This window comes from Brevundimonas sp., assembly GCF_050729455.1.
Lineage (GTDB): Bacteria > Pseudomonadota > Alphaproteobacteria > Caulobacterales > Caulobacteraceae > Brevundimonas.
This window is the reverse complement of the sequence record NZ_JBOHLI010000010.1, coordinates 1-55,087: the sequence shown is the minus strand read 5'-3', so window position 1 is coordinate 55,087 and position 55,087 is coordinate 1. Positions and strand designations below refer to the sequence as shown.

Sequence of the window (55,087 nt, the reverse complement as noted above, 5' to 3'; positions counted from 1 at the left end):
CGCCATCGCGCGCTAAGTCGTTTCTTGTCTCCCACTCAAACGCATCCTTTTCGGGCAGGTTTGCTCGCTCAAGCGCGTCTGGGCCAGTGACGGTCGGGCCGGTCGGTCCGGCGGACCACAGGGCGGCGAACGGTTTTCCGAGCACATCGATACGGGGATTGGCCCCGACCGAACGGAACGACGAACTGGGTCCTGCCCGTCCTTAACCGACGGCGGCCCGCACCAGCACGGTAAGCTCCGATGAGAGATTTCAAGGGCATGAAGCGTCAGCGCGGACGCAACCGGAAGCCCGGCAGCGGCGGGGGCAACAACGCCAACGCCACCAATCCGAACCGGTCGTGGGACTCGCAAGGCCCTGAGAACATCAAGGTCCGGGGCAACGCCCAGACTGTCTACGAACGCTATATGCAGCTGGCGCGCGACGCCTCGGCCGCCGGCGACCGCGTGCTGGCCGAGAACTACACCCAGCACGCCGAACACTATTTCCGCGTCCTGCGCGCCCTGCAGCCGCAGCGTCCGGTCAGCGAGATCGCCCAGCGCGAACTGGCCGGCCAGGGCTTCGACATCGACTTCGAGGACGAGTCGGGCGCCCAGGCCGCCGCCATCATCGCCGCCGCCGCCGCCGAGCAGCAGAAGGCCGAGGACGACGCTCGCCGTCAGGCCGAGCGCGCCGAACGTGAGGCAAACCGCGACCGCGACTACAACCGGGATCGGGACAACAACCGCGACCGGGATCGCGAGCCCCGCGACAACGATCGCGAACCCCGCGCCGAGGGCGAGGCCCGTGAAGGCGGCCGTCGCGAGACCCGCCGCGAACGCTGGGAGCGCCGCCGCGAGGAACGCAACCGTCGCTTCGAGGCCGGCGAGGCCACGCCCGAGGACGAAGCCCGCGCCGCGGCCGAGGCCGAGTACGCCGCCGAAGCGCCTGCTGAAGAGGCTGCCGTTCCGGTCGCCGAGACCGAAGAGGTTCGTCCCGCCCGCGCCCCGCGCCGTCCGCGCGCCGAACGCACGCCGCTCGCCGACGTCCCGGCTGAAGGCGAAGTCAGCGACGGCATGGGCCTGCCCGGCTTCCTGACCCGTCCGTCCGCGCCGTCCTCGGACGAAGCGGAGGCGTCGTCGGAAGATGCGCCGGCCCCCAAGCGTCGTGCGCCGCGCCGCAAGGTCGAGCCGGCCGCCGACGAGGGCTGATCGGCGGCGCGCAACTTTAGCGCGCATATTTACATAACCGCAATCTATAGGCGTCACTCTCGAGGCATCGGAGGGACGTGCGATGGAACTCGTTCTGGTGGTGGTCGCCCTGGCCTTGTCCGGCTGCTGGGCGGGATTGCGTCTCGCGGTGAAGGCCAAGCGCGAGACGGCGACCCTGCGGCGGCTCAACGGCGCCCTGGAAGCCCGCGCCGAGCAGCGCGCCCGCGACCTTCAGACGGCCTTGGCCGTCGCCGAGGCCCAGGCCGCCCAGGTCGAGGCGGCGCACCGCGCCAAGACCGACTTCCTGGCCAGCATGAGCCACGAACTGCGTACGCCCCTGAACGCGGTCATCGGTTTTTCCGACCTGATGCGGATGAACGAGGCTCAGGAGCCCCTGACCCATCGCCAGCATCAAGCGGTCGAACAGATCCGCACCGCCGGCGCCCGGCTGCTGACCCTGGTCGATGAAGTGCTGAACCTGGCCGACATTGAGGGCGGCCGTCTGGCGACCGCCGTTGAGCGGGTCGATCCGCTTCTGGTCGCGCGTCAGGTCTGCGAGAGCCTTCGCCCCATGGCCAAGGCGGCGCGGGTGGAGCTGCGCGAGCCGCCGCGGGTCTCGGGGCTGGCCGCCCTGGCCGACCGCGAAGGCCTGCGTCAGGTTCTGACCGCCCTGATCGCCAACGCCGTCAAATACAACCGGCGCGGCGGCGCGGTCCTGATCGAGGCGCGCCAGTCGGTCGAGGGCGTCAGCCTCAGCGTGCTCGACACCGGCCCCGGCCTTCCGCCAGAGCGGATGGGCGACCTGTTCGAACCCTTCAATCGCCTGGGCCGCGAAGCCTCGGACGTGCCCGGCGCGGGCGTCGGCCTGGCGGTGGCGCGCCGTCTGATCCAGGCCATGGGCGGGCGGCTGGAAGCCGAGAGCCGCGAAGGCGAGGGGGCGGTCTTCACCGTCCATCTTCCGGTCGCCGTGGCCCAGCCCCGCGCCGTGGTCGCCTCCTCCGTGCCGGCGATGAGCCTGCCCGAGGCGACCCTGCTCTACGTCGAGGACAACCCCTCCAACATCGCCCTGATGCGCCATGTCGTCCTGGCCCTGGGCCGGATTCAGCTGCACGTCGCCGAGACGGGGCCGGAGGGCCTGACCCTGGCCCGCGACCTGCGGCCCGACGTCGTCATCCTCGACATCAACCTGCCCGGCATGAACGGGTTCGAGGTCAAGGCGAGGCTGGACGAGGAGCCGCTGACGCGCGGCCTGCCGGTCCTGGCCCTGTCCGCCAGCGCCACCCCCGCCGACATCCGCCGCGGGCGCGAGGCGGGCTTCCTCGAATACCTGACCAAGCCGCTGCAGATTCCGGCTCTGGCCGAGGCCCTGTCCCGGGCGCTGACGGCGGAGGCCGCGCCGCCGCCCCCGGCGATCGGGAGCGCGGCCTGACGCACGGGGCGCGACGGCCCGTCTCCTGTCGCGCGCATGGGGTTGACGCGAGGCGCGCGGAGGGTTTCCTAGCCGTGGGGCTTTTCGACCCTGTGCTAGGGAGCGTCCATGTCCCGTTCGTCGACCCGCTTTTCGCGCTCAAGGGCGCTTGTTCCCGGCGCCCTGGCGGTCGGGTTGCTGGCGGCCTGCGCGACCCCGCCGCCGCCGCCGCCCGCTGTTCCGACGACGACCGGCGGCGCCGTGCTGCGCGACTGGCGCGGCGTCGTCACCGCCGCTGACCGTGACCGTTATCAGCGCCGCGACGCCGCCTGGACCCTGGCTTTGCAGCAGGCCCGCCGTCAGCCCGGATCGGGAAGCCTGTCCGGCCTCGGCGACCTGATTGATCCGGACGCGGCCCGATCCCCGGTCGCGCCGCCGGTCGGCGACTATCGCTGTCGCACCGTCAAACTGGGATCCCAGGGGGGCGAGGACGGGCTGGGCTATGTCGTCTACGGTTGGTTCGCCTGCCGCATCGAGCGGACCCCCGCCGGGCTGAAATTCTCCAAACTGACCGGGTCGCAGCGTCCCGGCGGTCTGCTCTTCCCCGAGAACGACCGGCACATGGTCTTCCTCGGCTCCATGGCGCTCGCGTCCGAGCCCGCCGCCGGCTCCTATGGCCAGCGGCCCGACCGCGACATGGCGGCCGTGCTTGAGCGCATCGGCGAGCGCCGCTGGCGGTTGGTCATCCCCTGGCCAGCCAATGAGTCCAATCTCGACCTGATCGAACTGGTCCCGGCCGCGTCGACCCGACGCTGACCTGACGCTGACGGGCGATCAGGCCGCCTGATACTCCGGGTGGCGGCGCCAGTGCTTGATCAGGATGTTGCCATAGGTCCCCAGCGCCGGCAGCGGGTCCAGCGGATCGAAGATGGCATGGGTGCACTGGACGGCGTCGACCCCGATCTGGGTCAGCCGTCGCAGGGCCTCGCCCGGCGCCACCTGGCCGCGCTTGAACTGCTTGCCCAGCAAGGTCAGGTCGCCCTTGGTCCAGACGTAGCGAACCCCGCGCCGATAGACGGCCCAGGGATCGGCCGGCGCGGCGATCGGCTGATCGGTCGCCAGCTTCAGCCCCCAGACGCTGTGCGGCAGGCCCGCGCATTCGGAAATCCGCCCCAGGCTGACGCGGGGGTTGAGCTCCATGAAGGTGACGGCGCCGGTTGTCGGACAGACGATGAACTGGGCGCAGCCGGTCGAGGAATAGTCGAGGTGGGCGACCAGCCTCTCGACCCCCTCGCGGACCAGAGGGGTCGGCTCCACCGTCACGCCATAGGTGGTGTAGCCGGTGCCGTCGTATTCATGGGTGCGCGCCGCCTTGATCTCGACCGCGCCCAGCAGCCGCCCGCGGTCGGCGCTGAAGATGACGCTGTGGCGCGGGCCGGTGACGTATGTCTGGACGATCAGCTCGGGGTGGATCTCCGGCCAGTGCGGCACGGCGGCGGCCAGCTGCGCCTCGTTCTCGATGATCAGCGCCTTGCGGCCGAACAGCTCCGCGTCGACCACGGCGGGCTTGACGATCAGGGGATAGCCGATGGCCGTGGCGGCGGCGAACAGGCTCTCCATGTCGCGCACTCGTCGATAGGGCGCCAGGGCGACGCCCAGGGCCTCGCAGATCTCGAACATCCGCGTCTTGTTCATGCAGGTCTCGACCGTGTCGGCCTCCGGCATGATCAGCCGGCCGCGCGCCTCGAAGGCGGCCCGGTGGCGGGTGATGAAGCGCGAGCCCGCCTCGCTGACCGGCTGGATGACGTCGACGCCGTTGCGGTCCAGCCAGCCCAGGATGACCGGCAGGGCCTCGTCCGTGCCCGGCTCCAGCGGCGAATGGCGGAACGACGCCGTCACATGGCGCGACCATTCCAGATAGTTGCTGGACGTCGACACCCCGGCGAAGACCTTGTGCCCGGCCTGGCTCAGCGCCTTGGCGACCGGAAAGGCCATGCGGGCGTCGCCGACCAGAAGCGCGCGCAGGGAAGACAGCTGAGAACGGTGTTCGACGATCATTGCGGCTGACTAGGCCGCTCAAGTTACGCGGTAAATCGAATACGCCTGTGGCGTGATGTCGCTGGCCCGCGCTTGACCGCGACCGGGCGCGGCGTCCACCCTGACAGTCGTTCAGATTTCAGGGGAGGCGCGGATGCGCGGCGTGGGTTTCACTATCGGTTCGGTCATCGCCATCGGCGTCCTGGTCGCCGTCGTCCTGATCGGCTTCCCGACCTACAACGTCTATTCCAAGCAGATGGCGGGCAAGGCGGCCTATGAGGAGGCGGTGCAGAACCGCCGCATCCGCGTGCTGGAGGCCCAGGCCGCCCTGGACTCGGCCAAGCTGACCGCCGCGGCCGAGATCGAACGCGCCAAGGGCGCCAACGAGGCCAACCGCATCATGGCCCAGGCTCTCGGCGGTCCCGAAAACTACCTGCGCTGGTCCTACATCAATATGCTGCAGGAAACCGCCGGCAAGGAAGGCCGCCAGACCATCTACATCCCCACCGAGGCCGGAATGCCCATCCTAGAAGCCGGCCGGGTCCAGGCGGGGCGTTAAAGCCCTCCTTCGTGCGGACGCTCGCCATAGCGCTTTAGCTCCAGCGCCAGATCACGGAAGGCCGTCAGGCAACGAGGCGTTCGCGCCAGGTCCTCATGCATGGCCAGCCAGACTTCAATGCGAGGCTGGAAGTCCTGCGGCAAGACGCGGGTCAGGCCTTGGGCCAGAGGAGCGTGACAGACGCCGACGCCGCATCCGGCGCGGATGGCGCCTAGCTGGGCCATGTCGCTGTCGCTGCGAAAGCGGAACTGTTCGCGTGACAAGGGGCGACCGGCGAACTGCAGCACCCGAGTGTAGTCCCGCGCGGTGTCGAATCCGATCAGATCATGATCGGCCAGCTCTTCAGGCGTGAGAGGAGCGGGGCGACGGGCCAGATAGGCGGGATGGGCGAACAGGCCCAGTTCCACCTCCAGGACCTTACGGATCAGCAGGCCGTCCTGTTGGGGGCGCGTCATCCGCACGGCGATGTCGGCGTCGCGGCGAAGCAGGTCCTCCGCCTGGTTGGAGACCGAGACCTCGAACGCCAAGGCAGGACGACGCGATCCGATCCGTTGCAGGACGCCGGGCAGGACTTCGGCGGCCACGACTTCGCTGCAGGACAACCGGACCGCGCCGGCCGCCTCCATTCCTTCGCCTACGGCGGCTCGACGCAAGGCTTCTCCGGCGGTTTCCATGGCCTGGGCCTGGTCCCGCAGGGCCTCGCCCTCCGGCGTCGGCGTCAGGCCTTCGGGCGCACGGGTGAACAGGGCGTAGCCCAAGGCGCTTTCCAGGGCGGCGATGCGTCGTCCGAGCGTCGGCTGACTGACCTGCAGGGCTCGCGCCGCCGCGGTCAGGGTGCCTGAGAACGGCGGCGAAGGCGCGGAACTGCATCCAATCCGGGGAGGTCATTCAAAACTGAATGACGGCTGCTCGGATTCGTTCAATTCCTTTCTGGCGGCGCGGGATTAAATCGCCGGATCCAGACGCCACAGGAAACCTGCCATGTCGCCCCGCATCGTCAATCTCAACACAGTCGCCGTCGCCCCTTTGCCGCCGGGCGCGGCGCCTGAAGGACACGCGGCCGAGGTCTATCAGCCCCAGGTCGCCATGTTGGGCAGGATGCTGGGCGCGGAAAAGCTCGGCTACAACCTGATCGAGTTGGCGCCGGGCAAGCGCGGCTTCCCTTTCCATAGCCATCGCACCAACGAGGAGGTCTTCGTCATCCTGTCGGGCGAGGGGGAGATCCGTCTGGGCGCCGACCGACGCGGCGTCAGGGCCGGAGACCTGATCGCGGCGCTCGCCGGCGGGCCGGAAACAGCGCATCAGATCACCAATACCGGCGCGGTCCCCCTGCGCTACCTGGCCCTCAGCACGTGCGAGACGCCGGATGTCGTCGAGTATCCGGACACGGGCCGGTTCCGGGTGATGGACGTTCCGCGCCTGGGCGACGACGGCTTCGACGTCATCCAGGCTCGGGGATCGTCCCTGGGCTATTGGGACGTCGATTAAATCAGCCGCGCCTTGAGGCGGGTCAGACCCGCGTCAGTCGCAGGTCCTGATAGTCGTAGGAAAAGTCGATGTCCGGCGAGACGCCCTTGACCGTGGCGGTCGCCGGCTTGGCCGTGGCGATGCTGAAGGTGATGAAGGCGTCTTCCTCGCGCTTGTCGGGGAAGCGGGTGCGGAAGGTCTCGCCGTCATAGGGCTCCAGCCAGCCCTTCAGCGCGGGGGTGTGGGCGAAGGCCAGCCACAGGCCGCTCTTGCGATTGCGGCCACGCCCCTCGGTCTTCTGTTCGATGACGATGTCGCCGTACCAGGGATCGCGCCAGGTCCCGACATAGGCGTCCAGCGGCATGGACGGGGCCGCGCCCGCCGCCTGTTTGGCGTTGATCTCGACGGCGGCGGCGACGGACTTGGCGTTGTTTTCGCCCTGGGTTTTCACCCCGTCGGCGACCCAGTCGAAGTCGGCCTTGTTCATCAGGATGTCGGCGATCCCTGAGCGCAGGGCGCGCAGCAGCAGGCTTTCCTCGGCATTGGTGAAGACCGAGAAGCCCGTCTTGCGGCCCGGCAGCAGGACCGTGCCCGAGATGAAGCCGGGCGCTCCGCCGCCGTGCGTCACCATCCGCTCGCCGCGATAGTCCTGAACCTGCCAGCCCAGGGCGTAGGTCGAGGCGATGGCGCGGCCGGGCAGGGCGCCGGTCGGCCCCGCCGAAGAGGAGACGATGATGTTGGGCTTCCACATCTCGCGGCCCGCAGCCTCGGAGAACAGGCGCGTGCCGTCGGGCAGAAGGCCGCCGTTCAGCTGGACCGAGATCCATTTGGCCCAGTCGACCGGCGTGGTGCAGACCCCGCCCGCCGCCGCCGCCGAATCCCAGTTCCACACCGAGGCGATGTCCTCGGCCAGCACCGTCATCGCGCCCTGATAGCGCAGCGGCGGTCCGACCCGGCCGTGCGGCAGGGCGGATTTGGCGGGGTCGGCCAGACGGGCCAGGGGCACGGTCTCGCTCATCCCCAGCCGGTCGAGAATCCGCGTCTGGATGAAGTCCTCCCAGGCCATGCCCGAGACCTTGGCCAGCACCTCGCCCGCCACCACGAACATCAGGTTGCAATAGTGGTAGTTGGCGCGGAACCCGTCTTCGATCGGCACGAAGGGCACGGCGGCCATGACCTGTTCGCGGGTCCGGTCGCTGTTGGGCCAGAACAGCAGGTCGCCGGCCCCCAGGCCGAACCCGGCGCGGTGGCTCAGCGTATCGCGCACCGTGATCCGCTCGCCGATCACCGGATCGGACAGGGTGAAGCCGGGCAGGTAGGTCTTGACCGGTTCATCCCATTTCACCTTGCCCTCGTCGACCAGGATGGCCAGGGCGGCGGCGGTCATCGCCTTGGTGTTGGAGGCCACGGCGAACAGGGTGTGTTCGTCTACGCGCCGGGCCTCGCCCTTCTTTCGCACGCCGTAGCCGCGCGTCAGGATCGGCTTGCCGCCGCGCACCACCCCGACCGAGACGGCGGGCTGGTCGGGAAAGCCGGCCATGGCCTTCTTCACCCAGGCGTCCACCGCCGCCACGATCTCCTCGTCGCTGCGCGTGTCGCTCGCCGTCTGGGCCCAGCCGGTCGCGGGCAGGGCGGACCCGGCCGAAACGGCGGCGGACGAAATCAGCGCCGCGCGGCGCGACAGGCGGATGGACATGGGCAAGCTCCGGCAAACAGAACGGCGACGCTAGCGCCGCCGGTGCTCCGGGCCAAGGGGCGCGGCGGCCATGTCCGGTCACAGACCCGCCATCCTGATGAAGAAGATGTAACTGAGGTATGCGGCGGCTCGCTGATAGTGGCACCGGCTGAAGGACATTGAGGGATGTCCGCGGGGAACGGGACCATGTCGCAACACAAGCTTATGCCGCTGCTCGGCGCGGTTCTGGCTCTGCCGGCCGGCGCAGTCCTGGCCCAGACGCCGCCTGCGTCGCCTGCATCGCCTCCGGCGGCGGCTCAACAGGCCCAGACGCCCCCGGCCCGGCCCGCGCCCCAGGAAAACGGGGACAAGGAGGAGGCCGCCACGGTGGGCGACGTCGTCGTCACCGCCCGCGCCAACGACGTGCGGACCTCGATCGATTCCATCAGCTACAGCCTTGCTGACGACCTTCAGGCCGCGAACGGCACCCTGGCCGAAGCCCTGCGCAACGTCCCGTCCGTCGATGTCGACCCCCAGGGCAATGTCTCCCTGCGCGGCGACGGCAATGTCACCATCCTGGTCGACGGCCGCCCCTCGGCCATTCTGTCAGGCCCGAACCGCGCCGACGCCATCCTGCAATTGCCCGCCGACCGCTATGCGCGGATCGAGGTCATGACCAACCCCTCGGCCGCCTACAGTCCCGAGGGTTCCGGCGGGGTCATCAACCTGATCACCAAGCCGGTCCCGGTCGCCGCCGCGGGCGCGCCCGGCGCTCCGGCGACGACCACCACCACCGGATCCGTTCGGGTCAATGTCGGCGACAACGGGCGCTGGAACGTTGGGGCCAGCGGCTCGCGCCAGCGCGGCAAGCTGACCCTGACCGGCGACGTCAGCTATCGCTACGACGACCAGACCTTCTCCTTCGAGCGCCTGCGCGAACAGCTGGACCCGACCGGGGCCGTGACCTCCCGGACCAACACGGTGCAGGATAGCGAGTCCAGCCAGAAGGGCGCGTTCGGGCGGGTCGCCGTCGAGTATCGCCTGACGGACAAGACGATGGTAACCGGCGAACTGCGCGGCAATCGCTTCGAGGTCGAAGGCGCGGCGCGGGGCCTGTTCGAGACCCGCAACGCGGCGGGCCAGATCACCAGCGCCTTCACCCGCGACGGCGAAAACGGCTTCGCCATGGACGGCTGGGGCGCCACCGCCCGGGTGCTGCATCAGTTCGACACCTCGGGCCATGAGTGGTCCAACGAGCTGCGCTATGACCGCAACGACCACGAAAACACGTTCCTGATCGCCAACGTCTTCGCCACGCCGACGACGCCGACCCTGTACGAGCAGCAGAGGAACCTGAGCGCGCAGGAGACGATCGGCTTCACCAGCGCCTACACCCGGCCGATGGACGACGGGTCCAAGCTGCGCGCCGGCTATGAGCTGAGCCTCAGCCGCCCGGATCAGGACACTACGCTGTGCCGGGGCCCGTCCGAAGCGGCCCTGGCCCCCGTGCCTGGACTGAGCAACCGCTTCGAGGCCGAGCAGACCGTTCACGCCCTCTACACCACTTATGAGCGCCCGTTCGGCGAGAAGCTGTCGGCCCAGTTCGGCCTGCGCCTCGAACAGGCGGAGGTCGAGATCGAGGACGTCACCAACGCCGTCCGCGCGTCGCAGGACTATTTCCGCGCCTATCCGACCGGCCACGTCCAGTACAAGCTGACCGACACGCAGACGCTGCGCGCCAGCTATTCGCGTCGCATCCAGCGGCCGCAGCCGACCCAGCTGAACCCCTTCGTCGCCTACAGCGATCCGCTGAACCTGCGCTCGGGCAATCCGGATCTGGAGCCGCAGGAGACGGACGGCTTCGAGGCCATGTGGCAGATGCGGCGCGGCCAGAGCTTCTATCAGGCCACCGCCTATTTCCGCGACACGACCAAGGCCTTCACCGACGTGGCCACGGACATCGGCGGCGGCGTGCTGCTGACCCGGCCCGAGAACCTGGGCGCGCGGCGCGACCTAGGCGTCGAGCTGACCGCCAGCGGCCGTCTGCATCCGACCCTGCGCTACAACGCCAGCGTCAACGCCTTCCGCCAGGAGCTCGACGCCGCCGGCATTCCGGGCGGCCGCGATCGAGAGGGCGAGATGCTGACCGGCCGTCTCAGCCTCAACTGGCAGGCCACGCCGAAGGACTTCGTCCAGATCATGGGCTTCTGGCAGGGCGATCAGCTGCTGGCCCAAGGCGAGCGCGAGAGCGGCGGGATGGTGAACCTCGGCTATCGCAGGAAGCTGAACGACAGCCTGTCGCTGCAGTTCACCGCGCGCGACATCCTCAACTCCTTCGGCGGCGCCACCACCTACGACACGCCCCAGTTCCGCGAGCGGATCGACCAGGACATCGACCTGCGCGCCTTCTACCTGGGCCTGACCTGGTCGTTCGGCGGCGGTCCGCGCCGGCAGGAGCCCCAGTTCGACTTCTCCACCGGCCCCACCGGCGGCTGAGGTCTTCTCCATAGCCTTTCATGACGCCCGTCGCCGATCCAGCGGCGGGCGTTTTGGCTTCGGCCCTTGCGTGTCTCATCGGCCACACCCACCTCGGTTTGACACAACTCAAGGCGTCGCTTCGCAGAAGGGCGCGTTGTTGGTTTTCCGCCTTCCGAGGGGACTGCACCGAAATGAATCTCGACCTCTATTCCGACCGCGCCAAACAGGCCGTCCAGTCCGCCCAGTCGCTGGCCCTGGCCCGCCGCCACCAGCAGTTCGCGCCCGAGCACCTGCTGAAGGTGCTGCTGGAAGAACGCGACGGCCTGGCGCGCAAGCTGATCGATCAGGCCGGCGGCGATCCGTCCGCCGTCGAACTGGTCACCGAAGGTCTGCTGAAGAAGCGGCCACAGGTCGAGGGCGGCTCGGGCCAGCTCTATCTGGACGGCGACACCGCCCGCGTCTTCAGCGCCGCCGAGGAAGCGTCCAAGAAGGCTGGCGACGCCTTCGTCACCACCGAGCGCCTGCTGGCCGCCATCGCCAAGGAGGGCGGGGCCGCCGCCGAGGCGCTGAAGTCCGCCGGGGTCACGGCCAAGAAGCTGGATGACGCCGTCGCTGAAATGCGCAAGGGCAAGACCGCCGACAACGCCTCGGCTGAGGACAGCTACGACGCCCTGAAACGCTACGCCCGCGACCTGACCGAGGCCGCCCGCGACGGCAAGGTCGATCCCGTCATCGGCCGCGACGAGGAAATCCGCCGCACCATCCAGGTCCTGGCCCGCCGCACCAAGAACAACCCCGTCCTGATCGGCGAACCCGGCGTCGGCAAGACCGCCATCGTCGAAGGACTCGCATTGAGGATCGTCAACGGCGACGTGCCCGAAAGCCTGAAGGACAAGAAGGTCCTGTCGCTGGACATGGGCGCCCTGATCGCCGGCGCTAAGTATCGCGGCGAGTTCGAGGAACGCCTCAAAGCCGTACTGAACGAGGTGGCCCAGGCCGAGGGCGGCATCGTCCTCTTCATCGACGAGATGCACACCCTGGTCGGCGCCGGCAAGGGCGACGGGGCCATGGACGCCTCCAACCTGCTCAAGCCCGCCCTGGCGCGCGGCGAGCTGCACTGCGTCGGCGCCACCACGCTGGATGAGTACCGCAAGCACGTCGAGAAGGACGCGGCCTTGGCCCGTCGCTTCCAGCCGGTCTTCGTCGCCGAACCGACCGTCGAGGACACGGTGTCGATCCTCCGTGGACTGAAAGAGAAGTACGAGGTCCACCACGGAGTGCGCATCAGCGACAGCGCCATTGTCGCCGCCGCCACCTTGTCAAACCGCTACATCACCGACCGCTTCCTGCCGGACAAGGCCATCGACCTGATCGACGAGGCCGCCTCGCGCGTGCGCATGGCCGTCGATTCCAAGCCTGAGGCGCTGGATGAAATCGACCGCCGTCTGGTCCAGCTCAAGATCGAGCGCGAGGCCCTGAAAAAGGAAAGCGACAGCGCCTCGCAGCAGCGTCTGGAGAAGCTTGAGGACGAGATCATCGACCTCGAGGGCCAGTCGGACGACATGACCGCGCGCTGGAAATCCGAGAAGGACAAGGTGGGGCAGGGTGCCCAGCTGCGCGAGACCCTGGACCGCCTGCGCGCCGAACTGGCCGCCGCCCAGCGCGCCGGTGATCTCGGCCGCGCCTCCGAGATCGCCTACGGCCAGATCCCGCAACTGGAACGCCAGCTGGCCGAGGCCGAAGCCGCCGAGAAGCCGGCGGAAGGTCCGCTCACCCCGGAAGTCGTCGACGCCGAACAGATCGCCGCCGTCGTCAGCCGCTGGACCGGCGTGCCCGTCGACAAGATGCTGGAAGGCGAGCGCGAAAAGCTGCTCAAGATGGAGGAAGAGCTGGGCCGCCGCGTGGTGGGCCAGAACGAGGCGCTGGAAGCCGTCTCCGACGCCGTTCGCCGCGCCCGCGCCGGGCTCAACGACCCCAACAAGCCTTTGGGCAGCTTCCTCTTCCTCGGCCCGACGGGCGTGGGCAAGACCGAGCTGACCAAGGCCCTGGCCGGCTATCTGTTCGACGACGACAACGCCATCACCCGCATCGACATGTCCGAGTACATGGAGAAGCACAGCGTCAGCCGCCTGATCGGCGCCCCTCCGGGCTATGTCGGCTATGACGAGGGCGGCGCCCTGACCGAGGCCGTGCGTCGTCGCCCCTATCAGGTCATCCTGTTCGACGAGGTCGAGAAGGCCCACCCCGACGTCTTCAACGTGCTGTTGCAGGTGCTGGACGACGGTCGCCTGACCGACGGTCAGGGCCGCACCATCGACTTCAAGAACACCCTGATCATCATGACCTCCAACCTGGGCAGCCAGTATCTGGCCGACCAGCCCGAGGGCCCAAATGGGGAAGTGGCCGACGTCGAGGCCGTGCGCCCCCTGGTCATGGAACAGGTCCGCGCCCACTTCCGGCCCGAGTTCCTCAACCGCATCGACGAGATCATCCTGTTCCACCGCCTCGGCCGCGAACAGATGGGCGGCATCGTCCGCATCCAGCTGGCCCGCCTCGAAAAGCTGATGGCCGACCGCCGCCTGACGCTGGCCCTGGACGACAGCGCCCTGACCTGGCTCGCCGACAAGGGCTACGACCCCGTCTACGGCGCCCGCCCCCTGAAGCGCGTCATCCAGAAGGAACTGGTCGACCCGATGGCGAAGAAGCTGCTGGCCGGCGAGATCGAGGACGGCAGCGTGGTGGCCGTGTCAGCGGGTAGCGACGGGCTGGAGATCGGGAAGGCGCGGGTGCATTAGAACTGGAAGTTCGCTAAGCTTATAGCGTCAAAATTACGGAGGGAACGTGGGCAAACCGGCGTTGCAACTTAAGGATGTTTTTACGCCGGGCGGTCAACCGACCCTGACTTACGTCAGCCGGGATCACCTGAAGCTGGAAGAAAAGCTCGAGGCGGCGCTTGCTCGTGGCTTCGCGGTGAATGTTGTCACAGGACCAACAAAATCTGGCAAAACGGTCCTTTCCCGACGCGTGTTGCCCAAGGATGCACTGATTTCGATCGAAGGCGGTCAGGTTCGGTCAGAGGCAGATTTTTGGAAGCAGGTGGCGTTCAAGTTGAATCTCGCCAAATCTGTCCAGAGGACCGGTTCCGACGAGGCGTCAAATCAGACGGAGCTTGGTGGAGGAGCCAAGGCGGAGCTGTTGGGTATTGGTGTAAGCGGCGGAGCCAAAAACACGAGCGGCACGAAACATGTCGATGGTCGTTCTGCGACCTACGATACGGTTGACCTTATATCGTCACTCGAAGCACTTAAAAATCGGTCGATGGCGTTGCTGATCGATGATTTCCATTACCTGGACAAGCCAACCCAGAAGGCAATTATACAGTCACTGAAGGGGGCTGTTTATGACGGCCTGTCGGTTATCCTGTTGGCAGTTCCGCACCGTGCATTCGACCCAATCACTGTCGAACATGAGATGGAGGGACGGTTCAAGCATATCCAGATTCCAGACTGGTCTCAGGATGACTTGATCAAGATTCCAGACTTGGGATTCAAAGCTCTAAACGTCATCTGTCCTCAAAAGGCTATGGAGCGCATTTGCTCTGAAAGTTTTGGAAATCCACTTTTAGTGCAGGAAATTTGCACCGAGCTTTGCATTGCAAATGGAGTTTTCGGGTATCAAATTACTCCCAAGAAGCTTTCAGCGGACAAACTGAATGATATATTTTCAGAAATCGCTCAAAGTAAGGGGTTTCCGAAATATGAACGGCTTAAGCGGGGCCCTCAGTCTAGAGGTGGTAGGCAAGCTCGGAAGTTCAAAGATGATACTTCTGCGGACATCTATGCTGCTATCCTGCAGGCCATCGCTCGGTTGGGGCCGAAACCTAAGACGACCTATGATGAAATCCGAAGTTCTCTCAAGGATATACTTGCTGATGGTCAGGTTCCGCAAAAACACGAAATCTCGGCTGCTTGCGCTCACATGACGAAGATTGCGAAGGATAAGCTCGAAGGAGAACCGGCGTTGGAATGGCTTAAGGGAGATGACTTGCTTGTTCTCACTGACCCATTTCTGATGTTCTATATGAAATGGGCGTTCAAGGAAGGGTAGAGGTTGCACCGGGTGCATCCTGCGAGCCAGCGACATCTTCGCCTTCACCCCAAGACCGGCATCACCTCCATCCCGTCGCAGACGAAGATGCTCATGTGCGGGTGGTTCTCGAACAGGCGGGCCGCCGCCTCGTGGCTGTCGGCGCGCACCACCATGAAGACGGTCAGCAGGTTGACCACGTCCGTCACGGCGCCGTCGTCGCCGATGCGCTTGGTCGGGCCCAGCGGGCCGCCCTGATAGACGATGGAGTCCTGGTGGGCCGCCTCCCATTCGGCGACGGCGGCCACGCCGAGGGGGGCCGTCTCGGCCTGCTCGGTCTCGCTCATGGCGCGCCAGGCCCGCCACCTGGGGCCGGTCTTGTCGCTGGTGAAGACGGCCAGGTAGTGGGTCTCGGCGCTCATCGAAGCCTCCCGTTTGCGGGGAGGGTCGGCCTTTCGGCGGCTTCGGGCAAGTCGGACCGTTTTCCTTCTCCCCTTGTGGGAGAAGGTGGCCCGTCAGGGCCGGATGAGGGGTGAAGGCGGCGCCGCTTGAGCCTTGGGCGCCGCCTTGTCGATCTCGTGGGAAAAGGGCGCGCCGACACCCCTCATCCGAGCGCCTCCGGCGCTCACCTTCTCCCTCAAGGGGAGAAGGAAGCAGGCCCTTAGATGTGGATGGCGTGGCCCAGCGCCCGCAGCGTCGCCTCGTGGAAGGCTTCGCCCAGGGTCGGGTGGACGTGGATGGTGCCCGCCACGTCTTCCAGCACGGCGCCCATTTCCAGCATCTGGGCGAAGCTGTTGGACATCTCCGAGACGTGCTGGCCGACGGCCTGAATGCCCAGCAGGCGGTGGTCGGTCTTCGAGGCGATGACGCGAACGAAGCCGCCGTCCTCGCCCGCCTCGATGGCCAGGGCGCGGCCGATGGCGGCGAAGGGGAAGACAGCCTGGATCACGTCGTCGCGGCCCTTGACGTCGTCGACGCCCAGACCCGCCGAGACGATTTCCGGCTCGGTGAAGCAGACGGCGGCGATGGTGACGGGATCGAACACGCGGTCATGGCCCGCAATGATTTCAGCGACCACCTCGCCCTGGGCCGAGCCCTTGTGCGCCAGCATGGGTTCGCCGGTCAGGTCGCCGACGGCCCAGACGTTCTTCATGCTGGTGGCGCAGCGCTGGTCGATCTTCACGAAGGGGCCGTCCATGGCCACGCCCATGGTCTCCAGACCCCAGCCCTTGGTGCGCGGACGACGGCCGACGGTGACCAGCACCTTGTCGGCGTCCAGCTGCATCGGGTTTCCGTCCTTGTCGGTGACGTTCAGCTTGCCGTCGCCGAAACCGCCCGCGCGGGCGCCGAGGAACAGCTGGACGCCGTGCTTTTCCAGCCATTTGGCGACCGGGTCGGTCAGGGCCTTGTCGTAGAGCGGCAGGATGCGCTCAGCCATCTCGACGATGGCCACTTCGGCGCCCAGCTTGCGGAAGGCGATGCCCAGCTCCAGGCCGATATAGCCGCCGCCGACGACGACCAGCTTCTTGGGCACTTCGGGCAGGCTCAGGGCCTCGGTCGAGGAGATGACGTCGCCGCCAAACGGCAGGAAGGGCAGTTCGACCGGCTCGGACCCCGTGGCCAGGATGACGTGCTCGGCGGTGATGCGGAGATCGCCGTCGTCGGTTTTGACGGTGCAGGTCTTGGCGTCCGAGAACTCGGCCCAGCCCTTGACGACCTTGACCTTGGCCTTCTTCAGCAGGGCGGCGACGCCGGCGTTCAGCTTGCTGACGATGCCGTCCTTCCATTCGACCGTCTTGGACAGGTCGATGGCCGGGGTCGAGGCGGTGATGCCCAGGGTGCCGTCGCCGGCGGCCTTGGCCACCGTCTCATACTTGCCCGCCGCGTGGATGATGGCCTTGGACGGAATGCAGCCGACGTTCAGGCAGGTGCCGCCGAGACCCGGCGACGCGTCCACCAGCACGGTCTCCAAGCCGAGTTGGCCGCAACGGATCCCCGCCACATAGCCGCCGGTCCCGGCGCCGATGATCAGGACTTTGGTCTTGAGGGTCTGGGTCATTTGTTAGCGTCCACAGGTCTCATGTGATCTGAAAATTCTCGGGCAACGAGGACGGCAAAGCGGCGAAGGTCGGCTTCGAGGACTACGAAGGGGACTTGGTGGGCGTCGAAAACAAAGCCCACCAGGGAGCCGTGCGCGTTTTGTGGGTGGGTACGGCTTCCATCTGCATGTGTGGAAGCGCGTCGTAGTCGCACGACAGCATCAAAAACAGACAAGTCACCGAGGGGAGCCGGCATTTGCCAAGGTTCTTCCTGCGCCTTCACTGCTTGCCACTTTGCTTTCAAAGTATCAGCAAGCGGCTCTCCTTCACGCCGAACCCGCTGGGCGATCCAAGCGAAAATTGTGGTGGAGAATCCGAGCGCACACGTGGTGCTAAACTCAGTATGTGCTGACCGCTCCAGAAGTTGGCCGAGGCGAGCGATCACCTCCGCATCCGCCGCCTCAACCTCAATCTGCGCCACCGCTTCACCCCATCCACAAGGTCGCCGGGTTCTCCAGCAGGCCCTTGATGCGCTGCACGAAGACCGCTGCGTCATGGCCGTCGACGATGCGGTGATCGAAGCTGGAGGACAGGTTCATCATCTTGCGCACGACCATCTGGCCGTCCTTGACCACCACGCGTTCGGCGATCTTGTTCGGACCGACGATGGCGACCTCGGGGTGGTTGATGATCGGCGTGTGAACCACGCCCCCCAGCGTCCCCAGCGAGGTGATGGTGATGGTCGAGCCCGACAGCTCCTCGCGCTTGGCGCTGCCGTCCTTGGCCGCGCCCGAGACGCGGGCGATTTCAAGGGCGGTGGCGTAGGGGTCCAGCGCCTCGGCGTGGCGGACGACCGGCACCATCAGGCCGTTCGGCGTCTGGGCGGCGATGCCCAGGTGGACCGGAGCGTGCTGGGTCAGGACGCCGGCCTCGTCGTCATAGGTGGCGTTGATCTGCGGCTGATCGCGCAGGGCCACGACGATGGCGCGGGCGATGAAGGGCAGGACGTTCAGCTTGGGCTGGTCCTTCGACTTCGTCGCGTTCAGGTGGGCGCGCAGCTCCTCCACCGCCGTCATGTCGATTTCCTCGACATAGGTGATGTGCGGGATGCGGCGCACGCTCTCGGCCATCTTCTCCGCGATCTTGCGGCGCAGGCCGATGATCTTGACCTCGGTGGTTCCCTCGGCGCGGGCGTAGGTCGAGGACGCCGTGCCGCCGGTCGCGGCGGGCAGCGAACCGCCACGCGCGACATAGGCGTCCAGGTCGTCATGCTGGATGCGGCCCGCCGGACCCGAACCGGGCACGAAGGCCAGGTCGATGCCCAGATCACGGGCGCGGTTGCGCACGGCGGGCGAAGCCAGGGCGCGTTCGCCCGGCTGACGGCCGGTCATAGCGGGGACGGGTTTGGCGTCGGCCTTGGGCGCGGGAGCGGGCTTGGCGACCGGGGCGGGCGCGGCCTTCTCGGCCTTGGCGACCGGGGCAGAAGCTGCAGCCGGGGCAGCGGCGACATTGCCCTTGCCCTCGACCTTGAAGCTGACCAGGGGGCCGCCGACGGCGATTTGCTGGCCCGCATCGCCGTGCAGGGCGACGACCACGCCGTTGATCGGGCTGGTGATCTCGACCGTGGCCTTGTCGGTCATGATGTCGGCGAGGATCTGATCCTCCTCGACCGTGTCGCCGACCTTGACGTGCCAGCCGACCAGTTCGGCCTCGGCGGTGCCTTCGCCCACGTCAGGCAGTTTGAAGACGTAGTTCGCTCCGGCGGCGGCCGGGGCGCTGACCGGGGCGGCCTCGACTTTCGGCGCTTCGACGGCGACCGGCGCAGGTTCGGGCTTAGCGGGAGCCGGCGTCGGTTCGGCGTCGGAGGCGTTGCCCGCGCCCTCGACCTCGAACTCGACCAGCGGGCCGCGCACCGGCACCATCTGGCCCGGCTCGCCGTGGATGGCGGTGACCTTGCCGCTGACCGGGGCGGTGATTTCCACCGTGGCCTTGTCGGTCATGATGTCGGCGACGATCTGGTCTTCCTCGACCATGTCGCCGATAGCGACGTGCCAGGCGACCAGTTCGGCCTCGGCGGTGCCTTCGCCCACGTCGGGCAGCTTGAAGACGAAACGACCCATCTTAACGGCCTCCCGACATGACGGCTTTCAGGGCGTCGGCCACGCGTTGCGGGCCGGGGAAGTATTCCCACTCGAAGGCGTGCGGGTAGGGGGTGTCCCAGCCGGTGACGCGCGCGATGGGCGCCTCCAGATGATAGAAGCAGCGCTCCTGAACCAGGGCGCTCAGCTCGCCGCCGAAGCCCGAGGTCTTGGGCGCCTCATGCACGATGACGCAGCGGCCGGTCTTCTTGACCGAGGCCTCGATGGTCTCGATGTCCAGCGGCACGAGCGTGCGCAGGTCGATGACCTCGGCGTCCACGCCGGCGTGCTCGGCCCCGGCCAGGGCGACCCAGACCATGGTGCCGTAGGCCAGGATGGTGACGTCATTGCCCTCGCGCATGACGCGGGCCTTGCCGATCGGCTCGACATACTTGCCGGTCGGGACCTGGGCCAGTTCTTGCGTCTTCCACGGGCTGACGGGCTTTTCGTGCCAGCCGTCGAAGGGGCCGTTGTAGAGGCGCTTGGGCTCGAAGAAGACGACCGGATCGTCGTCCTCGATGGCGGCGGTCAGCAGGCCCTTGGCGTCATAGGGGTTGGACGGAATGACGACCTTCAGGCCCGCGATGTGGGTGAACAGGCTTTCCGGCGACTGGCTGTGGGTCTGGCCGCCGAAGATGCCGCCGCCGTAGGGGCTGCGGATCGTGATCGGCGAGGTGAACTGACCGCCCGAGCGGTAGCGCATTTTGGCCGCTTCCGAGACGATCTGGTCATAGGCCGGATAGATGTAGTCGGCGAACTGGATCTCGACGACCGGGCGCAGGCCATAGGCGCCCATGCCGATGGCGGCGGCGACGATGCCGCACTCGCTGATGGGGGCGTCGAAGCTGCGGGTCAGGCCGTGCTTCTGCTGCAGCTGGTCGGTGACGCGGAAGACGCCGCCGAAATAGCCCGCGTCCTCGCCGAACGACAGGACGTTGGGGTCTTCCGCCATCTTGACGTCAATGGCCGAGTTGAGGGCCTGAATCATGTTCATGGGAGTGGTGGTCATGGTCAGACTCCGACCTCGCGACGTTGCTCGACCAGGCGCCAGTCCTCGGTCGCATAGACCTCCTCGAACATGGTCTTCACGCTGGGGCGCGACTGGCCGAGGGTGCCGATGGCCTCGGATTCCTTGCCGGCGGCGCGAACCTGCTCGACGGCGTCCTTCTCGGCCTCGACCTGCTGCTCGTCCGACCATTCGCCGAGGACGATCAGGTGCTGCTTCAGGCGCTCGATCGGGTCGCCCAGCGGCCACTTCTCGGCCTCGTCGCCGGGGCGATAGCGGCTGGGGTCGTCAGACGTCGAATGCGGGGCGCCGCGATAGGTGAACAGCTCGATCACCGTGGCGCCCTGATTGGTGCGCGCGCGCTCCTCGGCCCACTGGGTCGCGGCCCAGACGGCCAGGAAGTCGTTGCCGTCGACCCGCAGGGCCGGTAGGCCGTAGCCGATGGCCTTGGCGGCGAAGGTGGTTTCCAGACCGCCGGCGATGCCCATGAAGGACGAGATGGCCCACTGGTTGTTGACCACGTTCAGGATGACCGGAGCGCGATAGACGGCGGCGAAGGTCAGGGCGTTGTGGAAATCGCCTTCCGCCGTGGCGCCGTCGCCGATCCAGCTGATGGCGATCTTGTCGTCGCCCTTGTAGGCGCTGGCCATGGCCCAACCCACGGCCTGCGGCACCTGGGTGCCCAGGTTGCCCGAGATGGTGAAGAAGCCATAGTCCTTGGCCGAATACATGATCGGCAGCTGGCGGCCTTTGATCGGGTCGGCGGCGTTGGAATAGATCTGGTTCATCATGCTCGCCAGCGGATAGCCGCGCGCGATCAGAAGGCCCTGCTGGCGATAGGTGGGGAAGCCCATGTCCTCGCGGCTCAGGATCATGCCCTGGGCGACCGCGATGGCCTCTTCGCCGGTGCACTTCATGTAGAAGCTGGTCTTGCCCTGGCGGTGGGCGCGGTGCATCCGCTCGTCGAAGGCGCGCGTCAGGATCATGGCCTTCAGGCCGCGACGCAGAATTTCAGGATCCAGCTTGGGATTCCACGGCCCCACGGCCTGGCCTTCGTCGTCCAGGACGCGCACCAGCTGGAAGGCGTGATCGCGCATATCATAGGGGGCGGTCGAGACCTCCGGGCGGCTGACGGCGCCGGCGGGATCGAACTGCAAGTGGCTGAAATCAGGCGCATCGCCCGGACGACCCGAGGGCTCCGGCACGCGCAGCGACAGGGTGGGGGTGTTCTTCATCATGCGTCCCGTCCGGTTGATCCGTCCGCGTTTCCTCGTGAAGAGGGCATAGCATGGCGCGTCTCTGTTGGTCTTTCTAAAAATACCCTTGCCAAATGCTGATTTGGGGTATTTTATTGCGTCAAATCCCCTTTTGGAGAAACGCCTTTGGCCGACGAACTTGATCCTATCGACGCCCGCATCCTCGACATCCTGCAGCAGGACGCCGGACTGTCGGTCGCCGAGGTCGCCGATCGCGTCGGCCTTTCGGCCTCGCCGTGCTGGCGCCGGATCAAGAGACTGGAGGATAGCGGCCTGATACGCAAGCGGGTCACGCTTCTGGACGCGGGTCTGCTGGGTCTGGACTTCGAAGTCTACGCCATCGTCAAGCTGAGCCTGCCCTCGCGCGAGAACCTTGACATCTTCGAGGCCGCCGTCGCCACATGGCCGGAAGTGGTGCAGTGCGCCACCATCACCGGCCGCGAGGATTACGTCCTGCGCATCATCACCTCGGACATGCACGCCTTCGACCAGTTCCTGCGCGACAAGCTGCTGACGCTCGGCATCGTCTCCGACTGCGCCAGCCACATCGTCACGCGCGGCGTGAAGAACGTCACCACCCTGCCGCTGGGCATCATCACCCCCCACGTCGGCTAAGCCGCAAAAGACAGGGGGGGAGGCATGATCGAGCTGGTGATCGACGCGCGTCGAAAAGACCTCGGCGGGTTCGAGGTCGGGCGCGTCCTGCCCTTCCATTCGCACCGGATGGTCGGCCCCTTCATCTTCCTGGACCAGATGGGCCCGGCCGAGTTCGCGCCGGGCGCCGACGCCATCAATGTGCGGCCGCACCCGCATATCGGCCTGTCGACCCTGACCTATCTGTTTGAGGGCGAGATCATGCACCGGGACAATCTGGGCTACACCCAGCCCATCCGTCCCGGCGAGGTGAACTGGATGACCGCCGGCTCCGGCATCGTCCACTCCGAACGCACCGACCCGCTGAAGAAGGCGCAGGGCGGAAGGATGCACGGCATGCAGGCTTGGGTCGCCCTGCCGACCGAGCTGGAGGAGATCGCCCCCTCCTTCACCCACCTGGGCGAAGACGCCCAGCCCACCTATGAGAACAAGGGCCTGTTCGCGCGCCTGGTGGCGGGCGAGGCCTTCGGCGCCAAGGCCGGAACCCCGGTGGAATCGCCGCTCTTCTACGTCCACTGGGAAATGGCCGAGGGCGTCCGCCGCCCCGCCGCCGCCCAGGGCCAGGGGCGGCTACAGCGAACGCGCCCTGTTCGTCGCCAAGGGCCGGATCGAGGTCGACGGCCGCGCCTTCGTTGAGGGCCAGATGGTGGTCCTGTCGGCCAACGCCGAGCCGACCGTCACCGCCCTGCAGCCGTCCAGCGTCATGGCCCTGGGCGGCGAGCCGGTGGGCGAACGCCTGATCTGGTGGAACTTCGTCGCTTCGTCGCAGGATCGCCTGGATCAAGCCAAGGCCGACTGGAAAGCGGGCCGCATGAGCCTGCCCGCCGAAGACGCGCTGGAGTTCATCCCCCTGCCGGAAGAGTCCGTTTAGGGCGCGCCCCGCACCTCACCCGCCGTCATCCCGTCGCAGCTCTCGCTGAACCGCCTGGACCCCGGATCGACCCTCCGGGCCGAGGGGCTGACGATGAGGACGGGCAGTCCACTATCGACCCTTAGCGGACGCTGACGTCAGCTATGGCTCAAACCAGCCCAAGCCGACAGATACAACGGCGTAGACAAGAAATGCGCCGAACACGCCGAAGAGCAGCAGGGAACAGCCGAAAAGCCCCGGTTCACTCTCCCGTCGAGCGATGAAGCGGCTCCGGAACGCCACGCCGAGCGTTCTGCCAGTCTTCAAGCCAACCGCCACGATTACGAAGCAGATGCTCGCTACGGCGAGAAATATCCAACCTGTCTGATCGATCTGCATCTAGCGCCCCGGTCCGATCCGGTGAGCATACCGCCCACCACAGTGGCGGCAACGTCTTCTTCCCAGCCTTAGCGCCCCTCAAAGCCCCCGCAGAAACCCCGCCAGCGCCGCGTTCACCTCGTCCGCCCGTTCCTGCTGCAGCCAGTGACCGGCGCCCGGCAGGACCGCCTGGCCGCGCAGGTCGGTCAGCCAGTCCTTCTGCGCCGCTTCGTGCGGCCCGGCGTAGTGGCGGACGGGGTCGCGTTCGCCGACGAGGAAGAGGGCGGGCTGAGCGATCTTCTGACCTTGCAGCAAGGCCGTCAGGCTCCAGTTGCGGTCGAGGCAGCGGTACCAGTCCAGCGGCCCCTTGAAGCCTGAGGCGGTAAAGGCGGCGACGTATTCGGCGAAATGGGCCTGGCTCATCCACGGCGGCAGGGTCGCGTCGTCAGCGATGCTGTCGAGCAGGGACACGCCCTCGGGCATGAAGCCGGTCGACTGGTCCGCCGGAGCGGTGGCGCCGTCGTAGGCCCAGAACATCTTCTTCAGCGCCGTCGCCGGATCGGCGTCGAGCGCCACATGGGCTTCCGGCGACTGGAAGCGGTTGATGTAGAGGTCGCCCAATCCCGCCCGCTTGGTGATCGCGGCCATGGCGGCGGTCGGCGACCCCTTGGGGCGGCGCGGCTGGAAGGGCACGGACAGGCCGGCCACCGCGCGGAACAGGTCGGGCCGCATCAGGGCGCAGTGCCAGGCGACAGCCGCGCCCCAGTCGTGGCCGACGACCACGGTCTGTTCCTCGCCCAGCGCCCGCACCAGATCGACCATGTCCCCGACCAGATGCAGGATGGTGTGATCCTCCAGATCGGCCGGCTTGTCGGTCCCGCCATAGCCGCGCATGTCAGGGGCGACGGCGCGATAACCGGCCTCGGCCAGGGCCTGAACCTGCGCCCGCCAGCTGATTCCCAGTTCGGGAAAGCCATGCAGCAGCAGGACCAGCGGGCCTTGTCCGGCCTCCAGCACCTGTTGCGTCAGGCCGTCGGTGGCGATGCGGCGGGTCTGCATGGGCGGTCCTCCCTGTTGCGTTCAACCTAGCCCGTTTTCAGTCCCTGGCGAGAGGGGCGCACGTTCCCGTTCCGTTTCGCGGCGCGGGGCGCTATGGATCGGGGGTGACCGCCGTCTCCGCCCCTTCCGCCGTCCAGCCCGCGACCCCGATCTGGGCCGAGCTGCCGCCTGCGCTGGCCACGCCGCCGGGCGCGGGGGCCGTGTGCGACGCGGCGGGCGCGAGAAAGATCGGACGCGGCGCGGCCGAGGGGGTCTTTCTCGGCGGCGCCGTCATGGTCGCCCACGCCAGCCTGACCGCGCGCCGTCTGGGCCTCAGCCCGCCGCCGCGCTCGGCCGACATGCTGGACGTGCTGGAGCTCTACGCCTTCGTGCGGCCCGCCAGGTTCTGCGCCCCCTCGCCGACGGGCCTGGCCCTGGCTTTGGGGAGGTCCGAGCCCAGGGGGGCCGAGGCTCAGGCGCAAGCCCTGCGCGACGCCGCCGCCGACCTGCTGAACGAACTGACCGATGCGGCCTATCCGGGACGCGAGGACGCCTTCACCCTGGCCGGGACGCTGGACCGGGCGGGCTGGTCCTGGGGCTCGCGCGTGCTGGCCGCGCTTCAGGCCGGACCCCTGCGCGACCGGCGCGAGCGCGGCACCGGGCTGGACGTCTGGTCCCGCCTGGCCGAATGGGAGGACGAGGCCCCGCGCGGCGAGGCCGGGTCCGCCCCCGTCGACAGCGAGAGCGCCCGCATCCGTCTGGACAAGCTGCTGCAGGCCTCGGGTCTGGACGAGACCCGCCCCGCCCAGTCCGACTACGCCGCCGAGGCCGCCTACGCCTTTTCGCCGCGCAACGAGGAGGGCCGTCCGCGCGTCCTGCTGGCCGAGGCGGGCACCGGCACCGGCAAGACCCTGGGCTATCTGGCCCCCGCCAGCCTGTGGGCCGAGCGCAATTCGGGGGCGGCCTGGGTCTCGACCTACACCCGCGCCCTGCAACGCCAGATCGACCGCGAAAGCCGCGCCCTGTGGCCCGACGAGGCCGAGCGCCGCAAGAAGACGGTGGTCCGAAAAGGCCGCGAAAACTACCTCTGCCTGCTGAACCTGCAGGACATGATGCAGGCGGCCCAGCTGGGCAGCGGCGACCTGATCGGCATGGGCCTGGCCAGCCGCTGGGCCGCGCACAGCCGCGACGGCGACATGACCGGCGGCGACTATCCCGGCTGGCTGCCCGGCCTCTATGCGACGGCCCCCAGTCATCAGGCCAGTCCAGCCAATCTGGTCGACCGGCGCGGCGAATGCGTCCACGCCGCCTGTCCGCACTACCGCTTGTGCTTCGTCGAAAAGACCATCCGCGCCAGCCGCCGGGCCGATCTGGTCGTGGCCAACCACGCCCTGGTCATGACCCAGGCGGCCTTCGACGGCGCCCGCTCGGCGCGCGGCCTGAAGCAGGACGGCGAGACGGCGGCGCTGAAGCGCATCGTCTTCGACGAGGGCCACCACCTGTTCGACGCCGCCGACAGCGCCTTCTCCGCCGCCCTGTCGGGTCAGGAGGCCGCCGAGCTGCGCCGCTGGATCCGAGGCCCCGAGGGGCGCGGCCGTCGCGGGCGCGGGCTGGAACAAAGGCTGGGCGACCTGTGCGCCGACAACGAGGCCGCCGCCAACGCCCTGAAGGACGCCATGCGCGCCGCCGCCGCCCTGCCGGGCGAGGGCGTCTCGGGCCGCATCGCCCCGGCGTCCGGCGAGATCAATCCCATCGGCCCGATCGAGGCCTTTCTGGTCGCCGCCCTGGAGCAGCTGCGCGCCCGCAGTCAGGAGAGCGGCGGGACCGAGTTCGGTCTGGAGTGCGCCCTGCGTCCGGCCACCGAGCCGGTGCTGGAGGCCGCCCGCGCCGCCGCCCGCGCCATCGCCGCCGTCGAGGCGCCCCTGCTGGCCCTGTCGCGCCATCTCGAGGATATTCTGGACGAGGAAGCCGCCGAGCTGGACGGCGCCGCCCGCGCCCGCATCGAAGGCGCGCTGCGCGGCATGGACCGGCGCGCGCGCATGACCCTGCCGGGCTGGCGCTCCATGCTGGCGGCGCTGGAGGAGGGCGGGGACGAACCGGACCCCGATTTCGTCGACTGGCTTTCAGCGGAAGCCGCCTTCGGCCGCATCCACGACGTGGCCCTGCGCCGCCACTGGATCGACCCGACCGTGCCGCTGGAAGCCGCCGTCGTCATGCCCGCTCACGGCGTGCTGGTGACCTCGGCCACCTTGTCGGACCCGGCGGCCGAGGACCCGTTCTCGCTGGCCCGGATGCGGACTGGCGCGGCGCGGCTGATCGAGCCGGCGCGGACGCTGAAGGTGGACAGCCCCTTCGACTACGCCGCCAACAGCCGCATCATCGTCGTCAACGACCTGATGAAGGACGACCCGCGCCAGATCGCGGCGGCCATGCGCGAACTGTTCCTGGCGGCGGGCGGCGGGGGCCTGGGCCTGTTCACCGCCATCCGCCGGCTGAAGACCGTCTATGAGCGGCTGGGGCCGGACCTGGCCAAGGCGGGCATCCCCCTCTACGCCCAGCACGTCGATCCGCTGGAGGTCGGGGCCTTGGTCGATGTCTTCCGCGCCGAACAGGACAGCTGCCTGCTGGGCACAGATGCGGTCAGGGATGGCGTCGACGTGCCGGGGCGTAGCTTGCGCGTCCTCGCCTTCGACCGCGTGCCCTGGCCCCGCCCCGACCTGCTGCACAAGGCGCGGCGCGAGCGCTTCGGCGGCAAGACCTATGACGACGCCCTGGCGCGCGGCCGCATCGCGCAAGCGTTTGGCCGCCTGATCCGCCGGGCCGACGACAAGGGGGTCTTCCTGATGCTGGACGCCGCCTGTCCGACGCGGCTGTTCGCAGGTCTGCCGCCCGGAACCGAGGTCCAGCGCATGGGTCTGGCCGAGGCGGTGGAACTGACCAAGAGCTTCCTCAATCCAGAAGCGACCTGAGATGTCGAAAACCACCCCCGCGACCGTGGCCCTGACCAGGGCCGGGGTCGCCTTCGAGCTCTTCCCCTACGACTATGACCCCGACGCGCCGCGCGTGGGTCTGCAGGCGGCCGAGGCTCTGGGCTGGGCGCCGGAGCAGGTGTTCAAGACCCTGATGACCCTGGTGGACGCCAAGCCGGCCTGCGTCATCGTCCCCTCCGACTGCGAGGTCAGCATGAAGAAGCTGGCGGCGGCCATCGGCGGCAAGTCGGCCCAGATGATGAAGCCCGCCGACGCCGAGCGCCTGACGGGCTACAAGGTCGGCGGCGTCAGCCCCTTCGGACAGAGGAAGGCCGTGCCGACGGTGATGGACGAGACGGCCATCCTGTTCGACCGCATCCTCATCAACGGCGGCCAGCGCGGCTTGCTGCTGGGCCTGACGCCGAACGAGGCGGCGCGGGCGGCCGGCGCGACACTGGCCGACCTGACGGCCTGAGCCTCACCCCGAGCCCCTACTCCTCGAACGTCACCACCACGCTGTCCGCCGAGCGCTCGGCCTCGCCGTGGAACACCGCCTCGATGTTGTTGCCGTCCGGGTCCAGCAGGAAGGCGGCGTAGTAGCCGGGGTGATAGGGGCGCTCGCCCGGCGCCCCGTTGTCGGTCCCGCCCGCCGCCAGACCCGCCTTGTGAAAGGCCTCGACCATGGCGCGGTCTTTCGCCTGAAACGCCAGATGGCAACGCCCGGTCGGAGCGCCCTGCGCCGCCATGCTGTCCACCGCCGAGACGAACAGTTCGTCGGCCCAGAAGAAGCGTTCCGCCTCGCCCCCGATCGGCACGCCCAGCGCCGCCAGCACCGCGCCGTAGAAACGGCGGCTGGCCGCAAGGTCGGGCGTCACCAGTTGCAGATGGTCGATCAGCCGGCCGCGATGCAGCTGTTGGGTTTCCATGATCCTCGTCTCCTGTCGGGTTGCGATTCGAACGGGCGACAGGGTGGCCCGTTCCTGCTGTCAGGGCGTGTCAGCAGCCGCGCGTCCTGCTAAAGCGGCCTCATGACCGACGCCACCGACGCCCCCGTCCGCCACAGCCGCAAGGGGCTGATCATCCCCTTCGCCATCGTCTTTGTCGGCCTGGCCTTGTGGACCGGCTGGTGGTTTTACCTGGCGAAGCAGGTCGAGACGAAGCTGGAAGGCCGCATCGCCCGGCTGGAGCAGTCAGGCTGGACCGTGCGTCACGCGGGCGTCACCACGACCGGCTGGCCCCTGCGGGCGCGGGTCGCCTTGAAGCACGTCGACGTCGTCGCCCCCTCGGGCCATGCGGTCGCCGCGCCCGAGATCGTGGCCGAGGCCAACGCCTATAACCCGACCAAATGGGTGGTGATCGCGCCGGACGGTCTGGTCCTGACGCGCGGCGCCAAGGGCAAGACGGCGGTGCGCGCCGAGGCCATCCGCATGAGCGTCCACGGCCTGACCCAGCGCTGGCCCAATGTGGTGGTGGAACTGGCCAAGCCGGTCTTCACCGCCCTGCCGGACGCCGAACCCTTCCCCCTGGCCAGGGCGGGTCTGGTCCAGTTCTACATGCGCCCCCACGTGGCGGGCTCGAACACGCCGACCGACGACGTGGACGTGCTGTTCCGTCTGGTCGACGGCGAGGGCCGACCCAACGGTCCGGTCGAGGGCCTGACCCAGTCGGGCAGGCTGAACGCCCAGGTCGAGGCCGTGATCGAAAAGGCCAGGGCCCTGAAAGGCGCCGACACGAAGGGCCTGCTGTCGGCCTGGACCGCCGCGGGCGGGCGCTTCATCGACATGAAGGGCCAGTTGGAGGCGGGCGAGAGCCGCACCTTCCTGTCCAGTCCGGCCCTGTCGGCGGACGACAAGGGGCGTCTGGAAGGCGAGGTCTTCCTGCGCGCCGAGAAGCCGCTGGCCGCCATCGTCGGTCTGGCCGGCGCCCAGCAGGGCGGTTCTTTGGATCGCGCCGCCGCCGCCCGCGCGGCCGCGGCCCAAGAAGCGACAAAGAGCCCGCAAGGCGGGACCGGCGCCGAGGGGCAGGGCGTCGATCTAGTGCTGAACTTCAAGGGCGGGCGCACCTATCTGGGCCCCTTCGCCCTGGCCCCGGCGCCCCAGCTGTTCTGATGCTGGTCGAGCCGCCCGAGGACGCTGAACGTCTGGCGCTGGACCGCGCCCTGATCGCGGCGGCGCGGGCGCGGGTCGCCGCCGGGCCGCGCGGTTCGGCCGACGCCGACGCCATCGCCCTGCGCGAACTCCTGCGCGACGTTCCTGTGGCTGAACGTCCGGCCCTGCGCGCCGTGCTGGGCCGCATCGAGGCCGCGACGGGTCCGGCGCTGGCGACCTGCGGGCCGCTGTCGCAGGCGCTGGCCGCCGACCGCTGGGGCCTGATCGGCCGACCGGTCGCGGAGCCCGATCAGGCGCTGGCGACCGCGCGTCAGGGAGGGCGCGCCCTGATCGATCTCGGCGCCCGGCCGTGGTGGGGACGGCTGCTGGCCCTGCCGATGCTCAAGGTCGTCGCCGCCCTGCCGGACGACGCGGCAGGCGTGCCGCGCGCCCTGCTGGTCTCGACCGAGGCGCCCGGCCCGACCGGCGACGACCGCACCTTCTGGGTCACCGACAGCCCCCTGTCCGACGCCCGCATCCTTGCGGCCCTGGGCGAGACGGGCCTGATCGCCGGACCCTTGGCGGCGGGCGGCGGCTTGAAGCTGTTCGTCCTGACAGGCTATGTGCAGGCCGAGGACGGGCGGCTGATCGGCGCGCCCGGCCAGATGAGCGGCGTCATCGGCGCCGCTCCCGTTTACTGACCACTTCGAGGATGACGCCCATGACCGACGCGACCCCCGCCGCTGCGACCAAGGCCGCGCCTGCCCCCAAGCCCGGCATCCTCGACATCGCCCCCTATGTGGGCGGCAAGGGCGCCATCGCCGGCTTCGCCGAGCCGATGAAGCTGTCGTCGAACGAGAACGCCCTGGGCGCCGGTGAGAAGGCGCGCGAGGCCTATGCCGCCGCGCTCAAGAACATCCACGTCTATCCCGACGGCCGCGCCGGCAAGCTGCGTGACGCGGTGGCCTCACATCACGCTCTGGAAGGCGAGCGCCTGATCTTCGGCAACGGGTCGGACGAGGTCTTCGCTCTCTTGAACCAGACCTATCTGAGCGCGGGCGACAATATCGTCACCGGCCAGTACGGCTTCCTCGCCTACCGCATCTCGGCTCTGGCCTGCGGCGCCGAGGTCAAGCTGGCGCCCGAGCCCGAGCTGAAGGCCGAGGTCGACGCCATCCTGGCCCAGGTCGATGAGCGGACCCGCATCGTCTACGTCTCCAACCCGTCGAACCCGACCGGCAGCTGGAACTCGGGCGAGGAGATCCGCCGCCTGCACGCCGCCCTGCCGTCGCACATCGTTCTGGTGGTGGACGAGGCCTATGCCGAATTCGTGGTCGAGCCGGACTGGGAATCGAGCTTCGGCCTGGCGCGCGAGGCGTCCAACGTCGTCGTCACCCGCACCTTCTCCAAGATCCACGGCCTGGGCGGCCTGCGCATCGGTTTCGGCTATGCGCCCCTGGCCATCGCGGAAGCCGTGGATCGCATCCGCCTGCCGTTCAACGTCTCGGTCCCTGGCATCGAGGCGGCGACCGCCGCCCTGGCCGATACGGCGCACCAGACGGCCTCGCGCGACATCGTCCTGGCCTGGCGTCCGCGCTTGACCCAGGCGATCAAGGGCTTCGGTTTCGACGTCTTCCCCTCGGCGGGCAACTTCGTCCTGGTCCGCTTCCCGGATGAGAAGCGCAGCGCGCTCGCCGCCAGCGACTATCTGAACTCCAAGGGCATCATCGTGCGCCCCGTCGGCGGCTACGGCCTGTCCGACTGCCTGCGCATCACCATCGGCACGGAAGACCAGAACCGCGCCGTAATCGACGCCCTCAGCGAGTTCGCCGCGAGCTGATCGAAATCAGAGCAGGGCTGTGGAGGCCGTCTCGATCCGGTTCTCCAGTTCGGCCATGAACTCGGCGCGCTTCAGACCGGCCGGGATGGGCGGCAGGAATTCGAAGACGATGGTGCCGGGATAGCGGCGGAAGCCGTGCGCGGGCCAGTGGACGCCCGAGTTGGTGGCGATCGGCCAGCAGGGGCTGTTCAGGTCGCGATACAGGGCGGCGATGCCGGGCTTGTAGTCGGGCGCGGCGCCGATCTCGCCGCGCGTGCCCTCGGGGAAGATCAGGATCTGGCGGCCCTCGGCGTGACGGGCGCGGGCCTGACGCACCATGTCCTTCAGCGCCTTGGAGTGGGCCGAACGGTCCACGGCGATCATCTGCGTCTTCCAGGCGAACCAGCCGAAGAAGGGCAGGGGCATCAGCTCCTTCTTCATCACGAAGCAGGCGTCGTCGAGGAAGGCGAAGGGGGCGATCACGTCCAGCATCCCCTGGTGCTTGCAGGCGATCAGGGCGGGGCCGTGGGGGCGATGCTCCAGCCCGCGCACCTCGACCTTGACCCCGGCGATCCAGCGCAGGCCGAACAGGACGAATTTCGACCAGGACTTGATGACCCAGACGGCGGCGCCGTGCGGCATCAGAAGGGCCGGCGACAGGCCGACGGCGAAGAGCACCATCGACAGATAGAGCCACAGGATGAAGATCAGGGAACGGATGGCGGTCATGGGTCAGGCGGTCTCGGACTGGGTCTGCGGCGCCGGTCGCTCGGGGTGATGGCCCCTCAGCCGGTGCATCCCCTCGCGGCCCAGCACGGCCAGGTATTTCATGTATTCCAGCGTCATCCGGCGGGCGGTGACGGCGGCCCGCCACCAGCGCGAATTGTCCAGCGACGGGGTCGAGACGGCATAGGGCGTCAGCTTGACCCCCGGCGCTGCGCCGCGGATCTCCAGCAGGCTGCGGGGCATATGATAGTCCGAGGTGACGACGATCAGGCTGTCATAGTCCTTGGACCGGGCCCAGGCGGCGATCTCCTGGGCGTTGCCGACCGTGTTCTCGGCCTCGAAGCCCAGGTCGACGCAGCAGTTGAACAGTTTGGACGAGCCCGGCGTCAGGGCGCGTAGTTCCTGGCGGCGCACGTCGCGATTGACGCCCGAGATCAGCACCCGGCGGCCCTTGTCCTGCTCCAGCAGGCGGATGGCCGCGTTGACGCGCTCGGCCGAGGGGCCGGTCAGGGCGACGATGGCGTCGGCGCGCGCGGGCTCGGGCGCCGGCGTCAGGCCGCGCACGCGCTCGGCGAAGGCGAACAGCCCCACCAGCCACATCAGCGCCACCACGGCGATCAGCGTCATGAACTTCATCACGCTTAACTAGCCACGCGCGCCCAGCTTCGCCAGCGCCGTGAAGCGGGCGGCGAGCAGGGCGACGGTGAAGGCGAGCAGAGGACAGGCGATCAGGACCAGCAGGTCGCTGAAGGCCAGAGGCAAGGCCGGGGTCAGCCCGCCCTCGCCGCCGATCAGGCGCAGCAGGGCCAGCAGCAGGGCGGCGACCCCCGCCCCCATGGCCCCCGCCTGCGCCGCCAGCCCGCCGAAGCGCCGCTGGAACAGGCCGGCGACATAGCCGTCCGAAGCGCCGTTCAGGCTCAGGGTCTCGATCACGCTCGCCTGGGCCGCCATGCCGGCGCGGGTGGCGTAGGCGATGACGGCCGCGGTGGCCGCCGCGATCAGCAGGAAGGCCGCGCCCGCCAGGGCCGTGATGACGCCGGCCGACCGCTCGACCTCGCCGCGCCACAGGCTGTGGTCGTCGACGCTGGCGTCCAGCCCGGCCTCGGCCAGGGCGCGGCTCAGCGTCGGGGCGCTGGCCGGGGCCTTCGGGTCCAGACGCACCGTGACCAGATAGGGCAGGGGCAGGTCGGGCAGGGCCGCCTCGCCGACCCAGGGCCGCAACAGGCTTTCGGCGGCCTTGCGGTCCATGGCCTCGGCCTCGGCCACGCCCTTGACCCCGGCCAGGGTCTCGGCGGCGCGAGCGGCGGCGGTGGGGCCGGTCTCGTCCACGCGCGGACGCACCTGCACCGTGGCCTCGGCCCGCAGCTGACGCGCCCAGCCATGGGCGGCCCGGTCGGCGGCCACGGCCCCGACGGCGGTGACGGAGGCCAGGAAGCACAGGACGGCGACGACCACGATCAGCCAGCGCTCGCCGCCCGCCTCGCGCGACAGCAGGCCCGGCCCGCGTCTGAACAGGGCGCCGATCATGCGGCTTCTCCCGCCGGTTCCATCTGGGTCAGACGGCCGTTCTCCAGCCGCAGCACGGCGGCCCCGACGCGCTCGGCCATGGCCTCGTCGTGGCTGGCGATCAGGACGGTGGCGCCCAGCTTGTTCAGCGACTGGAACAGCCGCATCAGCTTCTCGCCCATGGCGCGGTCGACGCTGCCGGTCGGTTCGTCGGCCAGGATCAGGCGCGGGCGGGTGATGACGGCGCGGGCGATGGCCAGCCGCTGTTTCTCGCCGCCCGACAAGGCCGGGGGCAGGGCGTCCATCCGCTCGCCCAGACCGACCCAGCGCAGCATCTCGGCCACGTCGGCGGCGTGGTCGGCGATCTTCCCGCCCGCCAGGGTCAGGGGCAGGGCCGCATTGTCGAAGGCCGACAGGTGATCCAGCAGGCGGAAATCCTGAAACACCACCCCCATGCGCCGTCGGAAGGCCGGCACGCCGCCGCGCGGCAGGTCGGTGACCTCGCGCCCGAACAGACTGATTCGCCCCGCCTGCGGCCGCTCGGCCAGGGTCAGCAGGCGCAAAAGCGAAGACTTGCCCGCACCGGACGGTCCGGTAAGGAAGTGGAAAGAGCCCTGCGGCAAACTTAGGTTAACGTCGCGCAGGACGTCGGGCCTGTCCGCATAGCCGAAACCCACGCCCCGCAGGCGGACGGTGTCGGGCGCGGAATCGGGGTCGGCGGCGCGTCGGGTCGAGTTTGGCATTCAGGTTTCGTATTGGACCGGGGCGTTGCGGGCGCCTCGACAGGAGGGGGCGTCGAGCCTCGCAGTCAGCCGACATGATACTGACCTGCCCCGCCTGCGCCACCAGCTATTTTGTTCCCGATGACGCGATCGGCCCGAACGGCCGTCGCGTGCGCTGCAAATCCTGCGGTCACGACTGGCGCGCGACCCTGGAGGACGAGCCTCTGGAGCTGTCCGCCGCGACCGAGGAACCCGTCGCCGAGACCAGCTTCGGCAAGCGTGACGAGACCCCCGACAGCCTGGCCGAGACCCCGGCCCCCGAACTGCCGCGCGCCTTCCGCGCCAAGGCCGAGCAGCAGCGCAAGATGCGCCGTGCCGCCGCTCAGGGCGCGGTTTGGGCCGGTCTGGCCGTGATCTTCCTGGCCCTGCTGGGCGCCGCCTACGCCTTCCGCCTGCAGATTGTTCAGGCCTGGCCTCAGGCCGCCGCCGCCTACAAGCTCGTCGGCGCGCCAGTGAACCTGGCCGGGCTGGAGTTCGAGGCGGTCGGCGCGAAAACGGCGCCCCATGATCCGGGCAAGGTCATGGTCTCGGGCGCCCTGCGCAATATTCGCGACAACGAAGTCGTCGCCCCGCCGGTGCGCGTGGCCCTGCTGGACGCCAAGGGCGGCGAGGTCGGCCATCGCATCGTCCGACTGGAGACGGCGCCGGTCCTGCCGGGCAAGGTCCAGGGCTTCGCCGTCGTCATCCCGGACCCCGAGCGCAAGGCCTCCGGCGTCGGCGTCGACTTCGTGATGGAGGCGAAGGACAGGGCCGAACCGGCCCCCGCGGCCAAGCGTCCGACCCGTCGCCCGCCGTCGGCGACCGAAGAAGGTCTGCGCCGCGATACGGCCCTTGATCCGGCGCCGCGCGACGCGACCCCTCTCGACAGCGGCCCCGCCCAGGGGGTATCCGCCGGGCATGGCTGATCACGACCCGGCGCCCGCCCCCACGGTTCTCCTGCCGCAATCCGAGATCGAGGCGATCGTCGCCGATCTCGCGCGGCGCATCGCCCCCGTCATCGACGACGAGACGGTGGCCGCCGTCCTGCTGACCGGCGGGCTGTGGTTCGGGGCCGACCTGACCCGCGCCCTGTCGCGCCAGGGCCGCCACGTCCGCTTCGACGCCCTGTGGCTGGCCTCCTACGGCGACGAGACCACCAGCCGGGGCAAGATCGACGTCTACGCCCCCTATCAACGCCCCATCGCGGGCAAGCGGGTGCTGATCCTCGACGACGTCTTCGACACCGGCCTGTCGCTGGCCGAGGCGGTGCGGATCACGCGGGAAGCGGGGGCCGCCGAGGTCCTGACCTGCGTCTTCGCCCGCAAGCCCTGGCCCGAGGCGCGCGCGCCCGAGCCCGACTTCGTCGGCTGGGAAGCCCCCAACCGCTTCCTCGTCGGCTACGGCCTGGACCACAAGGGCGGCCTGCGCGGCCTGCCCGACATCTGCGCTCTGGACTAGGCCCTAGAGCCAGTCCGCCATCGGCTCGCGCGCGAACATCTGCTCATAGGTCGGGCGCGGGCGGATGACCGCCTGGCGCTCGCCGTCGACCAGAACCTCGGCGGCCAGGGGGCGGGTGTTGTATTCGCCGCTCATCACGGCCCCATAGGCGCCCGCGCTCATGAAGACGACCAGATCGCCCGCTTCGAACGGCGGCAGGTCGCGGTCGCGGGCGAAGGTGTCGCCGGTCTCGCAGACCGGGCCGACCACGTCATAGGGGACCATGTCGCCGTCGCGCGGACGCACGGCCTTCAGGTCGTGGAAGGCGTCGTAGAGGGCGGGACGCATCAGGTCGTTCATGGCCGCGTCCAGCACCAGGAAGCGCCGGCCGTCGGTGCGTTCGTTGACCTGGATGACCCGGCTCAGCAGCACGCCGGCGTTGGCGGCCATCAGGCGGCCCGGCTCGAACGCCGCCTCGACGTTCAGCCCGTCCAGAACCCGCGCGGCCATGGCCACATAGTCGGCGGGCGAGGCGGTTTCAGCGTCGCCGTAGTAGGGCACGCCCAGGCCGCCGCCGAGGTCCAGGCGGGTGACGCTGTGGCCCTGCGCCCGCAGGGTCTCGGTCATGTCTCGCAGGACGCGGAAGGCGTTCTCCAGCGGCGTCAGATCGGTGATCTGGCTGCCGATATGGCAGGCCAGGCCGACGGGGGTGACGTGGCGCGAGGCGGAGGCGCGGGCGTAGAGGCTCAGCGCCCCCTCGACCGGCACGCCGAACTTGTCGCCCGCCCCGCCGGTGGTGATCTTGGCGTGACCGCCGGCGCCGATCTTGGGATTGACCCGGATGGCGACGGCCGGCGACGCGGACTTCTCGGCCGCGACCAGGATCAACCGTTCCAGCTCGGCCGAGGACTCGACGTTGATCTGGCGCACGCCGACGTCGATGGCGAAGGCCAGTTCGGCGTCGGTCTTGCCCACGCCCGAGAAGATGATGCGCTCGCCCGGAACGCCCGCCGCCAGGGCCCGGCGGATTTCGCCCTCGGACACGGTGTCGGCGCCGCAGCCCAGCTGGGCCAGGGTCGCCAGAACCGACAGGTTGGAGTTGGCCTTGACCGCGAAGGCGATCAGGGCCTCGCCCAGCGCGGACCTGTGCGCGTCGCAGGCGTCGCGCAGCAGGCCGTAGTGACGGCGCAGCGTGGCCGAGGAATAGACATAGGTCGGGGTGCCGACCTCCGCCGCCAGCGTCTCCAGTGAGACGCCCTCGGCGTGCAGTACGCCGTCCTTCAGGTCGAAATAATGCACCGGCGGGGAGTCCAGTCTGGAGGGAGGCGAGGTTAGGCCATCGGCGGCTTGCTGAATGGGTCCGAAGCGCCGCTGTCGATGGGGTTCTGGCTGGCCGGGCGGTTCATGGTCGCCGGTTCAGGCAGGGTCTTGGCGTTCTTGTCGCGCGGCGCGCGCTCGGTCTGGACGGCGCCGGGCGCTTCCAGATCAGCCATGCGGCCGCAAGCCGACAGCAGGAGGGCGGCGGCGCCCGCGAGGATCAGGGTCTTTTTCACAGGCGGCTTCTCCAGTCGGCGATGCGGGCGCGGACCTGTTCCGGCGCCGTGCCGCCGAAGCTCTGGCGGCTGGCGCAGGAGGCTTCCGGCGTCAGGACTTCATACACGCCTTCGGTGATCCGGCCATCCAGAGCCTGAAGCTCCGTCAGCGGCAGATCGCCCAGACCGACGCCGAGCGCCTCGGCCCGCTTCACGGCGGCGCCGGTGACGTGGTGCGCCTTGCGGAAGGGCAGGTTCAGCTCGCGCACCAGCCAGTCGGCCAGGTCGGTGGCGGTCGAGAAACCGGCGCCGGCGGCGGCGGCCATGCGCGGCGTGTTGGGGATGATGGCGGCGATCATGGCGGTCATGGCGGTCAGCGCCAGATCCAGGGCGTCGAAGGCCTCGAACACCGGCGGCTTGTCCTCCTGCATGTCCTTGGAATAGGCCAGCGGCAGGCCCTTCATCACAGTGGTCAGGGCGATCAGGGCGCCGTTGATGCGGCCCGTCTTGGCGCGCACCAGCTCGGCGGCGTCGGGGTTGCGCTTCTGCGGCATGATGGACGAGCCAGTGGTCAGGTCGTCGGGCAGGGAGGCGAAGCCGAACATCGGCGTCATCCACACCACGATCTCCTCGGCCAGACGCGACAGGTGGCCCGCCGCGATCGAGGCGGCGGCCAGGCTTTCCAGCGCGAAGTCGCGGTCCGACACGGCGTCGAGGCTGTTGGCCATCGGACGGTCGAAGCCGAGCGCCGCCGCCGTCATGTGGCGGTCGATGGGGAAGGGCGATCCGGCCAGGGCCGCGGCGCCCAGCGGGTTCTCGTTCATCCGCGCGCGGGCGTCACTGAAGCGGCTGGCGTCGCGGCCGAACATCTCGACATAGGCCATCAGGTGGTGGCCGAAGGTCACCGGCTGGGCCGTCTGCAAATGGGTGAAGCCGGGCATCAGGTCGCCCGCGTGCTGTTCCGCCCGGTCCAGCAGGGCGGCTTGCAGGTCCTTCAGTTGCGCCACGGTGCGGTCGCAGGCGTCGCGCACCCACAGGCGGAAGTCCGTCGCCACCTGGTCGTTGCGGCTGCGCGCCGTGTGCAGACGCCCCGACGGCTCGCCGATCAGCTCCGACAGGCGGGCCTCGACGTTCATGTGGATGTCTTCATAGGCGTCGCGGAAGGGGAAGGTCCCGCCCGTGATCTCGCCCTCGATGACGTCCAGTCCGCCCAGGATGGCCTCGGCGTCGGCGGCGGCGATGATGCCCTGCTGGGCCAGCATGCGGCAATGCGCCCGCGACCCGGCCAGATCCTGCGCCCACAGGCGTTTGTCGACGCCGATGGAGACGTTGATGGCCTGCATGATGTCTGCGGGCTTGGCGCTGAAGCGCCCGCCCCATAGAGACTGGCCTTGAGGGGTGTTGGAAGGCGTGTCGGACATGAGCGGCTCTAAACGGACTTTGGCGGGCGTGGCGACGGCGTTGCTGCTGATCGGCGTGATCGGCGGCGCGGCGATGCTATACGCCAATCGCGACGGCGGGGGCAAAGAGTCCGCGTCATCGGCCCTGTCCGCCTATGCGAAAGGCTCGCTGGCGAAGCTCCAGACGCCGGCTCCGACGCCCGCGCCCGACTACGTCTTCAAGGACGCCGAGGGCCGCGACGTGCGCTTTGCCGACTTCAAGGGCAGGGTGGCGGTGGTCAACCTGTGGGCCACCTGGTGCGCCCCCTGCAAGATCGAGATGCCGACCCTGGCGGCCCTGGCCGAGCACTACAAGGGCCGCGACGACGTCGCCGTGGTGACGATCAGCATGGACGTGGACAAGGCCGTGCCCGAGGCCCGCGCCTTCATCGCCGACCACCCGCCTCTGGCCTATTACGCCGATCCGAAATTCCAGCTGCCGTTCGAGTTCCCCGGCAAGGGGGCCATGCCCCAGACCATCCTGCTGGACCGCCAGGGCCATGTCCGCGCCGTCCTGACCGGCGAAGCCGACTGGTCAAGCGCCGAAGCCAGGGCGCTGGTGGAGGCCTTGCTGGCGGAGGGCTGAAGGGAGGGTGTGGCGCTCCTAGTCCAGATCGACCGGAAGGGTCTGGCTGGCCAGCAGCCGCTCCGTCGTGGCCCAGTGATCCGGCCCCTGACCCTCAACCCAGGCCTGCACCATGTCGCGGCCCAGGCCGTAGTTGATGATGTAGCTGCGGTAGGTGTCGATGAAGTTCAGCCGCTGCGCCGCCCGGTCGCGCGCCACCAGATTGTATTTCTGCAGCTGGTCCAGCGCCGTCTCGCGGTCGATGCGCCCGGCCAGATAGGCGTCGGCCACGGTGTATTCGGCCCGGCCCAGCTGGCGCGTCAGGGCCAGCAGCTGAGTCTGGGCCTCGGCCGTCGCTGGGTCCAGCCCGGCCAGAGGATAGAGGACGCGCTGCTCGAACTCGGTGCGCTCATGGCCGGGGAAGGCCAGGTCGATGCCGTAGTTGGCGCTGCCCTCGGCGATGAAGGACATGGGGCTGAACAGGGGGTAGACGCTCATCTCCACCCAGCCCTTCTGCTTGACGAAGGTCTGTTCCAGCAGGGCGTTATAGACGTGGTGGCCGGGATAGCCCTCGTGGCAGCCCAGATCGACGGCGCGGTCGATATAGATGGGCAGGTCGGTGTTGACCTGGATCAGGCTGAAGGCGTTGCCCTTGTACCAGTTGTAGCCCGACCACGGCTTGTCGTTGACGAACTCCAGGGTGAAGGTCTCGCCGGCGGGCAGGGTCATGCGCCGCTCGGTGCGCGCCTTGCACTCGTTGATGGCGGCCCGCATCACCGGCTCCAGCCGCTCCTTGGGAATGACGTAGCGGGCGCGAAACGCCGCGACCCGGTCGGCCAGCGGCCCCTCGCCGGGGACCAGGGCGTCGATGCGCGCCAGCACCGGATCGTAGCTCGACAGCGGGCGCAGTTCCGGCCGCACGCCGAACTGGGCCTCGGCCTCGTCGGCGAAGCTCATCTTCTCGCCTTGCAGCATCCGCAGCCGCGCCGAGGCCGCCGAGACGTGGGCCGACAGATAGGCGCGGCGCTGCAGGCTCTGCGCGTCCAGACCCGCCGTCGGCAGGGCCTCCAGCCGCCGGCTCAGGGCGGCGGCGCCCTCGGCCAGCTGGGGCAGGGCGCGCGGGTTGGCCTTGGCCGCCTCGGCCCATTCGGCCGGGCCGTAATAGGCGTCGACATAGCCCGGCTCGCGCTCGCCGATCTCCAGCGTCAGGGCGACATAGTCGCGCGCCACCGCGTCCAGGCTGTCGGGCGCCGCCTTCGGCGTCGCGGCGCAGGCGGTCAGCAGGGCGGCGGCCGTCAGGGCGGCGATGGTGGCGATACGCATGGAAACTCCCTCTCTCCGGCCGCGACGCTAGGCGTTTGCGGCCCGCACGCCAAGTCGCCCACGGTAAGACATCGCCGCCGGGATTTCAGGGATTGAGGCCGCCCGGCCCATGCTGTAAGCACCGCCGTCCGGCTCTAGAGCCGCAGACGCACCCGTAGCTCAGCTGGATAGAGTGCTGCCCTCCGAAGGCAGAGGTCACAGGTTCGAATCCTGTCGGGTGCGCCATCTCCTCCTGATCGTCATTTGACCCAAACGGCGTCGCGGCCGATGAAAGCCGTGTGAGCGATCCCCTCCTTCCCCTCCGACGCGCCGCCGCCCCCAGAGGCCGACTGCCCGCGCCCGCTCCGGGCATGGGGCGGATGGAGGGCTTTTCCGACATTCGGCTGAGCGTCGAACAGGCCGAGGCCTCGCTGGAGGCGGCGGCGGATCGGCTGTCGCTGCCGCGGTCGGGCTGGTCGTCGCAGCGGTTCGACATGCTGGCCGTTTCCGGCGGCGCGGCGGGCGGCGCCTACGGGGCTGGGGCCTTGGTCGGTCTGACCGAGGCGGGGGCGCGGCCCGAGTTCGCCCTGGTCACCGGGGTCAGCACCGGAGCGCTGATCGCGCCCTTCGCCTTTCTGGGATCGGCCTGGGACGAGCGGCTGGCCGACGCCTATACCGGGGGTCATGCCGCCGATCTGCTGAGCCTGCGCCGCCTGGCCTCCAGCTTCACCGGCGGCCTGTTCCAGGGAGAGGCGCTGGACGCCCTGATCCATCCCTTCGTGGACGAGGCCCTGATCGACGCCGTGGCGGCCGAGCATGCGCGCGGGCGGCGATTGCTGGTGGCGACGACCGATCTGGACAGCCAGAGCGCCTGCATCTGGGACATGGGGGCCATCGCCGCCCACGGCGGCGATCGGGCCGTGGCCCTGTTCCGCGAGGTTCTGGCCGCCTCCGCCAGCCTGCCGGGCCTGTTTCCGCCGCGTCGCTTCCCCTGCGAGGTCGACGGGGGGCGGTTCGAGGAGATGCACGTCGACGGCGGGGTCGCGGCCCCGCTCTTCCTGATGCCTGAAGGCCTGCTGCGCTGGAACCGGCTGGGGCGGCGGCTGCACCGGGGGCGGGTGCACGTCCTAGTCAATACGGTGCTGGAGCCCGCGCCGCGCACCACGGCGCCCAATGTGGCGGCGGTGTTAAGCCGCAGCTTCGAGGCCATGTTGCGGTTCTCCTATCGTCAGGCCCTGGGGACGGCGACGACCTTTTGCGCGGGCCACGGCCTGCCGATCAGCGTCGCCTCCATCCCCGAGGCGCCGGACCTGGGCGGCATGCTGAGCTTCGATACGGCGACGATGAAGCGGCTGTTCGACACGGCGCGCGAGCGGGCGCGGGCGGGCGAGTTGTGGCGCTCGCCGGCGCCTGCGCCGCAGGGGCTTCAGGGCCTGATGGATCGGTTGCGCCCGCGCGGATAAGGGGGTGGATAGCGGTTGCGGCCTTGCCTGACCGGCGCGTCGAGGCGCATGGAAGGGGCTTCCTCCCCAAAGACTTCCAAGGCCCTATCGTGTCCGACGCCGAACAGACCCCCGCTCCCGTCCTTGTGCCCGAAGGCCAGCCCGTCGGCCGCGTCATCGCCATGCCCGCCGACACCAACCCCGAGGGCGATATCTTCGGCGGCTGGCTGCTGGCCCAGATGGACCTCGCCGGCGCTACGCCGGCCTTCGAGCGCGCCAACGGCCGCTGCGCCACCGTGGCCCTGGACGGCATGGTCTTCCACCAGCCGGTCTCGGTCGGCGACGAGGTGTCGATCTACGCCAAGGTCGTCCATACCGGCCGCACCTCGATCCGCGTCCATGTCGAGGCGTGGAAGCGTTCGCGCGGCCAGCCCGAAGTCCAGTCCGTGCGCGTGACCGAGGGCGTCTTCACCTATGTGGCCATCGATGCTGACCGCAAGCCGCGTCCCTTGCCGCCGGTTCTGGACAGCCAGGCTTAAACATACCAGTGTTCAACCTTCGCCTCGGGGGAGGCTTGGAGGCTGAACATGTGGATTCTGGGGGCTTTTCTGGCGGGCCTGTTCCTGATCTTGCGGGAACTGGTCCCGCTGCTTCAGGCGCAGAGCAGCGGCGTCGTCTACACCAAGGGCCACGCGCGTCGGCGCGTGGCGCGCGCCGATGATCCTGAGCGGTTCCGGGCCCTGTGCCGCGGACGGTTCAAGGCCATGGGGCTGGGCGTCATTATCATCGCCATCGCCCTGGCCTGGCTGGTCGTGAACCTGGTGCTGATGGCGGCGGACGCGGCCTTGCCGGCCGCCTGATCCGGCGCGCAAGACCAAGCGCCGCACTCGGTAATTCTTGACGTTCGAGGCTTCGCACCCTACCTGCGGGCCATGGCTATTCGTCGCATCCTGACCATCGATAACGCCGCCGACCTGGCGATCCTCAAGGCCGTCTCCCCGCCCGTGGAGGGCGGCGTGACTGACGCGCTGCGCGCTCTCATGGATGACATGCTGGAGACCATGTACGCCGCGCCGGGCATTGGTCTGGCCGCCGCCCAGATCGGCGAGCTGAAGCGCGTCGTGGTCATGGACCTGGGCGACAAGGTCGTCGAGGGCCAGCCGGACGAGCCGGAGACCGAAGAAGACGCCCTGGCGCGCCGCAACCCGCGCTACTTCGTCAACCCGGAGGTGGTCTGGGCTTCGGACGAGCTGTTCTCCTACGAGGAGGGCTGCCTGTCGGTGCCGGAGTATTATGACGCCGTCGAGCGCCCGGCCCGCATCCGCGTCCGCTATCTGGATTACACCGGCCAGCAGATCGAGGAAGAGATCGAGGGTCTCTACGCCGTCTGCTTCCAGCACGAACTGGATCACCTGAACGGCGTCCTGTTCATCGACCACCTGTCGCGCCTGCGCCGCGAACGGGCCGTCGCCAAGGTCAAGAAGAACGCAAGGCTCGCCGCCTGATGGCCCGCAAGACCACGATCATCGACCCGCGCGGCCGTCGCCGCATGACCCGCAATCAGAAGGTGGGCGCGGCCAGCCTGGCCACCATCGTCGCCGTCGGCGCCATCGGCGTGGTGGCGGGCCTGCTGCTGGACCGTCTGCTCGACTTCGACGACGCCCTGGATGCGGGCGGCGAGTGGGACGAGGGCGGCGGCGTCTATACGCGCTGGATGTAATCCGCCCCACGGTCTAAAGGCGTGGCCATGCGCCTAGCCTTCATGGGAACCCCCGACTTCGCCGTGCCGTCGCTGGCCGAGTTGATCGCCTCGGGACACGACATCGCCGCCGTCTATTCGCAACCGCCGCGCCCGAAGGGCCGGGGCCAGAAGCTGACGCCGTCGCCGGTGCACGCCTTCGCCGAGGCCATGGGCCTGCCGGTCTTCACGCCCGAGAGCATGAAGGCCGCCGAAGCCATCGACACCTTCAAGAGCCTGGATCTCGACGCCGCCTGCGTCGTCGCCTACGGCCAGATCCTCAAGCCGGAAGTGCTGGAGGCCCCGCGTCTGGGCTGCTTCAACCTGCACGGCTCGCTGCTGCCGCGCTGGCGCGGGGCCGCCCCGATCCAGCGCGCCATCATGGCCGGCGACCGCCAGACGGGCGCCCAGATCATGCGGATGAGCGAGGGCCTGGACGAGGGCGCCATCATCCTGTCCGAGGTCATGGACATCCATGCCGACGACACGGCCGCCAGCCTGACTGAACGCATGGCTCATCTGGGCGCCGCCCTGTGGCCCCGGGCGCTGGCCGCCATCGAACGCGGCGGTTTCACCGAGACCGAACAGACGGGCGAGGCGACCTACGCCAAGAAGATCACCCCCGCCGAGGCCCGCATCGACTGGACCCGTCCCGCCGCCGAGGTGGACGCCCACATCCGCGGCCTGTCGCCCTTCCCGGGGGCCTGGTTCGAGGTTCAAGCCGACGGCGAGCCGGTGCGGATCAAGGCCCTGATGTCGGGGCTGGCCGAGGGGCAGGGGACGCCCGGTCAGGTGCTGGACGACGCCCTGACGGTGGCCTGCGGAACCGGTGCGGTGCGCCTGACCCGCGTGCAGCGCCCCGGCAAGGCGGTGCAGTCGGCGGACGAGATGCTGCGGGGCTTTCCGCTGCCTGTCGGCAGCATTCTTGGTGGGCCGCGGTCAGAAGGCTCCGCCTTCTCGACCCGACGCGGCCTGTAGTGCCCCGCTACCGCTTTACGGTCGAATACGACGGCTCGACCTATAACGGCTTTCAGGCCCAGGCGGGCCAGCCGACGGTGCAGGGCGCGATCGAGGCGGCGGTGACGGCCTTTTCCGGCCAGACCGTGCGCATCGCCGCCGCCGGGCGCACCGACACCGGCGTCCACGCCACGGGCCAGACCTGCCACGTCGATCTGGAGCGGGACTGGCCGGCGCGGACGGTGATGAACGCCCTCAACGCCCATCTGATGAACGAGGCGGTGGCGGTGCTGGACTGCGCCCCCGTCAGCGACGACTGGCACGCCCGCTTCACCGCCAACGGGCGCAAGTATCTGTATCGCATCCTCAACCGGCCCGGCCGTCCGGCGCTGGATCGGGGCCGGGTCTGGCACGTCAAGAAGCCGCTGGACGCCGAGGCCATGCACGCGGCGGCGCAGAGCCTGATCGGCTTGCATGACTTCACCACCTTCCGCGACGCCCAGTGCCAGTCGGCCAGCCCGGTCAAGACGCTGGACGTGGCCCGCGTCAGCCGCGTCGGCGAAGAGGTGCATCTGGTGTTCGAGGCCCGCAGCTTCCTGCACCGTCAGGTGCGCTCGATGGCGGGCAGTCTGGCCGAGGTCGGGCTGGGCCGTTGGGCCGTGTCCGATCTGGCCGACGCCCTGGCCGCCAGGGACCGCGCGCGCTGCGGCCCGGTGGCGCCGTCAGACGGTCTTTATCTGACGGGCGTCACCTATGAGGCCGAAGCCTAGCGCTTGAAGAGGCCGCCCAAGGCGTCGCCGACGCCGCCCGGCAGGTTGTTCAGCAGGCCGCCGAGCATGTCGTCGGCGCCCTCGGCCGAACCGTTCGGGGTCAGTTGGTCGACGGCTTTCGGCAGCAGGCCGGCCAGGGTCTCGCTGGCCTGTTCCGGCGAAATACCCAGCTTGGCGGCGAAATCGGCGATGGGGCCGGAGCCGAGCACCTGGCTGATCTGTTCGGCCGAAATCCCGGCGTTGCCGCCCTTGCCGATCCACGAACCGACCACGTCGCCGAGGCCGTTCTGACCGAATTTCTCGGCCAGCCCGCCGACGCCGCCCTGACCCTTGAGCAGGTCCGACAGGCCGCCCGCGGCGTCTCCGCCCAGGCCGCCCAGCACGTTATCCAGAAGTCCCATGATCGTCCTCCAATGAAGTCGTCAGTCTGACCGAACGACGCTACGCTTTTGTGGCGGTCCTGCAAGGCGCGGGGGGCGTCCCCAGGCGGCAGCCCTAGTTGCGGGCCGAGTTGGAGCTGGAGGTCACGGCCTGGCCGGCGGCTTCCAGATCGCGGCCGACGCCGGCGATGGTGTTGCAGGCGGCGGTGGCCAAGGCGGCGGCGATGACGCCGAGAACGATAAGTTTGCGCATGGGAATTCCCCGAAAAAGTCGATTGAAGGCTTCAACGTGAAGCTTGACCATAAGGTTGCATGGCCAATTCATCCTTCAATCTGCTAACGGCGAAACCATGACGCAAGCTCTCGACACCGCCGCCCGCCGTCTGGTCGACACCCTCGTGATGAACGGGATCGACAAGGTCTTCTGTGTGCCCGGCGAGAGCTATCTCGCCGTGCTCGACGCCCTGGCCGACGTGCGCGACCAGATCGAGGTCATCGTCTGCCGCCACGAAGCCGGCGCCGCCAACATGGCCGAGGCCTATGGCAAGCTGACGGGCAAGCCGGGCGTCTGCATGGTCACGCGCGGACCGGGCGCGACCCACGCCTCGATCGGCGTGCATACGGCGCATCAGGACTCGACGCCGATGATCCTCTTCGTCGGCCAGATCGCCCTGACCGATCGCGGGCGCGGCGCCTTCCAGGAGGTCGACTACCGCGAGGTCTTCGGCGGCCTGGCCAAGTGGGCGACCGAGATCGAAAGCCCCGAGCGCACCGTCGAGATCGTCGAGCGCGCCTTCGCCACCGCCCTGCAGGGCCGCATGGGTCCGGTGGTCGTGGCCCTGCCCGAGAACATCCTGCACGACGATGGCGGCCTGGCGCCGGTGCGCCCCGTGGTCGCCGCCAAGGCCGCGCTGGACCCGGCCTTTGTCGAGCAGGTGAAGGCGCGTCTGGCCAAGGCCGAGCGGCCCATGCTGATCCTCGGCGGCTCCGGCTGGACCGACGCCGCCACCGAGGCGGTCGCCGCCTGGGCCGAGCGGCTGAGCCTGCCGGTCGCCCTGTCCTTCCGCCGCAAGGATTTGATCCGCAACGACCATCCGTCCTACGCCGGCGACGTCGGTCTGGGCGTCAATCCGAAGCTGGTGGCGCGGATCAAGGACGCCGACCTGATCATCGCCGTCGGCGCGCGTCTGGGCGAGAACCCGACCCAGGGCTACACCCTGCTGGATCGCACCAAGACCGCCGAGAGCCTGATCCACATTCATCCGGGCGCGGAAGAACTGGGCCGCGTCTGGGCGCCCGCTCTGGCCGCGACCGCCGACAACTCTCTGGCGGCGCTGGCCCTGTCGAGCATCGACCCGGGCCGGACCTGGGGCGATCTGGCCGCCGCCGCCCATGCCGATTTCATGACCTTCTCCACGCCGATCGCGGTGAACAGCGCGGTCAACATGAGCGAGGTCATCGCCCATCTGGCCGAGGTCCTGCCGGAAGACGCCATCCTGACCAATGGCGCGGGGAACTTCGCCGCCTGGCTGCACCGCTTCCACCGCCATCAGGCCCGCCGCACCCAGCTGGCCCCGACCTCGGGCGCCATGGGCTACGGCTATCCGGCGGCGCTGGGGGCCAAGGTTGTCGAGCCGGCGCGCGAAGTCGTCTGCATCGCCGGCGACGGCGACTTCATGATGAGCGCCAACGAGATGGCCACCGCCGCCCAATACGGCCTCGGCGTCATCGTGGTGGTCGTGGACAACGGCACCTTCGGCACCATCCGCATGCACCAGGAGCGGGAATACCCGACCCGCGTCATCGCCACCGAGCTGAAGAACCCCGACTTCGTCAAATACGCCGAGGCCTTCGACGCCTTCGCCGTGCGCTGCGAGGCGACCGGGGACTTCCCTGCGGCCCTGGCGGCGGCGCGCGAGGCGGCGGCGGGCGGTCGACCGGCCCTGGTCCACCTGATCACCGACGCCGAGCAGATCGCGCCGGGGCGGACGATCACGGACCTGCGCGGGCAATAGGATTGTCCCTCTCCCGGCGGGAGAGGGCTTGAGCCTCGGAGAGCCGCAGGCGATCCGCTAGGCGAAAGGGTGAGGGGCCACAGCTTCCGTCGGCGTCAGCCGTTGCCGCGACGGCTTGCGCCGACTTCAATCGTGAACCCTCATCCGGCCCTGCGGGCCACCTTCTCCCATCGGGAGAAGGGAAGCGCTCTTAGCTTGCGCCCGACGCCGCCTCGGGGAACAGTGCCGCCTCGTCGTTCCGAGGGGTTTCATGCGTCGTTTTCTGATCTCGTCCGTAGCCGTTCTGGCGCTTTGCGCCGTCGCGCCCGCCGCCGTGGCCCAGACCGCCGCGCCCGCCGCCGCAGCGGCCCAGGCGCAAAGCGAGGACGCCCGCCTCGACGCCTTCTTCGAGCAGGCCTTCCAGGAACGCATCGCCCTCAGCCCGCAGCAGATGACCGCGCTGGGTCTCAAGACCGACTACGACAAGCTGGACGACGTCTCCGACGCCGCCGCCGAGCGCGCCCTGGCGCTGCAGGAAGCCCAACTGGCCCGCATGAAGGCCGAGTTCGATCCGACCAAACTCGGCGCCCAGAGCAAGATGTCCTGGCGGCTGTTCGAATACGGCGTGCAGCAGGCGCGCCTGTCGAACCAGTGGCGCGACTGGAACTTCCAGTTCGCCGCCAACAGCAATCCGACCACCAGCCTGCCGGTCTTCCTGATCAACAATCACCGCATCGCCAGCGTCTCGGACGCCGAGGCCTATGTGTCGCGGATCGGCGAGGCCGAGCGCTACATGGGCCAGGTGGCGACGACGCTGAAGGCGCGCGCCGCCGAGGGCGTGGTCTCGCCCCGCTTCGTGTTTGCGCCCTCGATCGAGAACACCCGCGCGGTCATCACCGGCGCGCCCTTCGACAACGGCGCCGACAACCCGGTCTGGGCCGATTTCCAGAAGAAGGTCGGGGCGCTGGACGCGGATCAGGCCACCAAGGACCGGCTGCTGGCCTCGGCCCGCGCCGCCCTGACCGGCCCCTACAAGCGTGGCTTCGACACCGTCCTGACGGCCTTGGCCGAGGTTCAGCCGATGGCCGACAGCGACGCGGGCGTCTGGCGGTTGCCGAACGGCGAGGCCTATTACAACGCCCGCCTGCAGCTCTCGACCACGACCGACCTGACCGCCGACCAGATCCACCAGATCGGTCTGGACGAGGTGGCCCGCATCCAGCGCGAGATGGAGGTCATCAAAACGAAAGTCGGCTTCGACGGCTCGCTGCAGGACTTCTTCGTCTTCCTGAAGACCGATCCGCGCTTCCAGTATCCGAACACGCCGGAGGGCAAGGAGCAGTATCTGACCGACGCCCGGGCCTTCATCGCCCAGGTCATGGCGATCGCGCCGCAGTGGTTCTCCAACCTGCCCAAGGCGGCGCTCGAGGTCCGTGCGGTCGAGCCGTTCCGCGAGGCCACGGCCTCGATCGCCTTCTACAATTCGCCGGCCCCGGACGGCTCGCGGCCCGGCATCTACTACGTCAACCTGTCGGACATGACCCAGGTGCTGAAGCCCCAGATCGAGGGCATCAGCTATCACGAGGGCGCGCCGGGCCATCACTTCCAGATCGCCTATGCCCAGGAGATCGAGGGCCTGCCGCGCTTCCGTCGCTTCGGCGGCTACGGCGCCTACGCCGAGGGCTGGGGCCTCTACGCCGAGCAGCTGGGCAAGGAGATGGGCTTCTATCAGGACCCCTATTCCGACTTCGGCCGCCTCTCGACCGAACTGTGGCGCGCGGTGCGTCTGGTGACGGACACGGGCCTGCACGCCAAGCGGTGGTCGCGTGAGGACGCCATCGCCTATTTCCGCGACAACTCGCTGCTGTCCGAGCGCGACATCGTCAAGGAGGTCGAGCGCTACATCACCAATCCCGGCCAGGCGACCAGCTACAAGATCGGCGAGCTGAAGATCGAGGAGCTGCGCGCCAAGGCCGAGGCGACCCTGGGCGACCGCTTCGACATCAAGGACTTCCACGCGGTGGTCCTCGGTTCCGGCTCGGTGCCGCTGGACGTCCTGGCCGATCAGGTCGACGCCTGGATCGCGGCGGGCGGCGGCAAGCCGGTCGCCTGAGGCTCGCGTTTACGGTCCTAGAGCGGTAAAGGGCCGCCATGCCCTTTACCGCCACCGTCCTGACCATGTTCCCCGAGGCCTTTCCCGGGCCGCTCGGCGTGTCGCTGATCGGCACCGCCTGGCGCGAGAAGGGGCTGTGGAATCTGCAGACGCTGGACATTCGCGCCTTTTCCGAAGATAAGCGCGGCTTCCTGGACGACACCCCCGCGGGTGGCGGCCCTGGAGCCGTGTTGAAAGCGGATGTGGTGGCCCGGGCTTTAGACAGTCTAGAGGGCCCGCCCAACCTTCCGATGAGAAGGCCGCTTTTGTACATGAGCGCACGCGGTCGACCCCTGACGCAGGCGCGAGTGAAGGAATGGGCCAAGGCCGACGGCATCGTCGTGCTTTGCGGTCGTTTCGAGGGGGTGGACCAGCGGGTGCTCGACGCCCGCGGGTTCGAGGAGGTCTCCGTCGGGGACGCGGTGCTCGCCGGTGGCGAGGCGGCGGCCATGGTGGCGATCGAGGCGTGCGTACGACTGATCCCTGGTGTTCTGGGCGCGGCAGACAGCCTGTCGTCCGAGAGCTTCGAGGACGGTCTTCTGGAACACCCGCAGTACACGCGACCGCGGACGTTCGAGGGGCACGACATTCCCGAGGTGCTGCTGTCGGGCGATCACAGGAAGATCGCGCAATGGCGGGAGGCGCAACGGGAAGAGACCACGCGGGAACGGCGCCCGGACCTCTGGGCGGCGCATCTGGCGAAGACGACTGCGGAGCCTGGCTCCGCCAAATCAAAGGCAAAGGGCGCTAAAGCCCGAGGAGAATAGACATGAACATCGTCCAGCAAATCGCTGCCGAAGAAAAAGCCCGCCTGCTCGAAGGCAAGACCATCCCCGACTTCCAACCGGGCGACACCCTGCGCGTCCACGTGAAGATCAAGGAAGGCGAGCGCGAACGCATCCAGGCGTTCGAAGGCGTCTGCATCGCCCGCGACAGCGGCGGGATCAACGAGACCTTCACGGTCCGCAAGATTTCCTTCGGTGAAGGCGTGGAGCGTCGCTTCCCGATCCTGTCGCCGAACATCGACTCCATCGAAGTGAAGCGTCGCGGCGTCGTCCGTCGCGCCAAGCTCTACTACCTGCGCGACCGTCGCGGTAAGTCGGCCCGGATCGCCGAGCGTCAAATCGCTCGCCCGGCCAAGGGCGCTGCCGTTCCGGTCACCGGTTCGGCTGACAAGGGCGACGAGGCTTGATCCCAAGCCCCGGCTCTGCGCTGAAATGATCAAGGCCCCGGCGGAAACGCCGGGGTCTTTTTCATTTTAGGGCGCTATCGCGCGCCGCGCGGCGACGCGCTGCTTGAGCGCATTCTCTTTTGGGGCTATCGCGCGCTGCTTGAGCGAGGTCTTGGGGCGCTATCGCCAGCCGCGCGGCGGCTGGCTGCTAGAGCGCGTATTTTCCTCCCCATGAAGGGGAGGGAGATTTCTCTGTCTACTGCGGATGCAGCGGATTGTCGGCGTCGCGCTGGCCTTCGAGGCTGCGTCGCAGGGCGTGCATTTCGTCGCGGCTGGTCCTGACGGCGGCATAGGCGCGGCGGATGGTTTCCCTGGTCGTGGCCGACAGAGCCTCGTCGGCCAGGGCGTGGTCGAACCGGGCCTGCAGATGGGTTTCGCCGCTTTCCACGGAGCCGACGACTGAGGCCTCGTCCCGCAGCAGGGCGTGTTTGATGTCCATGAAGGCGCGCTGGGCCTTGGCCAGGATGGAGCCTTCGTCCTCGGCATGGCCGCCGAGGCCGCGCACGGTAGCCTGCAGTTCGGACGCGCTCCGGCGCCGTTCTTCGCTGCGACGCTGGAACAACGCGCGATAGCGGGCGTCCTCGGTCTCGGCCGCCGCCTCGGCGTAGCCGTCGGCGCTGTCGATCAGGCCCTCGGCCAGATGGTTCAGAACCTCGATGTCATGACTGTTGGGAGAGTTCACCGGACACCTCCGTGGCTGACGCAGGTGAAACCCGCGCCAGCGGCGAAGGTTGCCCTTCGCCCTACAGCTTGGTGCGCAGCGACCACAGCTCGGGGAAGCAGCGGCGCTTCAGCGTCTCGACCAGATAGCCGACGCCGTCGGTGCCGCCCGTGCCCTGACGCCGGCCGATGATGCGCTCGACCGTCACCACGTGCTTGTGGCGCCAGGTCAGCAGGGCGTCGTCCAGATCGACCAGCTTCTCGGCCAGTTGATACAGCGGCCACCAGCGCTCGGTATCGCGATAGACCTCCAGCCAGGCGGCCTCGACGCCCTCGGACGGCTCATAGGTCTGGCTGACGTCGCGGTTCAGCACCTCGGCCGGGACGGGCAGGCCGGCCAGCGACAGCTGCCGCAGGGCGTCGTCGTAAAGGCTGGGGGCCTCCATGGCCGCCACCAGCGCCGCATGGGCCTCGGGACGCTCGACGTGGAAGCGCAGGAAGCGCGGGTCCTTCAGGCCCAGCATGGTCTCCAGACGACGGAACTGGTCGCTCTGGAAGCCTGAGCTGGCGCCCAGGTCGCCGCGGAATTTCAGATAGTCGGAGGGCGTCATGGTGGCCAGGATGTCCCAGCTCAGGGTCATGACCGCCTGGATGCGGCTGACGCGGGCCAGACTCTTGTAGGCGGGGACCAGATCGCCGGCGCGGATCAGGCTCTGGGCCAGGGCCATCTCGTGCAGGATCTGCTTGAGCCACAGTTCCTTGGTCTGGTGGATGATGACGAACAGCATTTCGTCATGCTGGTCCGAGCGGGGGTGCTGGGCGCTCAGCAGCTCGTCGAGCGACAGATAGCCGGCGTAGGTGATGCCGGTCGGCTCGTGTTTGGCGGTCTCGATGGCCTTGCCACGAATGTCTGGGCCGCGGATGTCGTCAGGGGCGTCGGTCATGGCCGCTGTATCGCTCCTGTCGCGCCTCAGAGCCAGCCCTTCTTCTTGAACCAGGCCAGCGGCAGGACCGCCGCGACCACCATGGCGACCAGGGCGGCGGGATAACCCCAGACCTGCGGCAGTTCCGGCATATGGTCGAAATTCATGCCGTAGATGGAGGCGATCAGCGTCGGCGGCATGAAGGCGACCGCCGCCACCGAGAAGATCTTGATGATCGAGGACTGTTCGATATTGATCAGGCCCAGCGCCGCCGACAGCTGGAAATTGATGCCCGCCGCCACCGACTGATTGTGCACGATCAGGCTTTGGGCGTCGCGAGCCAGGGACTTCAGGTGCTCACGCGCCTCCTTGTCCTTCACCAGCCGGTCGTTCAGGGCGACGAAGGCGAAGACGCGCGACAGGCCGGCCAGGCTCTGTTCGATGCGCGCGTTGGCGATATGGGCGCGGCCCAGTTTGGCGATCAGCTTTTCAAAGCCGACGGACTTCTTGTCGGCGAAGACGTGGCCGGCCACGGCTTCGACCTTCTCGACATTGTGCGACAGCACGTCCGAGGCGCGGTCGATGACCGCCTCCATCAGGTTGAGAAAGACGTCGGCGCCGGACCCGCACAGGTTCGGCTCGCGCGACAGCTTGTCGTCCATGATGGAGAAGGGGCGGGGGTTGAAATAGCGGATGGTGATCAGCGGTCCGCTGGTCAGGACGAAGGTCACGGGGCCGATGGCGGGAATGTCCTCGTCGCCGCGCGCGATCAGGTCGGCGGTGACGAAGCTCGCCCCGTCCTCGCGATAGAGGCGGCTGGAGGCCTCCAGCTCCGACATTTCCTCGCGGGTGGGCAGGGCCAGGTTCACGGCGCGCTCGATCGCCAGCTCCTCGTCGCGCGTCGGCGACAGCAGGTCGATCCACAGCAGATCGGGATCCAGCCGGAGGTCTTGCGGCGACGGCGGCAGCAGCTCGCAGGCCTGGCTGCCGCGGCGATACAGGCGGATCATGGCTTCCGCCTTTCGGGCCTAGTTGCTGCTGCGGGCTTCGGCGGCGCCGGCGGCCATCTGGCGGCCGTTGTCGAAGGCGTCGCGGGCGCCTTTGTAGACAAAGCCGTAGGTCGGATAGACGGTGGTGCCCAGGGCGTTGATCGGGTTGTACCAGACCTTGACCCGGCTCCAGTCGCCCGAGGGGGAGACGTCGACGACGGTGACGTTCTCCTCGACCTTGCCGCGGCTGCCGCCCCAGTTGGCGTGGGTCACGCGGATGACGCGATCGGTCAGGATGTCGGACACGACGGCGACGTGGCCCTTGTCCATCCGGCCGCTGGGCTGGAAGACCAGGACCGAGCCGGTTTCAGGGGCGCGGCCGGTGCGGAACTTGTCGACCGCCTGGCGCCACCAGGTCCAGGCGTCGCCGAACAATTGGATGCCTGAGAACATCCGGGCGAAGGTCACGCACTGCCAGTAGGCGTCGTCGGCCTTGGCCGGCGCCGGGGCGAGGGCGAAGAAACCCAAGGACGCCGCGACGGCGGCGGCTGCGAGCCGTTTCATCATCTGGCGTGCTCCCGACTAAAACGCGGACCAAGCCTTAGCTGATAGTGTCCGAAGGTTGAAGAACCGTTTCGGACTGTTTCGCGGCGTGATCCACAGGCGGGCGCCGTCGCTCGGCCATGCCGCGCAGCGCCTTGCGAGCCGGGCGTTCGATCAGATGATAGGTGACGGCGGCCGCGGCGATCAGGCCGATCACGACCGCCAGCCAGACGAAAAGCGACAGTCGCTTGTCCTCGGCCCCGGTCGCCCGGGCGGCCAGATTGACCGCCAGGATCTGCCACGGCGCGCAGACCATATAGACGGAATAGCTGATCTCGCCGAGATAGACGGCGGGCTTGGAGCCCAGCCAGCCGGCCTTGCCGTCGGGGATGGAGGCCAGGGCCAGGATCAGCAGACCGGCGGCCAGAACCGTGACGGCGTCCCAGGCCAGGACCGAGGCTGAGGCGATCATGACGACGGCGGCGCTCAGGGCCAGCAGCCCGGCGCGGGGCAGGGGCGCACGGCGATAGACGAGGTAGAGGGCGCAGCCGTAGGCGAAGCAGGGAACGATCCTCAGCGCGCCCCAGCGGAAGGTGGCCTCGGTCAGAGGGAAGCCCGCCAGCCGCTCGAACGCCGCACAGAGCCCCATCAGGAAGACCGCCGCCCCCGCCGTCGCCGCCCAGGGGCGCTTGCGCAGCGGCCAGGCGGCCAGGGCGAACAGGGGGAAGGCCAGATAGGCGAACCACTCCGCCGAGATCGACCAGGAGGGGTGGTTCCAGCCCGCCTCGCCGGCGAAGCCCCAGGCGTGGACCATCAGCAGATGGGCGGGCAGGGTCTTCCAGCTCAGGACGCTGCCGTCGATGCTCATCCCCACGGCCACGGCCGCCAGACCCAGGGCCATGACCCCC

Annotated in this window: 55 protein-coding genes, 1 tRNA gene and 1 pseudogene; 30 read left to right on the top strand and 27 right to left on the bottom strand. The window is 68.8% G+C overall.

The features are described 5' to 3' along the window. Positions 1 to 240: 240 nt before the first annotated feature. The 3 genes from ACREEF_RS04415 (at position 241) to ACREEF_RS04405 (ending at position 3,412) form a co-directional block, all read left to right on the top strand. Positions 241 to 1,188 (top strand): DUF4167 domain-containing protein, encoded by a 948-nt coding sequence (locus tag ACREEF_RS04415; protein WP_431564394.1) that lies wholly within the window; start codon positions 241 to 243, stop codon positions 1,186 to 1,188. Between the two features lie 82 nt (positions 1,189 to 1,270). Next, on the top strand, positions 1,271 to 2,617 hold the full coding sequence (locus ACREEF_RS04410) for a hybrid sensor histidine kinase/response regulator (protein WP_431564393.1): 1,347 nt from the start codon (positions 1,271 to 1,273) through the stop codon (positions 2,615 to 2,617). Between the two features lie 108 nt (positions 2,618 to 2,725). Next, a complete protein-coding gene (locus ACREEF_RS04405; protein WP_431564392.1) occupies positions 2,726 to 3,412 on the top strand; it encodes a DUF4893 domain-containing protein in 687 nt (228 codons plus the stop codon). Positions 3,413 to 3,430: 18 nt separating this feature from the next. Here the strand turns inward: ACREEF_RS04405 and ACREEF_RS04400 are convergent, their stop codons facing one another. Next, entirely contained in the window at positions 3,431 to 4,654 is a 1,224-nt protein-coding gene (locus tag ACREEF_RS04400) for a hypothetical protein (protein ID WP_431564391.1), read from the bottom strand. 133 nt (positions 4,655 to 4,787) lie between these two features. Between ACREEF_RS04400 and ACREEF_RS04395 the strand changes: the two genes are divergently transcribed. Then, complete coding sequence (locus tag ACREEF_RS04395) at positions 4,788 to 5,192, top strand: hypothetical protein (RefSeq protein ID WP_431564390.1); 405 nt, start codon at positions 4,788 to 4,790, stop codon at positions 5,190 to 5,192. Here ACREEF_RS04395 and ACREEF_RS04390 read toward each other — a convergent pair. Then, entirely contained in the window at positions 5,189 to 6,025 is an 837-nt protein-coding gene (locus ACREEF_RS04390; protein ID WP_431564407.1) for a LysR family transcriptional regulator, read from the bottom strand. The genes ACREEF_RS04395 and ACREEF_RS04390 overlap by 4 nt on opposite strands. A gap of 148 nt (positions 6,026 to 6,173) precedes the next feature. Between ACREEF_RS04390 and ACREEF_RS04385 the strand changes: the two genes are divergently transcribed. Beyond that, the gene (locus ACREEF_RS04385; RefSeq protein ID WP_431564389.1) at positions 6,174 to 6,680 is read left to right on the top strand and encodes a cupin domain-containing protein; all 507 of its coding nucleotides are present in this window, start codon (positions 6,174 to 6,176) and stop codon (positions 6,678 to 6,680) included. Positions 6,681 to 6,702: 22 nt separating this feature from the next. Here the strand turns inward: ACREEF_RS04385 and ACREEF_RS04380 are convergent, their stop codons facing one another. Beyond that, the gene (locus ACREEF_RS04380; RefSeq protein ID WP_431564388.1) at positions 6,703 to 8,355 is read right to left on the bottom strand and encodes a serine hydrolase; all 1,653 of its coding nucleotides are present in this window, start codon (positions 8,353 to 8,355) and stop codon (positions 6,703 to 6,705) included. 186 nt (positions 8,356 to 8,541) lie between these two features. Here ACREEF_RS04380 and ACREEF_RS04375 point away from each other — a divergent pair, with 186 nt between their 5' ends. From ACREEF_RS04375 to ACREEF_RS04365, 3 genes are all read left to right on the top strand, one after another. Then, positions 8,542 to 10,830 (top strand): TonB-dependent receptor domain-containing protein, encoded by a 2,289-nt coding sequence (locus ACREEF_RS04375; RefSeq protein WP_431564387.1) that lies wholly within the window; start codon positions 8,542 to 8,544, stop codon positions 10,828 to 10,830. Positions 10,831 to 11,003: 173 nt separating this feature from the next. Then, positions 11,004 to 13,607: an ATP-dependent chaperone ClpB gene (gene clpB, locus ACREEF_RS04370; RefSeq protein ID WP_431564386.1), complete on the top strand. Its 2,604-nt coding sequence runs from the start codon at positions 11,004 to 11,006 to the stop codon at positions 13,605 to 13,607. 46 nt (positions 13,608 to 13,653) lie between these two features. Then, on the top strand, positions 13,654 to 14,919 hold the full coding sequence (locus ACREEF_RS04365) for a hypothetical protein (protein ID WP_431564385.1): 1,266 nt from the start codon (positions 13,654 to 13,656) through the stop codon (positions 14,917 to 14,919). A 44-nt stretch (positions 14,920 to 14,963) separates the two neighbouring features. Here the strand turns inward: ACREEF_RS04365 and ACREEF_RS04360 are convergent, their stop codons facing one another. The 6 genes from ACREEF_RS04360 to ACREEF_RS04335 form a co-directional block, all read right to left on the bottom strand. Continuing rightward, positions 14,964 to 15,320, bottom strand: coding sequence for a hypothetical protein (locus ACREEF_RS04360; RefSeq protein WP_431564384.1), 357 nt, complete (start codon positions 15,318 to 15,320; stop codon positions 14,964 to 14,966). A gap of 239 nt (positions 15,321 to 15,559) precedes the next feature. After that, a complete protein-coding gene (lpdA, locus tag ACREEF_RS04355) occupies positions 15,560 to 16,957 on the bottom strand; it encodes a dihydrolipoyl dehydrogenase (protein ID WP_431564383.1) in 1,398 nt (465 codons plus the stop codon). Further along, positions 16,954 to 17,418: a hypothetical protein gene (locus ACREEF_RS04350; RefSeq protein WP_431564382.1), complete on the bottom strand. Its 465-nt coding sequence runs from the start codon at positions 17,416 to 17,418 to the stop codon at positions 16,954 to 16,956. Before ACREEF_RS04350 ends, lpdA begins: the two co-directional genes overlap by 4 nt. A gap of 4 nt (positions 17,419 to 17,422) precedes the next feature. Beyond that, positions 17,423 to 19,057: a 2-oxo acid dehydrogenase subunit E2 gene (locus ACREEF_RS04345; protein ID WP_431564381.1), complete on the bottom strand. Its 1,635-nt coding sequence runs from the start codon at positions 19,055 to 19,057 to the stop codon at positions 17,423 to 17,425. A 1-nt stretch (position 19,058) separates the two neighbouring features. Continuing rightward, complete coding sequence (locus ACREEF_RS04340; protein ID WP_431564380.1) at positions 19,059 to 20,084, bottom strand: alpha-ketoacid dehydrogenase subunit beta; 1,026 nt, start codon at positions 20,082 to 20,084, stop codon at positions 19,059 to 19,061. A 2-nt stretch (positions 20,085 to 20,086) separates the two neighbouring features. Further along, entirely contained in the window at positions 20,087 to 21,319 is a 1,233-nt protein-coding gene (locus tag ACREEF_RS04335) for a 3-methyl-2-oxobutanoate dehydrogenase (2-methylpropanoyl-transferring) subunit alpha (protein WP_431564379.1), read from the bottom strand. A 144-nt stretch (positions 21,320 to 21,463) separates the two neighbouring features. Between ACREEF_RS04335 and ACREEF_RS04330 the strand changes: the two genes are divergently transcribed. Next, on the top strand, positions 21,464 to 21,952 hold the full coding sequence (locus ACREEF_RS04330; protein WP_431564378.1) for an Lrp/AsnC family transcriptional regulator: 489 nt from the start codon (positions 21,464 to 21,466) through the stop codon (positions 21,950 to 21,952). A 24-nt stretch (positions 21,953 to 21,976) separates the two neighbouring features. Further along, positions 21,977 to 22,862 (top strand): annotated as a pseudogene (locus ACREEF_RS04325) (pirin family protein). Positions 22,863 to 23,003: 141 nt separating this feature from the next. On the opposite strand, the gene ACREEF_RS04320 reads toward ACREEF_RS04325, so the two are convergent. After that, positions 23,004 to 23,240: a hypothetical protein gene (locus tag ACREEF_RS04320; RefSeq protein WP_431564377.1), complete on the bottom strand. Its 237-nt coding sequence runs from the start codon at positions 23,238 to 23,240 to the stop codon at positions 23,004 to 23,006. Between the two features lie 78 nt (positions 23,241 to 23,318). Then, entirely contained in the window at positions 23,319 to 24,278 is a 960-nt protein-coding gene (locus tag ACREEF_RS04315) for an alpha/beta fold hydrolase (RefSeq protein WP_431564376.1), read from the bottom strand. Between the two features lie 272 nt (positions 24,279 to 24,550). Here ACREEF_RS04315 and ACREEF_RS04310 point away from each other — a divergent pair, with 272 nt between their 5' ends. Both ACREEF_RS04310 and ybaK read left to right on the top strand, forming a co-directional pair. Continuing rightward, positions 24,551 to 27,226 (top strand): ATP-dependent DNA helicase, encoded by a 2,676-nt coding sequence (locus ACREEF_RS04310; protein WP_431564406.1) that lies wholly within the window; start codon positions 24,551 to 24,553, stop codon positions 27,224 to 27,226. A gap of 1 nt (position 27,227) precedes the next feature. Beyond that, the gene (gene ybaK, locus ACREEF_RS04305) at positions 27,228 to 27,701 is read left to right on the top strand and encodes a Cys-tRNA(Pro) deacylase (RefSeq protein WP_431564375.1); all 474 of its coding nucleotides are present in this window, start codon (positions 27,228 to 27,230) and stop codon (positions 27,699 to 27,701) included. A gap of 16 nt (positions 27,702 to 27,717) precedes the next feature. Here ybaK and ACREEF_RS04300 read toward each other — a convergent pair whose 3' ends face one another. Then, on the bottom strand, positions 27,718 to 28,152 hold the full coding sequence (locus ACREEF_RS04300; RefSeq protein WP_431564374.1) for a VOC family protein: 435 nt from the start codon (positions 28,150 to 28,152) through the stop codon (positions 27,718 to 27,720). Between the two features lie 102 nt (positions 28,153 to 28,254). Between ACREEF_RS04300 and ACREEF_RS04295 the strand changes: the two genes are divergently transcribed. Genes ACREEF_RS04295 through hisC form a run of 3 tightly spaced genes read left to right on the top strand, consistent with a single transcriptional unit; the run spans position 28,255 to position 31,153 of the window. Then, positions 28,255 to 29,334, top strand: coding sequence for a DUF2125 domain-containing protein (locus tag ACREEF_RS04295; RefSeq protein WP_431564373.1), 1,080 nt, complete (start codon positions 28,255 to 28,257; stop codon positions 29,332 to 29,334). After that, complete coding sequence (locus tag ACREEF_RS04290; RefSeq protein WP_431564372.1) at positions 29,334 to 30,014, top strand: hypothetical protein; 681 nt, start codon at positions 29,334 to 29,336, stop codon at positions 30,012 to 30,014. The genes ACREEF_RS04295 and ACREEF_RS04290 overlap by 1 nt, the downstream gene beginning before the upstream one ends. Before the next feature lie 20 nt (positions 30,015 to 30,034). Continuing rightward, on the top strand, positions 30,035 to 31,153 hold the full coding sequence (gene hisC, locus ACREEF_RS04285) for a histidinol-phosphate transaminase (protein WP_431564371.1): 1,119 nt from the start codon (positions 30,035 to 30,037) through the stop codon (positions 31,151 to 31,153). Positions 31,154 to 31,159: 6 nt separating this feature from the next. Here the strand turns inward: hisC and ACREEF_RS04280 are convergent, their stop codons facing one another. From ACREEF_RS04280 to ACREEF_RS04265, 4 genes are read right to left on the bottom strand one after another with little or no spacing between them, the layout of a single operon-like run. Further along, complete coding sequence (locus ACREEF_RS04280) at positions 31,160 to 31,861, bottom strand: lysophospholipid acyltransferase family protein (RefSeq protein ID WP_431564370.1); 702 nt, start codon at positions 31,859 to 31,861, stop codon at positions 31,160 to 31,162. A gap of 3 nt (positions 31,862 to 31,864) precedes the next feature. Further along, the gene (locus ACREEF_RS04275) at positions 31,865 to 32,494 is read right to left on the bottom strand and encodes a YdcF family protein (RefSeq protein ID WP_431564405.1); all 630 of its coding nucleotides are present in this window, start codon (positions 32,492 to 32,494) and stop codon (positions 31,865 to 31,867) included. 9 nt (positions 32,495 to 32,503) lie between these two features. Continuing rightward, positions 32,504 to 33,385: a cell division protein FtsX gene (locus ACREEF_RS04270; protein ID WP_431564369.1), complete on the bottom strand. Its 882-nt coding sequence runs from the start codon at positions 33,383 to 33,385 to the stop codon at positions 32,504 to 32,506. Next, positions 33,382 to 34,107, bottom strand: coding sequence for a cell division ATP-binding protein FtsE (locus ACREEF_RS04265; protein WP_431564368.1), 726 nt, complete (start codon positions 34,105 to 34,107; stop codon positions 33,382 to 33,384). Before ACREEF_RS04265 ends, ACREEF_RS04270 begins: the two co-directional genes overlap by 4 nt. A 74-nt stretch (positions 34,108 to 34,181) precedes the next feature. On the opposite strand from ACREEF_RS04265, the gene ACREEF_RS04260 reads away from it, so the two are divergent. Continuing rightward, complete coding sequence (locus tag ACREEF_RS04260) at positions 34,182 to 35,051, top strand: DUF3426 domain-containing protein (RefSeq protein ID WP_431564367.1); 870 nt, start codon at positions 34,182 to 34,184, stop codon at positions 35,049 to 35,051. Next, complete coding sequence (locus ACREEF_RS04255; RefSeq protein ID WP_431564366.1) at positions 35,044 to 35,583, top strand: phosphoribosyltransferase; 540 nt, start codon at positions 35,044 to 35,046, stop codon at positions 35,581 to 35,583. Before ACREEF_RS04260 ends, ACREEF_RS04255 begins: the two co-directional genes overlap by 8 nt. Positions 35,584 to 35,586: 3 nt before the next feature. On the opposite strand, the gene lysA is transcribed toward ACREEF_RS04255, so the two are convergent. Genes lysA through argH form a run of 3 tightly spaced genes read right to left on the bottom strand, consistent with a single transcriptional unit; the run spans position 35,587 to position 38,515 of the window. Beyond that, the gene (lysA, locus tag ACREEF_RS04250; RefSeq protein ID WP_431564365.1) at positions 35,587 to 36,861 is read right to left on the bottom strand and encodes a diaminopimelate decarboxylase; all 1,275 of its coding nucleotides are present in this window, start codon (positions 36,859 to 36,861) and stop codon (positions 35,587 to 35,589) included. 32 nt (positions 36,862 to 36,893) lie between these two features. Next, positions 36,894 to 37,115 carry an LPS translocon maturation chaperone LptM gene (gene lptM / locus ACREEF_RS04245; protein WP_431564364.1) on the bottom strand — a complete coding sequence of 74 codons (222 nt, stop codon included), beginning with the start codon at positions 37,113 to 37,115 and terminating at the stop codon, positions 36,894 to 36,896. Beyond that, the gene (gene argH, locus ACREEF_RS04240) at positions 37,112 to 38,515 is read right to left on the bottom strand and encodes an argininosuccinate lyase (RefSeq protein WP_431564363.1); all 1,404 of its coding nucleotides are present in this window, start codon (positions 38,513 to 38,515) and stop codon (positions 37,112 to 37,114) included. Before argH ends, lptM begins: the two co-directional genes overlap by 4 nt. Between argH and ACREEF_RS04235 the strand changes: the two genes are divergently transcribed. Then, complete coding sequence (locus ACREEF_RS04235) at positions 38,514 to 39,119, top strand: TlpA family protein disulfide reductase (RefSeq protein WP_431564362.1); 606 nt, start codon at positions 38,514 to 38,516, stop codon at positions 39,117 to 39,119. The genes argH and ACREEF_RS04235 overlap by 2 nt on opposite strands. An 18-nt stretch (positions 39,120 to 39,137) precedes the next feature. Here the strand turns inward: ACREEF_RS04235 and ACREEF_RS04230 are convergent, their stop codons facing one another. Further along, complete coding sequence (locus ACREEF_RS04230) at positions 39,138 to 40,421, bottom strand: hypothetical protein (protein ID WP_431564361.1); 1,284 nt, start codon at positions 40,419 to 40,421, stop codon at positions 39,138 to 39,140. A 148-nt stretch (positions 40,422 to 40,569) separates the two neighbouring features. Here ACREEF_RS04230 and ACREEF_RS04225 point away from each other — a divergent pair. The 8 genes from ACREEF_RS04225 (at position 40,570) to truA (ending at position 45,307) form a co-directional block, all read left to right on the top strand. After that, positions 40,570 to 40,646 (top strand) — tRNA-Arg (locus ACREEF_RS04225). Between the two features lie 53 nt (positions 40,647 to 40,699). Beyond that, a complete protein-coding gene (locus tag ACREEF_RS04220) occupies positions 40,700 to 41,863 on the top strand; it encodes a patatin-like phospholipase family protein (RefSeq protein ID WP_431564360.1) in 1,164 nt (387 codons plus the stop codon). A gap of 161 nt (positions 41,864 to 42,024) precedes the next feature. Continuing rightward, positions 42,025 to 42,381 (top strand): acyl-CoA thioesterase, encoded by a 357-nt coding sequence (locus ACREEF_RS04215; RefSeq protein ID WP_431564404.1) that lies wholly within the window; start codon positions 42,025 to 42,027, stop codon positions 42,379 to 42,381. 48 nt (positions 42,382 to 42,429) lie between these two features. Beyond that, positions 42,430 to 42,702: a hypothetical protein gene (locus ACREEF_RS04210; RefSeq protein ID WP_431564359.1), complete on the top strand. Its 273-nt coding sequence runs from the start codon at positions 42,430 to 42,432 to the stop codon at positions 42,700 to 42,702. Positions 42,703 to 42,774: 72 nt separating this feature from the next. Then, positions 42,775 to 43,347: a peptide deformylase gene (gene def / locus ACREEF_RS04205; RefSeq protein WP_431564358.1), complete on the top strand. Its 573-nt coding sequence runs from the start codon at positions 42,775 to 42,777 to the stop codon at positions 43,345 to 43,347. Next, positions 43,347 to 43,562, top strand: a complete 216-nt coding sequence (locus ACREEF_RS04200) for a hypothetical protein (RefSeq protein WP_431564357.1) — start codon at positions 43,347 to 43,349, stop codon at positions 43,560 to 43,562. Before def ends, ACREEF_RS04200 begins: the two co-directional genes overlap by 1 nt. Positions 43,563 to 43,589: 27 nt before the next feature. After that, complete coding sequence (gene fmt / locus ACREEF_RS04195; RefSeq protein ID WP_431564356.1) at positions 43,590 to 44,558, top strand: methionyl-tRNA formyltransferase; 969 nt, start codon at positions 43,590 to 43,592, stop codon at positions 44,556 to 44,558. Continuing rightward, positions 44,558 to 45,307: a tRNA pseudouridine(38-40) synthase TruA gene (gene truA / locus ACREEF_RS04190; protein WP_431564355.1), complete on the top strand. Its 750-nt coding sequence runs from the start codon at positions 44,558 to 44,560 to the stop codon at positions 45,305 to 45,307. Before fmt ends, truA begins: the two co-directional genes overlap by 1 nt. On the opposite strand, the gene ACREEF_RS04185 is transcribed toward truA, so the two are convergent. Together ACREEF_RS04185 and ACREEF_RS04180 are read right to left on the bottom strand one after the other, a co-directional pair. Then, positions 45,304 to 45,708, bottom strand: coding sequence for a YidB family protein (locus ACREEF_RS04185; protein ID WP_431564354.1), 405 nt, complete (start codon positions 45,706 to 45,708; stop codon positions 45,304 to 45,306). The two genes, truA and ACREEF_RS04185, sit on opposite strands and share 4 nt — an antisense overlap. Positions 45,709 to 45,802: 94 nt before the next feature. After that, complete coding sequence (locus ACREEF_RS04180; protein WP_431564353.1) at positions 45,803 to 45,940, bottom strand: entericidin A/B family lipoprotein; 138 nt, start codon at positions 45,938 to 45,940, stop codon at positions 45,803 to 45,805. Positions 45,941 to 46,037: 97 nt separating this feature from the next. Between ACREEF_RS04180 and ACREEF_RS04175 the strand changes: the two genes are divergently transcribed. The 4 genes from ACREEF_RS04175 to rplS all read left to right on the top strand — a co-directional run bounded on the left by ACREEF_RS04175 (position 46,038) and on the right by rplS (position 51,025). Next, on the top strand, positions 46,038 to 47,702 hold the full coding sequence (locus tag ACREEF_RS04175; protein WP_431564352.1) for a thiamine pyrophosphate-binding protein: 1,665 nt from the start codon (positions 46,038 to 46,040) through the stop codon (positions 47,700 to 47,702). Between the two features lie 250 nt (positions 47,703 to 47,952). Then, complete coding sequence (locus tag ACREEF_RS04170; protein WP_431564351.1) at positions 47,953 to 49,794, top strand: DUF885 domain-containing protein; 1,842 nt, start codon at positions 47,953 to 47,955, stop codon at positions 49,792 to 49,794. 38 nt (positions 49,795 to 49,832) lie between these two features. After that, complete coding sequence (trmD, locus tag ACREEF_RS04165; protein WP_431564350.1) at positions 49,833 to 50,600, top strand: tRNA (guanosine(37)-N1)-methyltransferase TrmD; 768 nt, start codon at positions 49,833 to 49,835, stop codon at positions 50,598 to 50,600. Between the two features lie 2 nt (positions 50,601 to 50,602). Next, the gene (rplS, locus tag ACREEF_RS04160) at positions 50,603 to 51,025 is read left to right on the top strand and encodes a 50S ribosomal protein L19 (protein ID WP_431564349.1); all 423 of its coding nucleotides are present in this window, start codon (positions 50,603 to 50,605) and stop codon (positions 51,023 to 51,025) included. Between the two features lie 235 nt (positions 51,026 to 51,260). On the opposite strand, the gene ACREEF_RS04155 is transcribed toward rplS, so the two are convergent. The 5 genes from ACREEF_RS04155 to ACREEF_RS04135 all read right to left on the bottom strand — a co-directional run. After that, entirely contained in the window at positions 51,261 to 51,746 is a 486-nt protein-coding gene (locus ACREEF_RS04155) for a PA2169 family four-helix-bundle protein (RefSeq protein WP_431564348.1), read from the bottom strand. 61 nt (positions 51,747 to 51,807) lie between these two features. Beyond that, entirely contained in the window at positions 51,808 to 52,668 is an 861-nt protein-coding gene (locus tag ACREEF_RS04150) for a tryptophan 2,3-dioxygenase (protein WP_431564347.1), read from the bottom strand. 26 nt (positions 52,669 to 52,694) lie between these two features. Further along, positions 52,695 to 53,657 (bottom strand): magnesium transporter CorA family protein, encoded by a 963-nt coding sequence (locus tag ACREEF_RS04145; RefSeq protein WP_431564346.1) that lies wholly within the window; start codon positions 53,655 to 53,657, stop codon positions 52,695 to 52,697. Positions 53,658 to 53,675: 18 nt separating this feature from the next. Beyond that, positions 53,676 to 54,203 carry a CHAP domain-containing protein gene (locus ACREEF_RS04140; RefSeq protein ID WP_431564345.1) on the bottom strand — a complete coding sequence of 176 codons (528 nt, stop codon included), beginning with the start codon at positions 54,201 to 54,203 and terminating at the stop codon, positions 53,676 to 53,678. A 34-nt stretch (positions 54,204 to 54,237) separates the two neighbouring features. Then, the coding region (locus tag ACREEF_RS04135; protein WP_431564344.1) for an acyltransferase family protein at positions 54,238 to 55,087 on the bottom strand (850 nt) is incomplete at its 5' end.

Coding starts and splice junctions, on each gene's coding strand:
- ACREEF_RS04415 (WP_431564394.1), top strand. CDS start 241: ATGAGAGATTTCAAGGGCATGAAGCGTCAGCGCGGACGCAACCGGAAG.
- ACREEF_RS04410 (WP_431564393.1), top strand. CDS start 1,271: ATGGAACTCGTTCTGGTGGTGGTCGCCCTGGCCTTGTCCGGCTGCTGG.
- ACREEF_RS04405 (WP_431564392.1), top strand. CDS start 2,726: ATGTCCCGTTCGTCGACCCGCTTTTCGCGCTCAAGGGCGCTTGTTCCC.
- ACREEF_RS04400 (WP_431564391.1), bottom strand. CDS start 4,654: ATGATCGTCGAACACCGTTCTCAGCTGTCTTCCCTGCGCGCGCTTCTG.
- ACREEF_RS04395 (WP_431564390.1), top strand. CDS start 4,788: ATGCGCGGCGTGGGTTTCACTATCGGTTCGGTCATCGCCATCGGCGTC.
- ACREEF_RS04385 (WP_431564389.1), top strand. CDS start 6,174: ATGTCGCCCCGCATCGTCAATCTCAACACAGTCGCCGTCGCCCCTTTG.
- ACREEF_RS04380 (WP_431564388.1), bottom strand. CDS start 8,355: ATGTCCATCCGCCTGTCGCGCCGCGCGGCGCTGATTTCGTCCGCCGCC.
- ACREEF_RS04375 (WP_431564387.1), top strand. CDS start 8,542: ATGTCGCAACACAAGCTTATGCCGCTGCTCGGCGCGGTTCTGGCTCTG.
- clpB (WP_431564386.1), top strand. CDS start 11,004: ATGAATCTCGACCTCTATTCCGACCGCGCCAAACAGGCCGTCCAGTCC.
- ACREEF_RS04360 (WP_431564384.1), bottom strand. CDS start 15,320: ATGAGCGCCGAGACCCACTACCTGGCCGTCTTCACCAGCGACAAGACC.
- lpdA (WP_431564383.1), bottom strand. CDS start 16,957: ATGACCCAGACCCTCAAGACCAAAGTCCTGATCATCGGCGCCGGGACC.
- ACREEF_RS04345 (WP_431564381.1), bottom strand. CDS start 19,057: ATGGGTCGTTTCGTCTTCAAGCTGCCCGACGTGGGCGAAGGCACCGCC.
- ACREEF_RS04340 (WP_431564380.1), bottom strand. CDS start 20,084: ATGACCACCACTCCCATGAACATGATTCAGGCCCTCAACTCGGCCATT.
- ACREEF_RS04335 (WP_431564379.1), bottom strand. CDS start 21,319: ATGATGAAGAACACCCCCACCCTGTCGCTGCGCGTGCCGGAGCCCTCG.
- ACREEF_RS04320 (WP_431564377.1), bottom strand. CDS start 23,240: ATGCAGATCGATCAGACAGGTTGGATATTTCTCGCCGTAGCGAGCATC.
- ACREEF_RS04315 (WP_431564376.1), bottom strand. CDS start 24,278: ATGCAGACCCGCCGCATCGCCACCGACGGCCTGACGCAACAGGTGCTG.
- ACREEF_RS04310 (WP_431564406.1), top strand. CDS start 24,551: ATGGTCGCCCACGCCAGCCTGACCGCGCGCCGTCTGGGCCTCAGCCCG.
- ybaK (WP_431564375.1), top strand. CDS start 27,228: ATGTCGAAAACCACCCCCGCGACCGTGGCCCTGACCAGGGCCGGGGTC.
- ACREEF_RS04300 (WP_431564374.1), bottom strand. CDS start 28,152: ATGGAAACCCAACAGCTGCATCGCGGCCGGCTGATCGACCATCTGCAA.
- ACREEF_RS04295 (WP_431564373.1), top strand. CDS start 28,255: ATGACCGACGCCACCGACGCCCCCGTCCGCCACAGCCGCAAGGGGCTG.
- ACREEF_RS04290 (WP_431564372.1), top strand. CDS start 29,334: ATGCTGGTCGAGCCGCCCGAGGACGCTGAACGTCTGGCGCTGGACCGC.
- hisC (WP_431564371.1), top strand. CDS start 30,035: ATGACCGACGCGACCCCCGCCGCTGCGACCAAGGCCGCGCCTGCCCCC.
- ACREEF_RS04280 (WP_431564370.1), bottom strand. CDS start 31,861: ATGACCGCCATCCGTTCCCTGATCTTCATCCTGTGGCTCTATCTGTCG.
- ACREEF_RS04275 (WP_431564405.1), bottom strand. CDS start 32,494: ATGAAGTTCATGACGCTGATCGCCGTGGTGGCGCTGATGTGGCTGGTG.
- ACREEF_RS04270 (WP_431564369.1), bottom strand. CDS start 33,385: ATGATCGGCGCCCTGTTCAGACGCGGGCCGGGCCTGCTGTCGCGCGAG.
- ACREEF_RS04265 (WP_431564368.1), bottom strand. CDS start 34,107: ATGCCAAACTCGACCCGACGCGCCGCCGACCCCGATTCCGCGCCCGAC.
- ACREEF_RS04260 (WP_431564367.1), top strand. CDS start 34,182: ATGATACTGACCTGCCCCGCCTGCGCCACCAGCTATTTTGTTCCCGAT.
- ACREEF_RS04255 (WP_431564366.1), top strand. CDS start 35,044: ATGGCTGATCACGACCCGGCGCCCGCCCCCACGGTTCTCCTGCCGCAA.
- ACREEF_RS04235 (WP_431564362.1), top strand. CDS start 38,514: ATGAGCGGCTCTAAACGGACTTTGGCGGGCGTGGCGACGGCGTTGCTG.
- argH (WP_431564363.1), bottom strand. CDS start 38,515: ATGTCCGACACGCCTTCCAACACCCCTCAAGGCCAGTCTCTATGGGGC.
- ACREEF_RS04230 (WP_431564361.1), bottom strand. CDS start 40,421: ATGCGTATCGCCACCATCGCCGCCCTGACGGCCGCCGCCCTGCTGACC.
- ACREEF_RS04215 (WP_431564404.1), top strand. CDS start 42,025: ATGCCCGCCGACACCAACCCCGAGGGCGATATCTTCGGCGGCTGGCTG.
- ACREEF_RS04210 (WP_431564359.1), top strand. CDS start 42,430: ATGTGGATTCTGGGGGCTTTTCTGGCGGGCCTGTTCCTGATCTTGCGG.
- def (WP_431564358.1), top strand. CDS start 42,775: ATGGCTATTCGTCGCATCCTGACCATCGATAACGCCGCCGACCTGGCG.
- ACREEF_RS04200 (WP_431564357.1), top strand. CDS start 43,347: ATGGCCCGCAAGACCACGATCATCGACCCGCGCGGCCGTCGCCGCATG.
- fmt (WP_431564356.1), top strand. CDS start 43,590: ATGCGCCTAGCCTTCATGGGAACCCCCGACTTCGCCGTGCCGTCGCTG.
- ACREEF_RS04185 (WP_431564354.1), bottom strand. CDS start 45,708: ATGGGACTTCTGGATAACGTGCTGGGCGGCCTGGGCGGAGACGCCGCG.
- ACREEF_RS04180 (WP_431564353.1), bottom strand. CDS start 45,940: ATGCGCAAACTTATCGTTCTCGGCGTCATCGCCGCCGCCTTGGCCACC.
- ACREEF_RS04175 (WP_431564352.1), top strand. CDS start 46,038: ATGACGCAAGCTCTCGACACCGCCGCCCGCCGTCTGGTCGACACCCTC.
- ACREEF_RS04170 (WP_431564351.1), top strand. CDS start 47,953: ATGCGTCGTTTTCTGATCTCGTCCGTAGCCGTTCTGGCGCTTTGCGCC.
- trmD (WP_431564350.1), top strand. CDS start 49,833: ATGCCCTTTACCGCCACCGTCCTGACCATGTTCCCCGAGGCCTTTCCC.
- rplS (WP_431564349.1), top strand. CDS start 50,603: ATGAACATCGTCCAGCAAATCGCTGCCGAAGAAAAAGCCCGCCTGCTC.
- ACREEF_RS04150 (WP_431564347.1), bottom strand. CDS start 52,668: ATGACCGACGCCCCTGACGACATCCGCGGCCCAGACATTCGTGGCAAG.
- ACREEF_RS04145 (WP_431564346.1), bottom strand. CDS start 53,657: ATGATCCGCCTGTATCGCCGCGGCAGCCAGGCCTGCGAGCTGCTGCCG.
- ACREEF_RS04140 (WP_431564345.1), bottom strand. CDS start 54,203: ATGATGAAACGGCTCGCAGCCGCCGCCGTCGCGGCGTCCTTGGGTTTC.